This window comes from Sorangium sp. So ce590, assembly GCF_051521365.1.
GTDB lineage: Bacteria > Myxococcota_A > Polyangia > Polyangiales > Polyangiaceae > Sorangium.
In genome coordinates, this window is the sequence record NZ_CP150346.1 from 5,888,478 (window position 1) to 5,946,148 (window position 57,671).

Consider the following 57,671-nt stretch of genomic DNA (forward strand, 5'->3'; position numbering starts at 1 on the left):
ACGGACATCCCCGCGTCTCCGCGCCGGCGCGAAGCCGTTACGCACCGAGATCCCGCCACCGCTCTCACGCTCGCCCACCGGCTGCGTGCGGCGCACGATCGTGGCCTCGACGCCGGCGGCCACTCCCATCACAAAGATGCCTTCTTCATGATTATCCTCCACGAGCGAGGATCGAATGGTTCCCACGGTCGGCTCGGCGCTATGCTCGTCGTCGCGGATTGCGATCCCCACACCTGAGAGAGTGCGTTGACCGGGTATGATCTCCTCCACGCTCGGTGCTGGCAGGGTCCCCCGCACGACGGTCGCCTCGACGAGCAACTCCGAGTCGCTGACCGACACGCCGATATCATGGTTACCCTCGATGAGCGAAGAACCGATGTTCGCGGTGGATCGCGCCCGCGGACTACCCATATTCTTGATGATGACCCCTCGGCCCGAGTTCGGCTCTTCGGTTGGGATAGTATCTCGTACGACCGAGGCCAGCAGTTCGAGATCTGATCCCTCGACGAGTACACCCACGCTGCGGGCGCGCTCGACGAGCGACGAGCGAATGTCGACCGTCGAGCGGCTATCGCTCTCACTGTAATACTGAACCGCGACCCCCACGTTCGCCGCATCGCGCACGTTCGTCTGCTCGATCGACGCGCTCGCCCCGAACACCCAGATACCAGCAGAGGAGGTATCCTCGATCAGCGAGCTCCTCACCTTGACCGACGCCGTCCCGAACCATTCAACGATGATTCCGACGTCCTCTGTGTCGTGGACCCACACGCGATCCAGCTCCACATCCTCCGATCCGGACATGATGATGCCGGAATAGCCGCGCAGGGCCAGCCCGTGGACCTCGGTCCGATCGGCTTGCTGCCAAATGTCCACCGCTGGCGTCGGCGCCGGCCCGACTACCTCGACCAGCGCCGGGCACCTGCCCCACAGGCGCACCGGCTTGCCCTGGATGTAGACGCTCTCCTCGTAAATTCCGGCGGCGACGGCCACGATCGCTCCCGGGGCGGCTTCCCTGACGGCGGCGTTGATGGTGGTCCACGGCCTGTCCCGGCTGCCATCGCTGGTGCTCCCCTGGTAGGAGCCATCCACGTACTCGGTGTCCGGCTCCACGGGGATGTCTCCCCATGGCCCGTCACCGCACGGCGCCACCTCGCGGCACGCGGTGTCGCCGGGAACAGCCATCATTCCTTTCGTGCACGGGTCGCGCGGCAGGATCACATTGCAGCCGCTCTCGCCGTCAGGCTCGAAGCCCTGTCCGCAGGCCTCCGGCGGGATCCCCGCAGGCCGGCAGCCGCCAGGCTCGACCATCACCTCTCCGGCTGCACAGCCGTTCTCCTGCATTCCGGCGGGCAGGCAACGGCCGTCCTCGAGCGCGGTCTCCCCCGCCGCGCAGGCCTCGCTATCGCCCTCCTCCGGCATCTTTTCCTCCGCCCCGCACACCTGCCCAGTGCCCCCGTCCGGGGCGACCTCCCCCGCCCCGCCCGCCCCGTCATCGCGCTCTTTCACCGGCGCATCGTCGCCGCAGCCCCACGACACCGTCGCCGCCACGCACAGCGCCATGAACCGCTCCCCTCGCACCATCTTCCGGTCTCCTGTGGTGTGCCCTGTCGACCTATCCCCTCGCCTCGATCAGCCCGGCCAGCAGCGATCGACACTCGTCCGCCTGGGTCCCGAGGCCGCCCTCGCGGACGTCGTCGATCGCCTCGAGCAGCCGCTGGGCCGCCTCTCGCGCCAGCGTCTCCAATGCAGGGTCGCTCGCGAGCGTCGCATGGCAGATGCGCGCGAGGCTGATCATCACGTCACGCAGGTAGATCCGTCCGTCCCCCACCCCGGTCCGGTCGAGCGCACGCAGCCCAGCCTCGATAGCTGCCTGCCGGTCGCCGGCGGCGAACGACGCGTCAGCGAGGTTCTTGTACGAATCGGCCAGCGCGGCCTCGGCGTGCATGCGCTCTCCGAACCGCACCGCTTGCCGCGCGTGATGCAGCGCCGCGGCGGTCTCTCCGAGCCGGAGCTCCACCTCGGCCAGGTTGTTGTGCGCGATGACGAGCTCGTGGAGATCGCCGAGGCGCTCCTTGAGCAGGAGCGCGTGAGCGAACGTGTCGCGTGCGCCCGCGAGATCGTCCCGCAGGTAACGGATCGCCGCCAGCGTGTTCTGGGCGATACACGCCGCGGCGAGGTTCCTCGTCTCGTCCACCGCGCGCGCGGCCCGGCGGCAGCAACGCTCGGCGTGCGTGAGGCGGCCCTGCGACAGGAACACGGCGCCGAGCGCGCCGAGCAGGTGCGAGACCTGCTCGCGCCACCGGTCGTCGCGCCGGGCGATCGAACGGCAACCCCTGAGCCCCTGCGCAACCGCCCTGCGGGACGCGTCGAGATCGTTGCTGCGCCGGTGCAGCGCCGCGAGGACAGCCCACATCGCGGGCGTCTCCTCAATCGCTCCGGCGGCGGTCGCGCGCTCGATCGCGCGGCCCACCAGGATCCGGGTCCGCTCGACCGAGCCCCGGATCCACGAGGTCAGCGCCTGACGGAAGTCGACCCGCGCCTCCCACCGGAGCTGCTCGCCCACGCGCGGCGCCGGAGCGCGCCGGCGCTCGACGTGCACGATCCGGCGCCGCGCTTCCTCGTAAGCGCGCTCCGCGCGATCGAGCTCACCCATCCGGCGGAGGACGTCCCCGAGCTCCAGGTGGAGCCGCACCCGCTCGTGCCAGTCCGCCACGCGGGCATCCTCGACGCCGTCGTCGAGGCGCGCGAGCGCCGCGCTCGGCGCGTCGAGCGCGGCCGCCTCCGTCGCGTCGCAGATCGCGCACGCCCGCTCGAGGTGGCGCAGCGCCTCCCGGTTCTGCCCGAGCATCGCCGCGTGCGCGCCCGCGCGGCCATAAGCCTCGATCGCCCGGCAGAGGTCCCGGCCCCTGTCGTAATGGACCGCGACGAGCGCGGCGCTCGCCGCGCCCGGCCCGCGCGCCTCGAGCCACGCCGCCACGCGCCGGTGCGCGATCCGCCGCAGCTTCTGGTTCAGCGTCTTGTACGCGAACTCCTGCGTCGTCGACTCCGCGAACACGAACTCGCGCTCTCCAGGGAACGTCGACACCTCTCGAGCCCTGATCAGCTGTCGGTCCCGGAGCCGCGCCAGCACACCCCCGGTGGGTTCCCGGCCCGCGGGCGCATTCTCGGGCGTCCCGTCCGAAGGGGCGTCGGGCGAGAGATCCCGGCGCAGGGCGTCCACCGCCCGCTCCCAGAAGGTGCACCCGATGACGGCGGCTTGCTTCAGCACCGCGCGCGCGTCCGGATCCAGCCGGTCGAGCCGCGCCTGAAGGATACCCTCGATCGTCGCCGGCAGCGCGATCGTCTGGAGATCGGCGTCCCGCAGGATCCATGGGCCGAGGTCGCGCCGCTCGATCGCCCCGGCGTCCACAAGCAGGTGCAGCGTCTCTTGGAGGATGAGGGGATATCCCTCCGCGCGGTCCACGAGCAGATCGAGGAACTCCCTCGGCGGCGCGTCGACGCGGCGCAGCCGGTCGCGCGCCATCGCCTCAATATGCCGCCTCGCGACCGGCGCGATGTCGACGCGCATGTGCGCGCTCTTGCCCTCACCCCAGTGCGGCCGCCGCTCGTAGAGGTCCGGCCGGGTGGAGCAGAGCACGAACAGGGGACAGTCGCTCATCCGCACGGCGAGCTCGTCGAGCAGATCCAGGCTCGCGTCATCGGCCCACTGCGCGTCATCGCACAGGATCACGATCGGCGCCCGCGCCGCGACGAGGCGCAGGAGGCGCGCGAGCGCCGCCGCGATACGGCCCTTCGCATGGGCGCCCTCCCGCTCGAGGGCGAGGCCGTCCGACGCGCCTGCAGATCGCGCCCCGAGGAGCGTAGCGATCTCCTGGATTGTGTCGTTGAAGTGCCCTGATCCGAGCTCGTGCAGCACCTCGAAGGGCAGCTCCGGCACATCGAGCGCGCTCTCGCCGTCCTGGGCGCCGCCTCCTGCCGGCCCCCGCCCTGCGCCCTCGCCCGCCGGCGGCGGGCTCGCCCCGGGCGCGCGGAGCCAGCGAACGCCGTCCCGCAGCTTGCGCGCGACCACCTCGAGCTCGTCGTTCTCGTGGATCTGAAAGCGCATCCGGAGGAGCGCCGCCGCGAGCCCGTAGCTCGTGCCGGTGCCGAGCACCGAGCTCTGCGCCATCATCACGAAGAAGTATGCAGACCGCTCTGCGAGGCTCGCGACGAGCTCCCCCACGATGCGAGTCCGTCCTGCCCCGGGCGGGCCGACCAGCGTGACGAGCTGCGACCGCGACTCGGAGGTCGCCGTCTCGAGGACGTCGGTGATGCGCTGCATCTCCGCCGTGCGCCCGATGAACCTCGTCTCCAGATCGTAGAAGTCGGACGGCGGTATCGGGTGGCGGACCGTCGTGCGGCCCACGACGCGGTAGGCGCCGATCGCCTCGCGCCTGCCCTCGACGGCGATCGGCGGCAGAGGGTCGATGTTGAAGCGCCCGGTCACGTTCCGGTACGTGGCTCTGCCGATCAGGATCTCCCCGTCGGCCGCGCGTTGCTGGAGGTGATCCGCGACGTCGACGGCGTCTCCGAACACGGTGCGCTCCTCGCGCGAAGGCTCCGCCAGGTTCCCTGCGAGCACCCGCCCCGTGTTGATCCCGATACGCGGGGCGAGCGGCCGGCGGAATCCGCGCAGCGCCGGCGCGCCCTCGACCGCGGACCGCATCTCGATCGCGGCCGACACCGCGCGCTCCGCGTCGTTGTCGCTCGCACGCGGGGCGCCGAAGATCGCCATCATGCGGCTCCCGACGGGCTTCACGACGGTACCCCCCGCGCGCTCGACGCAGACCGCGAGCGCGCGCGCGCCGGCGTCGACGACAGCCTTCACCTCGTCCGGATCGAGCCGCTCCGAGAGCGCGGCGGTCCCCGAGAAGCCCGCGAACAGGATCGTGCAGACTCGGTTCTCAGAAGATGCGGCGGCCGCCGCGTCCCGGCCCGCGCTGGGCGGCGGGTCGGCCGCGCGCGGCGCCGGCGCGACGAGCGACGGGCCGGCACCGCGGCGCTCCAGCGTCCTCAAGATGCGCTCGACAGAGGGCCTGGCGCTCGGCGATCCAAACGGCGCTAGCCCCCGCGCGAGCTCGGCAATGCTCTGCACGCGCTGGCTCACGTCCTTCTCGAGGCAGCCATGGATGACCGCCTCGAGCGGCGCCGGGACGTCGGGCAGGTGGAGCCGGAGCGTGCGCGGGGATTCCGTCATCACGCTCGCGATGATCGCGGGGGGGCTCGCGCCATCGAACGGGAGGCGGCCGCCAATCATCAGATACAGGATCACGCCGAGCGCCCACAGGTCGGCCCGCGCGTCCGCCTGCTTCAAGCCGCGGATCTGCTCGGGCGCCATGAACTGCGGTGTCCCCGCGACGGCGTGTGTCGCGGTGAGGCTCGCCTCGCCCGTGGCCTTGGAGAGCCCGAAATCGAGGATCTTCACGAGGGGCGATCCGTCGGCCGCGGCGCAGAGGAATAGGTTGCTCGGCTTGAGATCCCGGTGGACGATGCCGTGCGCGTGCGCCTCGGCGACCGCCTCGCCGGCCTGAAGGATAAGGTCGACGGACTCCTCGATCGGCATGCGCCGACGGACGCGGAGCACGGCCCCGAGATCCGCGCCGCGCAGGTACTCCATAACGAGGTACGGCGCCCCCGACTTCAGGGTCCCCATGTCGAGCACACGGGCGCAGTGCTCGCTCCGGAGCGCCGCCGCCAGGCGACCCTCACGGAGGAGCCGCTCTTTCGCTTCGGGGAGGAGGGCCGAGCCGGGGAGGAGCAGCTTGACGGCGACGCGCTGCCGCAGCGTCAGGTGCGTGGCCGCGACGACCAGGCCCATTCCCCCGCGGCCGAGCACCCCCTCGACCCTGTATTTGCCCGCGATGACGTCTCCCTCGATGGGCGATCCCGCGATGCCGGCGCCGTCCAGCGCTTCCACGCTGGGCGCGCACGCGACTTGGCGCAGGAGACCCGCAAACGCGCCATCCTCCGCCGAGGCGTCATCGAAGGAGTCCGCGCTGCTCACCGGCCTCGTCCCTGGTCAGCCGTCGGTCGGATCGAGCAACCCTTCCTGTTCGGCCAGCTCTCGGAGACGCTCCTTGACCGCGACGAAGCTCTGCCGCAGCGCCGCCGATTTCCTCTTGAGCTCCGCCGGAGCAGGAGGCTCCGACTCCGAGACCAGCATAACGCGGGCGATATCGTCCCACGACATTCCCCGATCGATGCGCAGCACGAGCAGCGCTCGCTCATCCGGCTTGAGCTGCTGCCGCAGGGCCGCGACCTTGTCTTTCACCTCGGTGCGCAGGTAGGGCAACGTCTGGGTGCGCACCTGCTCCTCGAGGCCGGAGACCTCTGGCGCCTGCGAGAGAGGCAGGTGCCGGCGACGTTCCGGACGCTCGAGGTGGTTCTGGTATGCGTTCCGAGCGATCCTGAACGCCCATGTACGGAACGATGAGTCACCGCGGAAGCTGCCGAGATGGGACCAGATGTTCAGGCATACTTCTGAGAACACCTCGGAGGCGTCCTGTGGGCTCTCGAGGACGTGCGCGAGGAAGCCGAGCAGTGACGGGCCATAGCCCCGGATACCAGCGTCCGCCGCCCCCTTGAGGTCCCCGCGGGCCAGGCAGGCGCCGATGGCCCGCTCCACGTCCGCCGTGGAGCCGGCGGCTTCCCGCGGCGACGGCTCCTGGTGCTCGCTCTTCATCCTAAAAAAATTCTCACATCGTGCCGGAAGCCTGTCAACCAGGACAGGCGAGAGCTCACAGGGCAGGCGACAGCGCAAAGCGCGCCGAGCCCAGCAGCGCCCGAAGTCCACGGGCAGAGCGCGCCGGGTCCAGGAAAGGAGCAAGGCATGCGGAACGATTCGAGATCGGCGTGGAGATACCGGGGGCTGGGCCTGCTGGGGCTCATGCTCGCCTCGGCCTGCGGGTCGGCGGCGGAGGAGGGCGACGCGCCGAATGAAGGGAGCGACGAGGAGCCGGGCTCGCTCGGAGGAGCAGGATTGCCGCTCACGTCGGCGAGCTTCCTGTTCGCGCACCCGCTCCAAGGATCTTCGTATAGACGCGAGTGCAATTTTAACACGACGCGCTGCTTCGTCACCGGCAAATACCATTCCGGCATCGACGAGAGCGCGGCGGCTGGTCTCGCCATCCGCGCCGCTAACTTCGGCGAGCGCACGCTCGTGGTCAACAACGGCAGCTCGGATCACGGCCTCGGGAACGTGGTGACGATCCGCCACCTGCTCCAGGACGGGACGTACCTGTGGTGGCTCAACGCGCACATGAGTTCCCATCACCCGCTGAACGCTCGGCCGGACGGCTCGGTCGCGGTGACGACGGGGACCAAGCTCGGCGAGGTCGGCGGGACCGGGGGCGGCGAGGCGCACCACTGGGGAAACCACCTGCACGCGGAGGCGAAGCTCGGCAACGTGCTCCGCAACCCGTGCGGGAGCAGGACATACTATGGCTATCTGCCGAGCAACGCCGAGAATTTCTGCTACAGGAACCCGGATTCGTACATCGGGAGCCGCGGGGTGATGATCCCCGAGTTCAACCTCTCGGAGCGCGATGCCTGGGGCGACTACGACGTGCTCTACGGCGTCGCCAGCGCGCCCATCTACACCCGGCTGCGCCTCGTCGCCGCGACAGAGTCCTTCTCCAAGCTGCTCGTGGGCGGCCGCGCCGGCTTCAGCGACGAGATCGTCGATTTCCCGGCGGGCAGGGACGCGACCGGTACGGTCACGTATACGGCCATGAGGACGTTCTCCGCCGGCGATTACACCTTCTTCGCGGCGGTCCAGGCCCCGGACGCGAGCTGGCGCGCGGGATACCGCGTCATCTTCAGCGTGCTGCCGTCGGCGAACGACTTCATCCGTGACAACGATATGGCCGCCACCTACTTCGAGCGCGGCGGGCTGGGCCTCGCCCGGGGCGACGGGTACGGCTACGGGGCGTACATGGCCGTGGGCGGGTCGGGCGCATGGGGGCGGTGGTACACGCGGAAAGCGGGGAGTTACGGAGTCTACGTGTACGTCGGGGGCGCGGGGAACGGGTCAGTCCGTTACAAGATCTTCCCGACGGGCGCCGGGACGGAACCGCTGTTCAGCGATCCAATCGACCTGACCCGAAACAGGTACTCGTGGGTACCGCTCAGGGTGCGTGGGGCGACGAGTTGGAGCTTCGCGACGAACGGCTATGTCGGCCTGTCCACGGAGGAGGGATCCGCGGCGACGATCTATACCTTCGACGCCGTGAAGTTCATTCGGCGCTGACGTGCCCGCAGCGGCGGCGCGGCGCACCTCCGCCGGGATACGGGGCTGCCCTCCAGCATTGCGACGTCCCTCCCGCCATGGCACGAGCGCGCCCTCATGCCGACCCGCCCCTTCACCCTGGGCCGCTCCCGCCCGCTCTCGGGTGATCCCGGCGCCGCCGCCGCGCGCCCGTTCGAGCTCCCCGCGCACCACCTCGTGACCCACGGCGTGGTCGTCGGCATGACCGGCAGCGGCAAGACCGGGCTCGTCATGGTGCTCGTCGAGGAGGCGCTCCGCTCGGGCGTCCCCGTGCTCATGATCGACGTGAAGGGCGACCTCCCCAACCTGCTCTTTACCTTCCCCGGCGTCTCGCCGGCCGAGTTCGAGCCGTGGCTCGACCCCTCCGCGGCCGCGCGCGACGGCCGCTCGACGGCGGACGTCGCCGCCGAGCTCGCGGCGCGGTGGCGCGCGGGGCTCGCCTCCTCGGGCCTCGGGCCGGCCGACGTCGCCGCGCTCCGCGCCTGCATGGCGCCGCGCCTGCTCACGCCGGGCACCACGGCGGGCGAGCCGATCCACGTGCTGTCGGCGCTCGAGGCGCCCTCGTCGCTGTGGGACGAGGACGAGGAGGCCGCCCGCGAGGCGCTCTCGGCCTCGCTGTCGCTCCTGCTCCGGCTCGTCGGCCGCGACCCGGATCCGGCGCGGAGCCGCGAGCACGTGCTGCTCGCGCACCTCGCCGAGCGGCGGCTGCGCGCGGGGCGGGCCGCGGGGCTCGAGGCGCTGCTCGCCGACCTCGCCGCGCCGCCGATCGCCGCGGTGGGCGCCCTCGCCGTCGACGAGTTCTTCGCCCCGAAGGAGCGGCAGGCGCTCGCGCGCGAGCTCAACACCCTGCTCGCCTCCCCCACGTTCGCCACGTGGCGCAAGGGCGCGCCGCTCGACGTCGCGGCGTGGCTCGCGCCGCAGGCCGGCAGCGGCGGCGGCGGCGGCAAGACCCCCGCGGTGATCGTCAGCGTCGCGCACCTCGACGACGACGAGCGGCTCCTCGTCCTCGGGCTGCTGTTCGATCAGCTGCTCTCGTGGGTGCGCGGCCTCTCCGGCACGAGCGACCTGCGCGCGCTCGTGGTCTTCGACGAGGTCTTCGGATTCTTGCCCCCGCACCCGGCGAACCCGCCCACCAAGCGGCCGCTGCTCGCGCTCCTGAAGCAGGCGCGCGCCTTCGGGGTCGGCGTCGTCCTCGCCACGCAGAACCCGATGGACCTCGACTACAAGGCGCTCTCGAACGCCGGCGCGTGGTTCGTGGGCCGGCTCCAGACCGACGCCGACCGCGAGCGCGTCGTCGAGGGGCTCTCGGGCGCGGACGGGGGCGCCGGCGGCGTCCCGGCCGCGGCCCTCTCGGCCACGCTGAAGGCGCTCCCCCCGCGCACGTTCTTCGTGCGCGATGTCCACATGCAGCCGCCGGCGTTCCTCGCCGAGACGCGGTTCAGCCTGTCGTGGCTGCGCGGCCCGGTCACCCGACGCGAGGTCGGCCGCCTCGTCCGGAGCATCTCCCCTCCTCCGAAAGCGCCCGTTCCGACACGCGATTCTCTGGATCCGAGGCGCAAATACCCAGATTCGACAGACGATTCTCTGAATCCGAGGCGCAAATACCCAGATTCGACAGACGATTCTCTGAATCCGAGGCGCAAATACCCAGATTCGACAGACGATTCTCTGGATCCGAGGCGTGTTTACCCCAATTATAAAGACGATTCTCTGGATCCGAGGCGTGTCTACCCAGAATCGACAGACGATTCTCTGGATCCGAGGCGTGCTTCCCCGGATCCGACACGCGCTGTCCACGATCCGTCGAGCCCAGCCCGGCGCGCGCTCGTGGGTCCGGGCGGCACGGTCCTCCTCGACCCGCGCCACGCGCCCTCCGCCCCGCTGCCCGCGCGGCGCAGCGGGGCCGCTCGTGCGGACGCTGGCGCCCCCGCGCCGGCGGCCCCGCCCCCGGCAGCGCCAGCGCCCCCGCCACCGCCCGATGGCTGGCGGAGCCTCTACGCGCACGCCCCTGCCGTCGCTCCGGAGGGCTTCCGCTACATCCCCTGGGTGGCCGCCTCCGTGATCGCTCACCTGCGCGACACGAAGCTCGGCGTCGCCCTCAACCGGAGCCAGCTCCTCGCCGCCCCGCTGCTGCCCGACGGCAAGCCGGATCTCTCGCGCGTCGCCCGGCTCGACCCCTCGCTGCTCTCCACGGCGCCCGCCGCGGGCGCCCGCTTCGCCGAGCTGCCCGCCCCGCTCGCGAAGCGCGCCACCGCGCAGGCCGCGGCGCGCGCGCTCCGGGAGCACGCCTACCGCACGACCGAGGCCGCCGTGGCCGTCCACCGGGAGCTCGGGCTCGCGCAGGCCGAGGGCGAGCCGCTCGAGGCGTTCGCCGCCCGCTGCCGCGCCGCCGCGGCCCGGCTCGCCGCCGCCGAGCAGCAGCAGGTGATCGGCCGGTTCGCGCCCAGGATCGCGCGCCTCGGCGAGCGCATCGCCGCCGCGAAGGCGCGGTACGACCAGGCCCAGGCCGAGGTGGCCGCGCTCCCCGGCGCGGTGGGCGCCGCGCTGCTCGGGCTCGTCGCCGGCCGGGACACAGCCCGGCGCGCCGGGACCCAGCGCGACAAGGCCACCGCGAAGCTCGAGCGCGCGCGCCAGGAGTGGACCGAGGCGGACGCCGCGCTCCGCGACCTCCATGCGGCCCAGGCCGCCGAGCTCTCCGCGCTGGAGCAGCTCCCCCTCCGCGCCGGCGAGGGCATCGAGACGAAGCGCCTCGTCCCCAGGAAGAACGACGTCGAGGTCGCCTTCGTCGCGCTCGCCTGGGCCGCGACGCTCGCCGGCCCCGCGTGAGCCCTCGCCCCGGGGCCCGCGCGCCCGCCCGAGGCGCTAAGCTCTCCCGCATGCACCCGATCGGCTCTCCGGCAGGCGGACATCGCGCAGCGCAGACCCTCGCAGCGGAGCCCGCGCGGGCCCGCGGGCGGGCGTGACGCCATGCCGCCCGCCCGTTTCCGCCCCGGGCTCGGCCGCCCGGGCGCGCCGCCCGCCGAGATCGCGTGGTTCGCTTTCCACGGCGACGAGCTCCTCGTCCGCGCGCGCATGCCGGCCGACGGCGGCGGTCAGTTCGACGTCCCCGTCGCGGCCGATCTCGCCCGGCTCGGGGTCCTCGTCGTGCGCGACCAGCCGCTCGGCGAGCTCGACGGGCGTCCCTGCCGCTCCGCGGAGCTCGCGCCGGGCTCGCCGGCGCCCGAGGGGCACGCCTATGTCTCGCTGCGGCGCCTCCACGGGCGCATCGATCCGGAGCTGTTCGACCTGGCGGGCACGGCGTACCAGGTGCAGCACTGGGACAGGGCGCACCAGTACTGCGCGGCCTGCGGCGCCGGGCTCGAGGGCGGGCAGGCCGAGCGGGTCAAGCGCTGCGGCCGCTGCGCGAGCAACTACTTTCCCCGGATCACGCCTGCGACGATCGTGCTCGTCGAGGACGGCCCGCGCCTGCTCATGACGCGGCAGGCGCGGTTCCCTGCGGGCATGTACGGCCTCGTGGCCGGCTTCGTCGAGCCGGGCGAGACGCTGGAGACGTGCGTCGCGCGCGAGGTCCAGGAGGAGACGGGCGTCGACATCGCCGACATCGCCTATTTCGGCAGCCAGCCGTGGCCCTTCCCTCACCAGATCATGGTCGGCTTCACCGCGCGCTACACGGGCGGCGAGCTCCGCGTCGAGACGCGCGAGCTCGAGGACGCCCGCTGGTTCCACCGCGACGCGCTCCCGACGCTGCCGCCGCCGCTCAGCATCGCCCGCAAGCTCATCGACGCCTGGCTCGCGCGCCCCGCGCGGTAGCGGCTCCGGCGCGGCGGATCGGCGCTCTCGCGCGGCCGTGCTACCGTCCACGCATGCAGGCGCACCGAGCGCTCCTCGAGACCGACGAACACGGCCGGCTGAAGGAAATGCCGGTCCTCCCTCCTCGCACGCGAGTCGAGGCAATTTTCCTGGTTCTCGAAGAACCGCCCTCGTCGCCGACCGCAGTGCGCCGGCCCCCGGCGGAGCTGTCTGGGCTCCAGATCCTGGGCGACGTGATCACCCCTGCCCTCGATGAGCCTGACTGGAGCGTGAACGACGCGTGATGGTCCTCGACACGCACACCTGGCTCTGGTGGATCCAAGGAACCGCCGACTCTCTTCCTTCCAAGACGAAGGCGCTCATCAAGCACGAGCCCGGCCCCGTCGGCATCGCCTCGGTCTCCTGCCTGGAGGTTGCCTGGCTTGCAAAGAAGGGGCGCATCGTGCTCCCGGTCTCCGTCGAGGACTTCTTCACGAAGGCGATTGAGCAGGCGGGTCTTGTCCTGCTTCCGCTGACTCCGTAGATCGCAGCCAAGTCGGCAGCTCTGCCCGATCTGCATCGCGATCCGATCGATCGGGTGATCATCGCCACGGCCATCGATCACAACGCCGAGCTGGTGAGCAAGGACGAACTCGTCTCCCGCTACCCCGGCGTCCGTGTTCGCTGGGATTCGTGACTCTGGGGAGCGATCTTTGACACCGCTCCACTTCCTCCCGTTCCGGCTCTGCAGACGCCGCCCGCGGTGACGCCCCTCAGACGCGGCGCCGCTTCCAGGCGCCGCGGCGGAACATGAGCCAGCCCGCGACCGCGAGCGTCGAGAACGCCACGGCGATCGCGATGGGCACGCCCGCCGAGCCGATCCCCGCGGCGCGCGAGAGCCCCCAGCCGAGCGGGATCTCCCAGAGCCAGAAGCAGGCGAAGTTCAGCATCGTGGGCGTCCACGTGTCGCCGGCGCCGTTGAACGCCTGCGTGAACACGATGCCGAAGCCGTAGAACAGGAACCCGCACGCCACGATCCGCAGCGTCTGCGTGCCGGCCCGGAGCACCTCGACGTCGTCCGTGAACGCGCCGACGATCGCGCCGGCGGCCACCGCGAAGACAAGGCCGACCGCGCCGAGCATGACCGTGGTCCAGAGGCCCGCGCGGTAGACGGCGGCCTCGGCCCGCTCGGGGCGCCCGGCCCCGAGGTTCTGCCCCACCATCGTCGCGGCGGCGTTCGCGAGCCCGAACGCCGGCAGGATCGCGAACGCGATGACCCGCATCCCGATCGTGTAGCCGGCCAGCGCCGCGCTCCCGAACGGGGCCAGGATGCGCACCATGCCGATCCAGCTCGCCGTGCCGATGAGCGCCTGCAAGGCGCCGTTCGCGAAGAGGCGGAGCAGCGCCGCGAGCGCCGTCGGATCGGGGACGAGGTGCCGCGCCTTCACCTTCACGCGACCGCCGCCGCGCGCGAGCAGGAAGACCTGCAGCGCGACGCCGGTCCCGCGGCCGAGCGTCGTCCCGACCGCCGCGCCGGTCACGCCGAGCTCCGGGAACGGACCGAGGCCGAAGATGAAGCACGGGCCGAGCGCCATGTTCAGCGCGTTCGAGAGCCAGAGCACCCGCATCGACAGCGCCGCGTCGCCGGCCCCGCGGAAGATCGCGTTCATGACGAACAGCATCAGGATCGTCGCGTTGCCGAGCAGCATGATCGAGGCGAACGGCGTGCCGGTCGCGATCACCCCGGCGGTCGCCCCCATCGCCTCGAGCAGCCGCGACGCGAGCAGCCCGCCGGCCGCCGCGATGGGCAGCGAGGCGACGAGCCCGAGCAGGATCGCCTGCCCCGCCATGGCGGCCGCCTCCTCGTGGCGCCCCTCGCCGACCCGCCGCGCGACCGTCGAGGACGCCGCGACCGAGAGGCCGAGCCCGAGGGCGTACACCACCGCGAGCAGCGACTCCGTGAGCCCGACGGCGGCGACCGCGTCGGCGCCGAGCCGCGACACCCAGAAGACGTCGACGACGACGAAGAGCGACTCCATGAGCATCTCCATGACCATGGGGATCGCGAGCAGGACGATCGCCCTGTCGATGGATCCCTTGGTGAAGTCGTGCCCGCTGCCGCTCACCGCGTCGCGGAGCGTCGACCAGACGCCGGCGCCGCGGCGCAGGCCGGGCGAGGGCGCATCGGGCTCCGCGCCCGGGTCATCCGCGCGCAGGTCGCGGGCAGGAGGCGTGGCATCGTCGCGCATGGGGCGAGCAGGCTGTTCGCGGGTGCGCGCCCTGTCCAGCGCCTTCGCGGGTCCGAGCGGCCGCCCCGGAGGGCCGCGTCGCGACGTCAGCGCAGGCGCAGGGCCGCGAGCGCTCAGCCGGCGCTCGCGAAGAAGAACCAAGCATCGTCCGGGCCACAGCCCGGATCAAGAGCGAAGCGAAGACGCTCGAGGAAACCACGGTAGCCGAGGACGATCGGTCCTATCCATCCTGGGGCGATGAGGATGCTGCCCGATACAGTGAGGCTCCCGCCGCGCTCGGCAACGAGCACGACGTCGATGTCGTGAAGAGCGCCGCGGATGCGACCGAGTCGCGTCGACAGGATCATCGTCTGCCCCGAGGCGCCAATCTGCGCTTGCAGCAACTCGGCGAGGTCGCCTCCGATGATCGACCACGCGGCGCCCTGTCGAGGAGGGCATGACTCTCGAATGGAAGACCGGCGATCCGGCAGCGGACCGCGACCGTCAGCAACGTCCCTTCGTGCTCTGTCGCGACCCGATAGCGCGCAGACGAATCGGCCCACGGCTGCGCGATCCCTTCGAGACGCATCGTGCCTTTGGCCATCAGTCGACCTGCACCACGAACGCGCCTTCGAGCTGTCCACGTTCCGTCCCCGCGTCCTGTCCCCCCTTTCCCGGATCGCCGCGCCGTCAGCGGATCGAGAACGGATCCCGGTCGCGCGCGCTGAGCTCGACGCGCAGCGACGGCACCGCGGCGCGGAGGCGCTCGGCCAGGCGCTTCAGCGCGGCGCGCTCGCTGTTCGAGTGCAGCGCGCACACCACGGTGACGCCCGCGCTCGCCGCCTTGAGGGCGTCGTGGTGGCGCAGCTCGCCGGTCAGGTAGAGCTCGGCGCCCTGCGCGATCGCGTCGTCGAGGAGCGCGCCGCCCGCGCCGGCGCACGTCGCCGCGCGGGAGACGGCGCGCTGCTCGGGGCCGGCCACGAGCAGCGCGTCGACCCCCAGAGCCCCCTTGATGCGGCCGAGCAGCTCGCCGACGGGCGCGGCGCCGGCGAGCGGCCCGATCCGGCCGATGCCGGCCCGCAGCGGCTCGACGGCGAGCTCGACGAGGTCGAACGCCACCTCCTCGTACGGGTGCGCGGCGCGCATGGCCTGCAGCACCGCCTCGGTCCGGTCGCGGGGAAAGACCATCTCCAGCCGCACCTCGGTGACGCGCTCGAGCCGGCCCTTCTCGCCCACGGTGGGGTTCGTCCCTTCCTCGCCGAGGAACGTGCCCGTCCCGACCGTGCGGAAGCTGCAGCGCGAGTACCGGCCGATCCGGCCCGCGCCCGCCTCGGCGAGGGCGTCGGCCACGGCGTCGACGTGATCCTCCGGGACGAAGACGACGAGCTTGTGCTGCCACGCTTTCGACGGCGCCCGCCTGAGCGGCGCGCGGTCCCCGGAGATCCCGAGCGCGTCGGCGAGGACGTCGTTGGTGCCGCCCTCGGCGACGTCGAGCGCGGTGTGGGGCGAGTACAGCGCGATGCCGTCGCGGATCGCCGCGAAGACGGGGCTCGGCGCGACGACGCGCTTCACGGCCTCGAACAGCGGCGGATGGTAGGCGACGACGAGATCGCAGCCGAGATCGCGCGCTTCCCGGGCGACCTCGGGGGTGTAATCGATGGCGAGGAGCGCCGCCGACGAGGGCCGCCCGGGGTCGCCCGCCAGGAGGCCCACGTTGTCCCAGGGCTCGGCGAACCGGAGCGGGGCGATCGACTCCAGCGCGGCGATGACGTCTTGGAGGAGGGTCATGCGCGCATCTATACCAGCGGCGGCGGCGGCGGCGGCGGCGGCGGCGGCGGCGGCGGCGGCGGCGGCGGCGGCGGCGGCGGCGGCGGCGGCGGCGGCGGCGACGGAGGAGGCGGCGGAGGAGGCGGCGGAGCGGAGTGGAGCGAGGGTAGAGGCGCCGTGTCGTGCGTCGAGCTCCGAGTGCGCCAGTAGACCCACACCGACTCCGGCGCTCTCACCGGAGGACTCACGCGTTCACCCTCGACCACGGATTGCCACCCTCGCGACAAAGCGCGCAGAATGCCGGCCAAGATCGCTCAAGCGACCGAGCACAAGCGCCCTGCGCCAGATCACGTGATGACGCTGGGTGGTGTTTTCATGTCCATTCAGGATCTCTCGCGATCCATGCCAGTCACGCAAACATAATATCTGGTTGGATCATCGGCCGCCCTCACGTGATTGTTCCACCGAGAGAGGCGAGCTGCCCGTGTCAAGCCGTGAGCACGACTGTGGCCGCGTATTTGCTTTGAAGGGAAAGGCACTCGCGAGGGGGCCTTGACGGCAATGTGGCGTGACGATCGCGAGCGACGGTCGCGCCAGTCGACGAGCGGGTGGGCCGTCAAGTTACATCAGCAGCGGAGAGGCTGGCGGCGCTTGCGGCCTCTCCTTGGCAGCGCTCCGTCGCGCCGCGCCCAGGCTCCTCCGGGGGGATGGCGCGGCGCTCTCCGACCTCCCGGGGCGACGGGCGTATCGGACCGAGCCAGGAAAGGAAGATCCCATGCAGCGCTTCAAGTCACACCTCTCCACCGTTGCCCTCACCGCAGCGTGCGCGTTCGCGTCCGGCTGTCTGAGCATCGACGCCGGTGACGAGGAAGCGGGGCCGAACCCCACCGCCTCCGGAACGCTGACCGTCGCCGTCGCCAATGGCGAGGCGCGGTACATGCTGGAGCGGGAAGACGGGGTGTTCGTGCGCCTCGACCTGGACTCGCTGACGGCGACGGCGACGCCCGGCGCCGAGCCGTCGATCGACTGGCGCACGGCCAGCGGCTCACCGGTGGACGTGTTCGGCACCGAGGGCGACGACGGCACAATCGTCGTCGACGTGATGCGGCCGGCCGAGGGGATCGGCGAGCTGACGAGCGCGCTCGTCACGACCGGGACCAAGCGCGTCCTGGCGCTGCGCGTGCAGTTCGACGGCGGCCAGACGCTCGGCACGGAGCAGGACGTGCGCAACACCCTGGCCGGCGCGGCGACCCACCTGGCGGGCTCCTCGTTCGGGAAGATGCAGCTCGAGTACGACGTCGCCGGCCCGTTCAACATCGCCTTCGGCAAGTGCGATGACTACAACCGGTGGCAGAACGAGGCGAAGGCCGCGGCGCGGAACGCCGGCTTCGACCTCGGCGCGTACCAGCACTTCATGATCATGGGGAAGATGGATTGCGGGTATGCCGGCATGGGCGCGCAGCCCGGCAGCGCCACCTGGATCGCCGGCCTCTGGCCCGAGGTCGTCGTGCACGAGCTCGGCCACAACTTCGGCCTGTGGCACGCCTCCTCGCGGACGTGCCGCAGCGGAGGGGCGACGGTGACCATGAGCAACGAGTGCACCTTCGACGAGTACGGCGATCCGTTCGACCCGATGGGCAACGGCGGGAAGCAGCACTTCAACGCCAACTACAAGGCGAACCTCGGGTGGATCCCGTCGTCGCAGGTCATGACGGCGGCCAGCGATGGAACCTATACGCTCGCCCCGATGACCGAGGCGAGCAGCGGGATCCAGCTCCTCCGCGTCAAGGGTCCGAACGACATCATGTACCAGGTGGAGTTCCGCCAGCCGGCGCCGACGAACGTCATCGACTCGCGCAACAGCTCCGGGCGCGGCGTCCTCATCCATGCGTTCTTCACGCAGGCGCGAGAGAGCGGCCGGGCGCACCTCCTCGACATGGTCCCGGGCGGGAATTTCAGGGACGCGCCGCTCGCGGTCGGCGCCTCTCATCAGCTCTTCGGGACGAACGCGACGCTGAAGCTCCTCTCGGTGTCGCCCACGGGCGCAGCTATCCAGATCTCCGGCCTGGGCGGCACCGGCGGCACGGGCGACCCCGGCGACCCGGGCGACCCCGGCGATGACGGCGGCACCGGTTCCACCGGCCAGAGCCTGGCGGTCCTCCATTCCGGCAAATGCATGGGCGTCAACGCGGCGAGCCTGGACAACGGCGCCGCCGTCGTCCAGCGGCCGTGTACCGGGGCGAGCGACCAGCAGTGGCAGATCGAGAGCATCGGCGGCACCACGGCGGTCGTGAAGAACGTGAACAGCGGAAAGTGCCTCGACGTGCGGGGGTCCAGCCGGAACAACAGGGCGAACATCACGCAGTCAGATTGCGACGGCAACAAGAACAGCCAGAAGTGGAATCTCATCGACCGCGGCAATGGCGTCGTCTCGCTGCGCTCGGTCAACAGCGGTAAGTGCGTGGACGTCTCGGGGGCCAGCACCGCCGACGGCGCCAGCTTCATCCAGTACACTTGCAGCAGCGGAACGAACCAGCGGTTCCGGCGGCAGTAGCGCGTCCGGGGCGCGACGGCCCGGGGGCGCCGCCCGGCCGTCGCGCAGCAGAGCGGCGGGTCGCGGCCCGATGGAAACAGCGGATCTCCCCGGCCAGGCGCCGCGCCTCGGGACCTCCTGTCGAAGCGTTGCGCTGCGCAGGAGGATGGATGAACCTCCCTTCGATGAACCGATTCGCTCTGGGGCTCGGGGCCGCCGCGGCGTGGTTCGCCCTCTCCGCCGCGGCGCCCGCGCTCGCCAACGGCCGATACCCCTCCGCCGGCCAGATCCTCGTCGATCCCGCCGATCCTGACCACATCGTCGTCCGCGCGACCTACGGCGCCCTCGTCACGCGCGACGGCGGCGAGCGGTGGTCATGGATCTGTGAGACGGCCATCGGCTACAGCGGCTTCGAGGATCCCATGATGGTCGTCACCGGCGACGGCTCGATCCTCGCCGGGCTCTTCGACGGGCTGAGCGCGACGCACGACCGCGGCTGCGATTGGCAGCTCGCCGAGGGCCCGCTCGCCCGGCGCAACATCGTCGACCTGTCGATCGACCGCGCGGACCCCGCGAGCGTCCTCCTGCTCGGCTCCAGCGTCATGGCCGGCGACGCGATCTTGACCCAGGTCTGGGAGTCGAAGGACGACGGGAGGACCTGGACCCAGACCGGCGCCGATTTCCCGAGCACGTTCCTCGGCGTGACCCTGGACAGCGCGCCGAGCGATCCGCGGCGCATCTACGTGAGCGGGCGCCGGAACGGACCCACGTTCCAGGGGATCGTGCGGCGCTCGGACGATCGCGGCGCGACCTGGGAGGAGCTCGACGTCCCTGGCAGCGACGATCGCAACCTGCCGTATCTCGGCGCGGTGGACCCGGAGGATCCCGACGTCGTGTATGTGCGCCGCGACGGCGACGGCGCGGACGCCCTGCTGGTCTCGGAGGACGGGGGCGTCACCTGGCGCGAGGTGTTCCAGGCGGTGAGCCTCCTCGGCCTCGCCCTCTCGCCCGACGGGACGAGGATCGCGGTCGGCAGCGACATGGACGGCCTGTGGGTCGCGCCGACGGCGACCCTGGAGTTCACCCAGGTGGGGCAGCTCGGCGTCCGCTGCCTGACCTGGACGCCACAGGGCCTCTTCGCGTGCGCCGACGAGCCCCTCGACGGCTTCACCGCGGGCGTCTCCACGGACGGGGGCAAGACGTTCTCGCCGCTCCTGACGCTCGACCGCCTCTGCGGCCCGCCGCCGGACTGCGGGGGTGAGAGCTCGACCGGCCGGACCTGCCCCGAGCTCTGGCCGGGGACGGCGAGCTTCCTCGACGCCGCGGACTCGTGCGAGGCCGGCGCGGACCCCGGCGGCACGGCGGGCGCGGGGGGGAGCGGGGCGAGCGCCGGCGGGAGCGCGGAGGGCGCGGGCGCAGCCGAGTCGAGCGCCGGCGGCGGCTGCTCCTGCGAGGCGTCGGGCGGAGGGCGCGCCGGCGTGCTCCTGAGCTGCCTGGCCGCGGCCGGCGGCTTGCTCCTGCGCGCGCGGCGGCGCGGGCGGAGCTGCCCTGGGCGATGACCGGGACCGCGTTTGTTGGCCGGTCCAGCCGCCTCGACGGACACTGGCGAGACGGTCGCGATGAAGAAGTGGAGCTTTCTCGCCCTGGGACGCAGCTACGAGATCATGGATTATGGCCCGAGGTTCGGCATCGAGGTCACACGGAACGGTTACACGGTGTGGACCGGCTACCGTGATGGAGCGCGGCTCGTAACCGACACGAGCACCCTGCCCGCGCGCGAGCTCACGGCGCTCCGCGAGGAGCTCGCGCAGGGAGCGACCTCCCGGGACGCCACCCCGGCGGCGGACGCGGGCCGGCGCGCGCGCCGGCCGCAGCGCGCGGTCGAGCAGCTCGATCTGCTCGGGGCGCCCCTCCTCGGCAGCTGCCAGCGCTGAGCCGCGAGGCTGCCGGGGTACGGTCGAACGGTCAGACCTCCAGCGCGCTCTCGATCACGCGATGCACGAGGCCGTAACCTTGGGCCTCGCGCGCCGTCATCCACAGGTTGCGCTCGGTCTCCTGCGCGACCTTCGCGGGCTCCTGCCCGGTCGCCTCGGCGAAGATGCGGTTGAGCCGGTCGCGCGCGGCCAGGATCTGGGCCGCCTCGATCTCGATGTCCGACGCCGGGCCGCGCACGCCGCCGAGCGGCTGGTGCAACAGGAAGCGCGTGTTCGGGAGCGCGAACCGGTGCTCCCTCCGCGCGGCGACGAAGATCAGCGCGCCCGCGCTGGCGACCCACCCGGTGCCGATCACCTTGACCTCGGGCCGGATGAAGCGAATCACGTCGTAGATCGTATCCCCCGACTCCACGTGTCCTCCCGGCGAGTGGATGAGGAGCCGGATCGGCTCCTCGCTCTCGTTCGCGAGGGCGAGCAGCTGCGCCGTCGTCGTCTGCGCCAGCTCGCTGGTGATCTCCCCGAAGATCAGGATCGTCCGGCTCCTCAGGAGGCTGCTGCGGACCTCCTCGGGCAGCGCACGGGGGAGCAGCTGTTCTTCGTTCGGCGTCGCATCGAAGCGCATCATGGCCCCGAGCTTCCGGCCGCCCCCGCCCGCGCGCCATGACCGCAAAGCGCGGAGTCATGCCCGCGCGTCTCGACCGCGAACGAGCGCTGGACGAGCGGCCTCGGCGCGGCAACCCTGCGGCATGGAGATGAATGACGACGTGGAGCGGCAGCTTCCCCGCGGCGTGGCGGTCTCCCGGCATCATGGGCATCCTGGGGCGCTCTTTCGTGGGGCCGCGGGTGATCCGCCGAGCCTCCACGTCGTCGTGCAAGGCTCCTTTCACCTCTCGCAGGACGGGGAGCACGTCCTCCCGCTCGATCCTGGCGACCTCGTGCTCCTCGGGTTCGGCCCGCGCGGCGCGGCGCCCTGCGAGCAGAGCCTCCGCTGCGTCGCGCCGCCGCCCGGCGCCGCTCCCGCGCCGGCGGAGCTGCTCTCGGCCACCTACGCCGCCGCGCCCGCCGGGCCGCTCGCCTCCCTCGCGCCCGTGGTCCACCTCGCCGCCGGCGAGGTGCGGTGCGCGCCGGGGCTCTCGGCCGTCGTGAGCCTGCTGCGCGCCGCGCTCGCGGATCCTTCCCCGGGGCAGGCTCGGCTGGCGCGCTCGCTCCTCGATCCGCTGCTCGCCTACGCGCTGCACTGCCACGAGCGCGCGCGCGCAGGGCGCGCCGCGGGCGCCGTCGATCGGCGCGTCGCGCGCGTGCTCCGGCTCATGCAGGAGAAGCCGGCGGAGCGCTGGACCATCGAGGCGCTCGCGAAGGCGGCGGGCCTCTCCCGCGCCGCGCTCGCGCGGCGTTTCCTGGCCGAGCTCGGCGTCCCGCCGCTCCGCTACCTCGCCGAGCTCCGCATGCAGCGGGCGGCCGAGCTGCTCGCCGAGGGCGACGGCGCGCTGGCCGCCGTCGCGGCCGAGGTCGGGTACGACTCGGAGTTCGCGTTCAGCCGCGCGTTCAAGCGGCACACGGGCGAGGCGCCGGGCGCCTTCCGCCGGCGCAGCCGCTCCGAGGGCGCCGCGTTCCGCCTGCCGCCCGTCCGCGCGGCGGCGTGAGCGCTTCGCCGGGCGGCCAGGAAGCTCACCGCCCCGCGCCCTCTCCGGGGAGGCACATCTTCCGCCCCGCGCTGTCCGCGATCTGCTCGCAGGCCTTCAGGCCCGCCGGGCAATCCTCGGCGCTGTCGCAGTACGCCGAGCAGTGCCCCGGCTGATCCAGCGCGCCGGTCCGGTGCAGGCACCGCCCGTGCTGGCACTCGACCGCGGTCATGCACGCCTCGCCGAGCGCCAGGCCCTGCGGCCTGCTGCACACGCCGCCCGGACCCTCGTCGCGCGAACGGCACACGGACCCCGCGCCGCACTCCCGGTCGACCCGGCAGCCCGTCGAGCAGACGCCCCCGATCGCAGCGCACACCGACGACGCGCACTCCGCGCCGTCCGCGCACGCCTCGCCGAGCTCCTTCTTCGCCGCCTTCACCCCGGACCGCTCATCGCAGCCCACCGCCGCGCAGAGCAGCCCCAGCACCCCGGCGAGCGCGACCCCCCCGGCGCGTCCGAACGCCCTGCCACCGCGTCGCCCAGCCCGCTCTCCGTGGACCATCCGCCGACCTCCCGAGGCTCCGGCTGGCGACGTTCGCGTGGCGCACGAGGTCGCCGGGCCGCCGGCGCTCCTAGCACACCGGCGACCAGGAGTGATCTGCAACCCCAAGACCCGACGGAACCTCACCCGGGCCCGTCGTGCAGCCCACCAGTCCGGCCCGGATCCGTCTAAAGTGCGCCGCCATGGCTAACCCGATCGACGTCGATCCCAACCGTCAGAGAGAAACCCCCGCCCAGCGAGACACCCCTCAGCAAGACGTCCCCGCCGCTTTTTTCCGCGGAAGCCCGGCGCCGGACGCCCGCACCGGCATGCACCCGGTGGCGCTCCGCCGCGCCTTCGCTGACCACCTCCACTACTCGCGCGCCCGGGAATCCCTCTCCGCCACGCCGTTCGACCGGTACGTCGCCCTCGCCCTCTCGGTGCGCGATCGCCTCGTCGACCGGTGGACCAAGACCCAGCACACCTACTACGAGAAGGACGTCAAGCGCGGGTACTACCTCTCCGCAGAGTTCCTCCTCGGCCGAGCGCTCGTCGCCAACCTGCAGGCGCTCGACATCTACGACAGCTACAAGACCGTCCTCGGCGAGCTCGGCCTCAGCCTCGACGAGCTCGCCGAGCAGGAGCCCGACGCCGGGCTCGGCAACGGCGGCCTCGGGCGGCTCGCCGCCTGCTTCCTCGACTCCATGGCCACCATCGGCCTGCCCACCTACGGGTACGGCATCCGGTACGAGTTCGGCATCTTCGAGCAGGTCATCCGCGACGGCTACCAGGTCGAGCGCGCCGACGAGTGGCTCCGCTTCGGCAACCCCTGGGAGGTCGAGCGCCCCGAGCACGCCGTCCCGGTCTCGTTCGGCGGCTACACCGAGCGCGTCCCCGACAAGCGCGGCGGCTTCCGCGTGATCTGGCGCCCCTCCGAGCAGGTCATCGGCGTCCCCTTCGACACGCCCATCGCGGGCTACAAGTCGAACACCGTGAACACCCTCCGGCTGTGGTCCGCCCGCGCGGGCGAGGAGTTCGACTTCGAGCTCTTCAACGCCGGCGACTACGTGCACGCCGTCCACGAGAAGAACCAGTCGGAGGTCATCTCCAAGGTCCTCTACCCGAACGACAACTTCGACAAGGGCAAGGAGCTGCGCCTGCGGCAGGAGTACTTCTTCGTCGCCTGCTCCATCGCCGACATCGTGAACCGCTACAACCGGGTCCACCCGGACTTCTCGCGCTTCGCCGAGAAGAACGCGATCCAGCTGAACGACACGCACCCCGCCATCGCGATCGCCGAGCTGATGCGCGTCCTCGTCGACGACCACCTCCTCGCCTGGGAGGACGCGTGGAAGCAGACGACCGCGTCCTTCGGGTACACGAACCACACGCTCCTGCCCGAGGCGCTCGAGCGCTGGCCCGTCGCGCTCTTCGAGCGGCTCCTGCCGCGGCACCTCGAGATCATCTACGAGATCAACCGGCGGTTCTTGCGCGAGGTCATGGACGCCCACCCGCAGGACCACGACCGCGTGGCGAGGATGTCGCTCGTCGAGGAGGGGCACGAGCGCCACGTGCGCATGGCCCACCTCGCGGTCGTCGGCTCGCACTCGGTGAACGGCGTGGCCAAGCTCCACTCCGAGCTCGTCAAGCGCGACCTGCTCCGCGACTTCTACGACCTCTGGCCCGAGCGGTTCAACAACAAGACCAACGGCGTCACGTTCCGGCGGTGGCTGCTCGCCTGCAACCCCGCGCTCGCCGCGCTCGTCACCGAGAAGGTCGGCCCGCGCTGGGTGACCGAGTTCGAGCGGCTGCGCGAGCTCGAGGGCCACCTCGGCGATCCCGAGTTCATCGAGCGGATCGCCCGGGTGAAGCGCGAGAACAAGGAGGCGCTCGCGAAGATCATCGGCCATGAGCTCGACATCCACGTCGACCCCGCCTCGCTCTTCGACGTCCAGATCAAGCGCCTCCACGAGTACAAGCGCCAGCTGCTCAACGCGCTCCACATCGTCGCGCTCTACCTGCGCCAGAAGCGCGGCGAGCAGGTGACGCCGCGGACCTTCATCTTCGGCGCCAAGGCGGCCCCCGGCTACCGGCAGGCGAAGCTCATCATCAAGTTCATCCACGCCGTCGCCTACGTCGTGAACGGCGACCGGCGTCACACCGGGCTGCGGGTCGTGTTCATGCCGAACTACCGCGTCTCGCTGGCCGAGCACATCATCCCGGCCGCCGACGTCTCCGAGCAGATCTCGACCGCGGGCATGGAGGCGTCGGGCACCGGCAACATGAAGCTCGCGCTGAACGGCGCGCTCACCGTCGGCACGCTCGACGGCGCCAACATCGAGATCCGCGACGCGGTGGGGCCGGAGAATTTCTTCCTGTTCGGCCTGACCGCCGACGAGGTGATCGCCCGCCGCCACGCGCACTTCGAGGGGCGCGACGCCGTCGCGGCCGACCCGGAGCTCCGCGAGGTGATCGACCTCATCTCGTCCGGCTTCTTCTCCCCGGAGTACCGGGAGCTCTTCCAGCCCCTGCTCGACCGGCTGCTCGGCCGGGACGAGTACATGATGCTCGCCGACTTCAAGGCCTACTCCGCCTGCCAGCGCGAGGTGGACGCGGCCTACAACGACCGGAAGAGCTGGCTGCGCAAGTCCACGCTCAACATCGCCCGCGTGGGCGAGTTCTCCTCCGACCGCACGGTGCGCGAGTACGCGCGCGACATCTGGGGCCTCACGCCCGTCGACGTCGACCTCGGCACCACCCCGTCGCTGCTGTGACCGCATGACCCCGCCGTCCCCTGGCGCGCGCCCGCGCGCCAGGGGACGGCGCCCCTGCCGGGCGGCCCCGGCGGCGCCTCCGGGCGGACCCGACAAGCCTTCAACGCGGCCCCTGAGCGGCCTCTGACCAGAACGCCACGGCGGACGGAAAATCCAGGGCCGCGCGTGGCGGAACACGTTCCGGCGGAGCATGCTTCCCGGAGCGGGAGCCTCCTTTGTCGGCCGCTCGCGGAGGCGGGGGGCTTGCTATCCTTCCCGACGGATTTATGCCGAACGATCCTGAGGAAAGAGAAGACAAGCAGGGCGACCTCGCGACGGAGCGGGAACGGAAGGTCGAGAAGGCCCGCCGCTACAAGGTCGTGTTCCACAACGACGACTACACGACGATGGAGTTCGTCGTGCTTGTCTTGATGAAGTTCTTCCACCGCACCGAGACGGAGGCCACGCACATCATGCTGAGCGTGCACCACCGCGGCCACGGGATCGCGGGCGTGTACACAAAGGATGTCGCGGAGACCAAGGTCGCCCAAGTCCAGGACTTCGCCAAGGAGCACGGAATGCCCCTTCGGTTGACCGCCGAGCCGGAATGACCATGCGCATCAGCCCCGAAGTTGAGATCGCCTTTTCGCTCGCCACCCGGGAGGCCTCGCGCCGCCGGCACGAGTTCGTGACCATCGAGCACCTGCTCTACGCGCTGCTCTTCGACGAGGAGACGGCCGAGGTGCTCCGGCACGCGGGGGGCGACACCCCGCTGCTCAAGAAGAAGCTGGAGCGCTTCCTCGACGAGGAGATCGAGGCGCTGCCGGACGACGCGGACACGAGCCCGACGCTCTCGCTCGGGTTCCAGCGCGTCGTCGGCCGCGCCGCGATGCACGTGCAGTCCTCGGGCAAGAAGGAGCTCAAGGGGGCGAACGTGCTCGTCGCGATGTTCGCCGAGCGCGACTGCCAGGCCGTGACCCTCCTCGGCGAGCAGGGCATCAGCCGCTTCGACGTCGTGAACTACATCGCGCACGGCATCTCGAAGACCGGCCAGGACGACAGCCTCCGCGAGGAGGCGTCGGAGGAGAGCGGCGAGCCCGGCAACGGGCAGTCGATCAAGGACCCGCTCGCCGCGTTCACGATGAACCTCAACAAGGAGGCGGCCGAGGGGCGCATCGATCCGCTGGTCGGCCGCGAGAACGAGGTCTCCCGCACGATCCAGGTGCTCGCGCGGCGGCGCAAGAACAACCCCCTCCTCATCGGCGACGCCGGCGTCGGCAAGACGGCGATCGTGGAGGGGCTCGCGCAGCGGATCGAGAAGAAGGAGGTGCCCGCGCCGCTCAAGGACGCGACCGTCTACGCGCTCGACATGGGCGCCCTCCTCGCCGGCACGAAGTACCGCGGCGACTTCGAGAACCGCCTCAAGGCGGTGCTGCGCGCGCTGGAGAAGCAGCCGGGCTCGGTCCTGTTCATCGACGAGATCCACACGATCATCGGCGCGGGCGCCGCGAGCGGCGGGACGATGGACGCCTCGAACCTGCTCAAGCCCGCGCTGACGTCGGGCCGCCTGCGCTGCATCGGCGCGACCACGTTCCAGGAGTACCGCGGCCACCTCGAGCGCGACAGCGCGCTCGCGCGGCGCTTCCAGCGCATCGAGGTGCCCGAGCCCTCGGTCGACGACACGACGCAGATCCTGAAGGGCCTCCAGAAGCGCTACGAGGAGTTCCACAAGGTCACGTACACGCCCGACGCGATCGAGGCCGCGGCCAAGCTGTCGGCGCGCTACCTCCAGGATCGCCGGCTGCCCGACAAGGCGATCGATCTGCTCGACGAGGCGGGCGCCGCGGCGCGCCTGCGCCACGGCGACGGGTACACGGTGGAGACCGCGGACATCGAGCTCGTCATCGCGAAGATGGCGCAGATCCCGCCGCGCCAGGTGTCGACCTCGGACAAGGCGCAGCTCAAGGATCTCGAGGGGTCGCTGCGCTCGGTGATCTTCGGCCAGGACGAGGCGGTGAAGCAGCTCGCGTCCGCGATCAAGCTGTCGCGCGCGGGGCTGCGCGCGCCGGAGAAGCCGATCGGCTCGTTCCTGTTCTCGGGCCCGACCGGCGTCGGCAAGACCGAGCTCGCGAAGCAGCTCGCCAAGGCGCTCGGCATCGGCTTCCTGCGCTTCGACATGAGCGAGTACCAGGAGCGCCACACCGTCTCCCGGCTCATCGGCGCGCCGCCCGGCTACGTCGGGTTCGATCGCGGCGGCCTGCTGACGGAGGCGGCGGCGAAGACGCCGCACGCGGTGCTCCTGCTCGACGAGATCGAGAAGGCGCACCCGGACGTGTTCCAGGTCCTGCTCCAGGTGATGGACCACGGCACGCTGACCGACAACAACGGCAAGAAGAGCGACTTCCGCCACATGGCGCTGATCATGACGAGCAACGTGGGCGCGCGGGAGCTGGCACAGTCGCGGGTCGGCTTCGGCGAGCGGGGCACGGCGGGCGACGACGACAAGGCCTACAAGAACACGTTCAGCCCGGAGTTCAGGAACCGGCTGGACGCGCGCATCATGTTCCGGCCGCTCGATCCGTCGGTGATGGGGAGCATCGTCGACAAGTTCATCGGCGAGCTCGCGGCGATGCTCGCGGACAGGTCGGTCACCGTCGAGGTGACCGAGCGGGCGCGGGCCGCGCTGGCGACGCGCGGGTACGATCCGGCGAACGGGGCGCGGCCGCTCGGGCGCGTCATCGAGAACGAGATCAAGCGCCGGCTCGGGGATGAGCTGCTCTTCGGGGCCCTCGAGAACGGGGGGAACGTGACGGTCGACTTCGAGGGGGACGACTTCACGTTCAAGTTCACGGCGGCGAACGGGGGGGACGCCGAGACGCCGAGGGCGAACGCGGCGGCGGTGGAGCCGGAGGCCGTCGGGTAGCTCGGAGGCGACGGAGCCAGCGGGGAGGGGGTGCCCGTGCGCGCGGGCCCCCTCCCCGCTGGCTCTTCCCAGCTGGCGAGGGTCAGTTCAGCGAGTGCGGCATCGCGAGGGTGAAGGGCGCGATCTCGGCGTCGAAGGCGCGGCCGTCAGCGCGGTGCATCTGGTAGGTGCCGCGCATCGTGCCGCGAGGGGTCTCGAGCACACAGCCGCTCGTGTACTCGAAGTGCTCGCCAGGCTTGAGCGAGGGCTGCTGGCCAACCACCCCGGGGCCGCGCACCTCCTCCACCTTCCCGCTGCCGTGCGTGATGATCCAGTGCCGCGTCCTCAGCTGGGCAGGCTCGGTGCCTTCGTTCGCGATCCGCACGGTGTAGGCAAAGACGTAGCGATGCTCCGTCGGGGATGACTGCGTGGGGACGTACACCGTCGAGACGGTAACCCGGATGCCCTGCGTGATGGCTGTCGACACAACCACGCACTGCCACCGCTGCGCCGCGCGCACAAGGGTCCGGCCGCGCGGAGCGCGCCGGGACAGAGGCGGTCGGGCTCCCCGAGCGGCGGCGTTGACAGCCTCCGGCCTCATCCTCAGGTTTCGTCGAACCTGGGGTCAACCAGCCGTGGAGGAACCCGCCGTGGGCGAACAAGACCGTATGGGTGCTCGAGATGCTGCAGGCGAGCGGTTCGTCCCGATCGCGATCCTGCCACCGGCGCACGGCGAGAGGGCGGCGATGGTCGAGAGCAGCGATGCCCCCGGCGGAGAGGGGGAAAACCACGGGCTCGGGCTCACGGCCATCGGGCCCGTCACGCCGGAACGCAAGGTCCGCGAGTGGGCCCTCGTCCTCCAGTCGAGCGAGCTTTGGCACGCGGTGCGTTACACCCAGGCAGGCTGGGTGCTCCTCGTGCGCGACGAGGACTATGCCTTCGCCGCAAGCTCGATCGATCGGTACGAAGCGGAGAACCGCGACTGGCCCCCGCGCCGCCCGCGCGAGCGCCCGCGCCACCCGCCGTCCATGGTCGCGGGCGTCGCGTTCGCCGCGCTCGCCCTCTTCTTCTTCCTCGTCACCGGCCCCGCGAGCGGCGGCGGGCGCCTGTTCCAGCGCGGCGCCTCCGTCGCCGACCTCGTCGTGGGACCCGAGCCGTGGCGCGCCATCACCGCGCTCACGCTGCACGCCGACTCGGCCCACGTGATCGGCAACGTCATCTCCGGGACGATCTTCGCGTCCGCCGTGCAGCGCCGCCTCGGGCCGGGCGGCACCGCGCTCGCCCTCGTCGCCTCGGGCACGCTCGGGAACCTCGCGAACGCGCTCTGGCACCAGAGCCTCGGCCAGCACCACGCCTCGATCGGCGCCTCCACCGCGGTGTTCGGCGCGATCGGGCTGCTCGCCGCCACGCAGCTCATGCTCGACCGCGCGCACGACAAGGACAGCGGCGAGAAGCGCCACCTCCTCCAGCTCGTCGCGCCGCTCGTGGGCGGCCTCGCCCTCCTCGGCGCCCTCGGCGCGAGCCCGCGCGCCGACCTCGGGGCGCACGCCTTCGGCCTGATCAGCGGCGCCGGGATCGGGCTCGTCGCCGGCCTGTCGCTGCGCAACCGGCCCTCGCCGCGCCGCCCCCTCGTCCAGGTCGCGCTGGGCGCGACCGCGGCCGGGCTCGTCCTCGGCGCGTGGCAGCTCGCGCTCCACGCCTGACGCGCGACCTCAGTCGACCGGCCAGATCCCCACCGTGCCGCCCACCCAGGTCAGATCCCGGTTCTGATCGACCCCGAGCATCCTCCCGCGCGATAGCCGCACCAGGTTCAGCACGAGCGAGAGCTCGGGCTCGTCCGGCGCGCGCAGGAACATCATCCGGACCTCGGCCTTCACCCCGGTCCCGTCAGGCATCAGGAGCGCCGGCTCGTACGCGATCTTCTCCTGGAGCAGCCACCTCGAGCGCTCCCCCTCCGGGATGGCCGCGATGTGCTCGGGCGTGACGTCGACCTTCACCCCGGAGCCCGCGAAGGAGAACAGCGGCTTGAGCACGTAGCGCTCGAGATCCGGAGGCACGCCCTCGAGCGCGCTCAGGGTCCGCGCCCGCGGGACCGCCGGATGGTCGAGGTAGGGCAGCGTGTACTTCGACCAGGTCCAGTACCAGTTCGGGTGCGAGCACCACGTGACGTCGAGCGGCTCGTCGTACCGGAACGGGAGCTCGACGCGCTTCGACTCGAGCTCGTCGAACACGACGCGGTTGTACAGCCGGCGGACGGGGACGAGCCGCCCGTTCACGCGGCGGAACAGCCGGTTACTCTCCCGGACGAGCGCCGTCGGGCAGACGGCGTCGACGCCGACGAGGAGCTTCGTCGCCACGAAATCCGGGTAGGTCTTCTGCTGCTCCGGCGCGAGATCGAGCAGCACCACCGACTCCTCGGGCTCGCCCGCGAGGATCGCGCGGCGCAGCTGCGCGACGACGTCGTCGCGGCTCCGGCCCCCGAAGCAGCACGACCAGCGGCGGTCGAGCCCGGGCATCCCGGCGAGCACCTCGGCCATGATCTCGGTCTGCACGAGCATGAGCGCGTACAGCGACGGGAACGCCTGCAGCTCGACCACCTTGCCCTCGAGCTCGCCGTCCGCGCCGCGCACGATCGCGAAGTCCACCTGCGCGCAGTTGGGGAGCGCGTCCATGCCGGGGACGTCGAGGTGCGCCGGGATGGCGCGCTTCATCTGCTCGATGAGCGCCGGGCGCGAGATCTGCTGAACGATCTCCGTCGCGGAGCGCTCGAGGTCCTCGCGCAGCCTGCCCGGCAGGAACAGCGGCGTCTCGGCGACGCGGAACGGGATCGAGCAGCCGAGCCGCCGCTCGAGGCGGCCCAGGATGTCCGCGTAGATCGACGGGCCGAAGGCCGCGTTGAAGGCGCGCCGGAAGGTGGGCTCCATGAATTTTGGTGGTATCACGGCGGCGCGCGCGGCTGCACGACCGACAGCGCCTCCGTCCGGAGCGCTGGAAGCGCCCTCGCAGATCCGATCCGGCTTGAGGCTCCGGGCGCGGCGACTACAGTCGCGGCGAACCCCCGCCGAGGCACCCCACGATGATCAAGCTCCGCTCCGCCATGGTCCTGCCGCTCGTCGCCGCGCTCGCCGCGGCGTGCTCGAAGACCCCCGAGCCGACGGCCACGTCGGCGCCCGAGCCGCCGGCGACAAGCAAGCCCGCGGCCCCCGCCCAGGCGGCGCCCGCCGGCGGCCAGCAGGCGGCCGCGGGCGAGCTCGCCTGGGACGCCCCCGCGAGCTTCGAGAGCGCGCCGAACCCCAACTCGATGCGCAAGGCCACCTACAAGATCAAGCGCGCCGCGGGCGACACCGAGGACGCCGAGCTCAGCATCAGCCAGGCCGGCGGCAGCGTGGACGCGAACATCACGCGCTGGGTCGGCCAGTTCTCCCAGAAGAGCGACGACTCTCCGAAGCGCACCGAGCTCAAGGTCAAGGACATCAAGGTCACGGTCGTCGAGGTCAAAGGGACGTTCGCCGGCTCCGGGATGCCCGGCATGCCCGCCCAGGATCCCAAGTCGAGCTACGCCATGCTCGGCGCCATCGCCGAGATGCCCTCCGGCGATCCGTGGTTCCTCAAGATGACCGGCCCCGAGAAGACGGTCACCGCGGCGCGCGCCGACTTCGACAAGCTCGTGAACAGCCTGCACGTGAAGTGATCCGGCGCGCGCCGCCGCGCGCCGCGCCTCAGTACGCGACCTCCCCCTCGAAGCACCTCGCGAACGCGGGCGGAAGCGCCGCGGCGCCGCCCTCCGCGAGCGGCGGGCGCGCGCTCGAGAGCGTCTGCCAGAGGAGGATCGTCTCCCCCGGGTGCTCCCGGCCGATCTCGCGCAGCGCGGCGAGCGCCTTGGCGCTGTACGTGATCTCCCCCGGCACGCCGATCAGCCGCTCCACCTCGGGGATCGCGGCGATCGACGCGGGGGTCGGCGCGCCGTAGCCGGGGCCGATCGCGCGGTGATCGATCGCGAAGCGGACAGGCGGGAGCCGCCGCCGGGTGAAGCGCGGCGCGCGCCGGGCGAGGAGGCGCTTCATGTTGTGGACCTCGTACCGGACGACGGCGCGGTTCGAGGCGACGCGCTCGGTGATGCGCACGCCCACGATCGTCGTCGGCCAGCCGAGCATCGCCGCGCCGAGCGCGAGCCCCGCCAGCGTCCCGCCCGTCCCCGAGGGGACGACGATGCGATCGGGACGCGGCGCCTCGCCGCGCCGGACCTGCTCGGCGAGCTCGAGCATGGCGTCGACGTAGCCGAGGCACGGGAGCGCGGCCGAGGCGCCGGGCAGGATGAAGTAGGGCCGCTCGGCCCGGCGCAGCGCCCGGATGGCCCGGAGCGCGGTGGTCGCGTACCCGCCGCCGTGGACGAGCTCCGCGCCGCTGGCCGCGTCGGCGAGGAGCGCGCTGCGACCGAACCGGCTGATCGGCTGGTCGAACAGGACCGCGACGACGGCGAAGCCGAGCGCCCGACCGAAGAGGGCCGTGGCCATGACCTGCGTCGACGCGAGCCCGCCGACCGTGACGAGCGTCCGCGCCCCGCGCCGCTCCGCGTCGGCGAGCAAGAACTCGAAGCGCCGCACCTTGTTGCCGCCGTAGAGCGGCGAGATCACGTCGTCGCGCTTGACCCAGACGCCGCCGCGGCCGAGGTAGCCCTCGATCGCAGCGCAGGGGACGACCGGCGTCGGCGCGTGCGCGAGGGGACGCCAGGGGATCCGCCCCGAGAGCTCGGGCAGCTCGGCGAAGAGCGGCAGCTCCCGGGAAGCGGGGAGGGAGCCCCGCGCCGCGCCGGCGGTCGCCGCTGCGCCGGGCGGCGCCCCGACGGCTCCGCCGGGCGCCCCGGCGGCTCGCCCCTCCTCGTCGTCAACCCCCCGCGCCACCCGCGCTCCCTCGCGCTCAGGCGCGCGCCGCCGCGCCGTGCCCCGCCGGGGAGTCGCCCGGACCCGCCTGCTCGCCGGCGTCGCTCGGGTCGTCCGCCGCCGCGGCGCCGAGCCGGCCGCCGCCCACGACCAGCGGATCGCTCAGGTACGTGTCCGTCAGCCGCTTCGGCCCCGCGAGGCCGAGCAGCCGGAGCGGCGAGAGGAGCACCCAGAGCACCCACGACGCGAGGCCGAACGCGAGCTTGCCCGCGTACGCCTCCGCCACGAGCGCGAGCTTGCGGGCGGCCGACATCGACGAGAGCGGCGCGTCGGTCAGGCCGATGCGCGTCAGCCGGAGCTCCGCGATCCGCACCGAGTGACGGACCAGATCGGGCAGGCGCTTCAGCGCCGGGTGGTCCTTCGGCAGGCGCTTCTTCATGAACGCGTCGAGCCGCGACACGCCCCAGAGCGACACGAGCGCGAGGCCGAGCAGCCGCCGCCGGAGCGCGGGCCTGCCCGCGATCGCCTTCCTCGTCTGCTGCTCGCCGAAGTCGACGTGGCGCTCCTCCTGCCGCACGCCGCGCTTCAGGATCGCGACGATCTCCGGCTCGTCCACGGTGTCGATCATCGCGTAGAACGCCTGGAGGACGAGGCCCTCGCCGAGCGCCATCTCGAGGGCGACGTGCTCGGACCAGTCGCCGCCCATGAGGCCGGTCGCGAGGAAGCGCACGCTCCAGGCGGCCTTCTCCGGCGGCGCGCCGAGGATCTCGAGGATGCGGAGGAAGTTGCCGACGTGCTGGAACTCCTCGACGGCCTGGCGCGCGAGGAAGCGCGCGGACTCCAGATCCGGGGCGTTGTAGAGCCAGTGGCCGATCTGGACGCCGGTGATCTCTCCGTAGAGGAACTGCTGGACGGCCCAGACGATCACGTCCTTGTCCTTGACGGGATCGAGCTTGGCGCCCTGGAAATCGAACGCCATCTCTTCGCGGGTCACCAGCATCGTTCGCCTCCGGAGCGGTGAATTTAGCCCAGATCGCGGCCCCGGGCAGGCCCGAGACGCAGCGCTCGGCGTGGTCCTGGGCCGCCGCGCCCGGGCCCTTGCTCGGCTCGCCCGGGCGGAGCCGGCGTCCCCCGTGGTATACGGCCGCGGCGGCGGCATCAGGAACCGCCGACTTGAACCTCAGGAGAAGCACCATGGCGCGCGTCCACAACTTCAACGCCGGCCCTGCCGGGCTCCCCCTTCCCGCCCTCGAGCGCGCTCAGCGCGAGCTCCTCGACTTCGAGGGGACGGGCATGTCGATCATGGAGCACAGCCACCGCGGCAAGGCGTTCGATGCGGTGCACAAAGAGGCGATCTCGCTGCTCCGGCAGCTGCTCGGCCTCTCGGACGACTACCACGTGCTGTTCATGCAGGGCGGCGCGGCGATGCAGTTCGCAGTCGTGCCGATGAACCTCCTGCCGCCCGGCAGGAGCGCCGACTACCTCCTGACCGGCGGCTGGTCCGAGAAGGCCCTGGACGAGGCGAAGCGCGTCGGGACCGTCCGCGTCGCCGCGAGCACCGCCGTCGACAAGCGCTACACCCGCATCCCCCACCAGAGCGAGCTCTCGCTCGATCCGAACGCTGCCTACGTCCACATGACGACGAACAACACGCTGTTCGGGACGCAGTGGCACTGGCTGCCGGAGACGGGCGACGTGCCGCTCGTCGCCGACATGTCGTCCGACATCCTGTGGCGGAAGATGGATATCTCCAGGTTTGCCCTGATCTACGCCGGCGCCCAGAAGAACATCGGGCCGAGCGGGATCACGGTCGTGATCGCCCGGAAGGACCTTGTTGACAGCGGGCGAAAAGACATTCCTGTCATTTTCCGTTATGCCACTTACGCAGCCAACAACTCGCTCTACAACACACCTCCGACATTCGCAATCTACCTCATGCGCAACGTGCTCGCGTATACGCTTGAGATCGGTGGGCTCGAAGAGGTCGAGCGGCGGAATCGCAAGAAGGGTGAGCTGTTGTACGAAACCCTCGACGCACATCCGGAGATTTTCCGGGCTCCGGTCGAGAAGGAGAGCCGTTCGTTCATGAACGTGGTGTTCCGGCTGGCCAGCGAGGAGATGGAAAAACGCTTCGTCGCCGAAGCGGCAAAGGAGGGTATGGTGGGCCTCGCCGGACACAGGTCGACCGGGGGTATCCGGGTTTCGATCTACAACGCAGTCTCTGTGGAGTCGGTGGAGCGCCTCACGGCGTTCATGCGGGACTTCGCCAAGAGGGCATGACGCGCAGCGGGAGCACGACATTCTCGGTATTTCCAGGCTCACCTCGGTTTTCAAAAGCGTCTCTGGTGAGCTTCCCCTCAATTCGTCGCGTCCCAACCTTCAGCCCGCTTGACGTTGTTCCGCCCGGTACAACAGGCCCCCGCGGAAAGGGCCTGTCGGCCTTTCCGCAGCTGGGAGGGAGGCGGTGAACGCCGCTTCCCGATCGGCACCGGGAGGGGATGGCGAACGCTGGATCCCCGACCGATACCGGGAGGGGGCGGACATCGCCGGCCTCGCCCGGACCGGCCGGGGACGGAAAGCGCCGCCCTCGACCGGCTCGCAGGCCCCGTTCGGAGACCTGAATCGAGCGAGCCAACCGTAAGGAGAGGATGATGGCGAGCATGGATGATCGTGGGATGATTTCCAGGAGTGAGGAGGACCAGGAGGAGAAAGGGGCCTCGCCGAGCGAGCCCCCGCCTTCGTCAGCGACGCAGAGGGCAATTGAGCGGCAGCAGCGTGGGTTCGCCGCCATGGATGAGGAGCGTCAGCGCAAGATCGCCAGCAAGGGCGGGAAGGCAGCCCACGAGAAAGGCACGGCCCACGAGTTCACCCGCGACGAGGCCCGCGCCGCCGGCAAGAAGGGCGGCGAGGTCGTCAGCCAGAACCGCAAGCACATGGCCGAGATCGGGCGTCGGGGCGGCGAGCGCGTGAGCCAGGACCGGGCCCATATGGCCGAGATCGGACGCAAGGGGGGCGAGGCCGTGAGCGGCGATCGCCAGCACATGGCCGAGATCGGTCGCCGGGGCGGCGAGTCGCGGGGAGACCAGCCGCGGGAGAATCAGCCGCGCTGACCAGGGGAGGCGAGAGCCCGGTGCCGAGGCGCCGGGCCAGCCCTGCATGCTTGCGCCGTCCACGACCCGGGGCTCCCGGTCGTGGCCGCAAGCTGCGTCTTCAAACGTATCCAGGGATGGCGAGGGCCGCGGTCGCCGCGGCCCTCACCCACGCCGCAGGGGTGTCCTTCGCGTGAAGGACAGCAGACCGGGCGTCAGCTCGGCGCGATCGCGCCCAGCGAGACGTCGCTCGGCGTCTCCTTCGGGCCGGGGATCCACTCCTCGTCAGGCTCTTCCTGCGGGAGCACGACCGGGGCGCCGTCGTAGCGCAGGCGCTTTCCGGGCCAGACGAAGGTGCGGAGCAGGTAGGCGGGGAGCGAGGGCTGGTCGAGGTTCGGGTGGATGAACGGCGCCACGCGCCTCGCGTGCTCGGCCGGCAAGAGGCTCCAGTGGAGGCCGGGCTCCATGTGATGGATGGAGTGGAAGCCGTTGTTGTACGTCCACCAGTTGACCAGCCGGCCGACGAAGTTGCGCGAGTGGTCGTGCTCGCTGTCCTCGTCGCAGCCGTCGTGCTGGAGGTAGTTCATGGTGACGATCCCCCACGCGGCGTACTGGTGCGGGATCAGCACGTAGAGGAGGAACTTCTTCCAGTCGAGCGCGAGGAGGGCGCCCATCGTGCCGAGGAACACCGCCGACTCGAGGAGCATCTGCCGGAACCACGGCGGGTTGCGCCGGTACATCGCCTTGAAGTAGCGCATGTCGGCGGGCAGGATGTCCCGGACCACGCGGCTCATGAAGAGGAGCCCGTTCAGCAGGTTCCACCGATAGCGCACCTTCGTCGTCCGCATCACGTCGCGCCGGGACTGCGTGTACTTGTGGTGGCTGAGGTTATGCCCGGGGACGTAGGCGCTGACCGGGTGCCCGTAGGTGAGCGTGAGCGCGACCTGGAACGCGCGGTTCATCCAGCGCCGCCGGAAGACGGGGCAATGGACCGAGTTGTGGGTCGCGACGGCGCCGAGGAACGAGAACGCGCAGGTCATCGCGAAGAGCGGAATCGCGAGCCCGAGCGCGCGCGGCGCGTAGACCCATTGCACCGCCACGAGGGCGAAATACGTCGCGACGAAGAGGAGCGTCTTGATATCGGCGCGGTACCGGAGCATGGCTGTTCTTCAGGGTGCGATGGGCCGCGCGCCGGACCGACCGGCAGCGCGCCGCGGCGCTGGCCGCTCCGAACGGGCGCGGAGGCCCGTCATCCATCGTCTGGGCACCCTTCGTACCCCATTTCGTCGGTGCTGGAAGCCCCAAGTTGCATCCCGACGGGCGCTTCGCGTCGTCGCGCACGACACCGGTGTTTCACGACGATGTCCCGCGCTCGGTGCGATCACCTCTACGCACCTCGCGCCGGCGATCCCGGGTGTGGAGGTCGCTCCGCGGTGCTCTGCGGAGCGCTCCGCCGCGCTCCGCCGCGCTCCGCCGCGCGTCTGGCGGGCGAGGCTCGCGCTTGACGACCTTGTCGCGAACCGCCAACGTGGCCGCGTGAGCTCATCCCCTCTCGGTTTCGATCCGAACGGTCCTGCGGTTGGCAACGGGATCTACGGGCTGCCACACACGGCCGAGGACGCTCGAGTGGTCCTCATCCCGGTGCCCTGGGAGCCGACGGTGTCCTACCGCCGCGGCGCCGCCAAGGGGCCTTCGGCGATCCTGCGGGCCAGCCGGCAGGTCGACCTCTTCGACCTGCACACGGGCAGGCCGTACGAGCAGGGCATCTCGATGCTCGACGTCGACCCCGACATCGTGCGCTGGAACGCCGAGGCGTGCGCGGCGGCCGAGCCGGTGATCACGGCCCAGGGGGCGGTCGCCGGCGACCGGGACCTCGAGGCGCGCCTCGCGGCGGTCAACGCGCTGTCGCGCCGGCTGAACGAGCGCGTCACCGAGCTCGCCATGCGGTGGATGGAGCGGGGCAAGCTCGTCGGCGTCGTCGGCGGCGACCACTCCGCGCCCTACGGCACGATCGCGGCGCACGCCGAGCGTTACCCCGGAATGGGGATCCTCCACGTCGACGCGCACGCCGACCTGCGCGACGCGTACGAGGGATTCACCGACTCCCACGCTTCGATCATGCACAACGTCGCGACCCGCCACCCGAAGATCTCGCGGATCGTCCAGGTCGGGCTGCGCGACATGAGCGAGGACGAGCTCAGGTTCATCCGCGCGTCGAACGGACGCGTGGTCGCCCACGTCGACGCCGCGATCGCCGATCGGCTCTTCGAGGGGGAGCCGTTCCACCTGATCGCCGACGCGATCGTGGAGGATCTCCCGGACGACGTCTACGTGACCTTCGACATCGACGGGCTCGATCCGACGCTGTGCCCGAGCACAGGCACGCCCGTGCCCGGAGGCCTGTCGTTCCAGCAGGCCGTCGCGTTGATCGGGCGCATCCACAAGAGCGGGCGGCGCATCGTGGGCTTCGACCTGAACGAGGTCGCGCCCAAGGACGACCACGACGACTGGGACGGCAACGTCGGCGCGCGCCTGCTCTACAAGCTGATCGGCTTCACGCTGCTATCCCAAGACAACCGCTAGGCGCGGCGCTCAGGCGAGGGCGCGGCGGTAGGTCTCGATGGAGAGGTGGACGTCGAGCGTGCCGGCCATCTCGCGGCAGGAGTGCATGCTCAGCATCGGCGCGCCGACGTCGGCCGTGGCGATCCCGAGCGCGGCCGCGGTGATCGGGCCGATCGTGCTGCCGCACGGGAGGTCGCTGCGCACGACGAAGCGCTGCGGCGCGTAGCCCGCGTCGTGGCAGAGCGCCTCGAGCGCGGCGGCCGTCGCGCCGTCGGTGGCGTAGGACTGGTTCGCGTTCGACTTGATGACGAGCCCGCGGTTGATCTGCGGGGCGTGGCGCGGCTCGTGCTGGTCGGCGTAGTTCGGGTGCACCGCGTGGGCCATGTCCGCCGAGAGGAGCAGCGAGCCCGCCATCGCCCGGGCGAACGCCTGCGGCTCGCGCGCCGGGTACGCGTCGACGATCCGCGCGAGCACGTCGCGCAGCACGCTGCCCGCCGCCCCCACCGCGCTCCGGCTGCCGCACTCCTCGTGGTCGTAGAGCGCGACGACCCGCGTCGCCGCGCCGGGAGCGCCCGCGCCGATCAGCGCGGTGGTCGCGGCGTGACAGCTCGCGAGGTTGTCCAGCCGGGATGCAAAAATGAACTCGTCGGCGAGCCCGCCGAGCGACGCCTTGAGCGTGTCGTACAGGCAGAGATCGAAGCCGAGGACGGCGTCGCGCGGCGCGTCGACCGCGCGCGCGAGCTGGGCGTGCAGATCGGCCTCCCGGCCGAGGCCGATCACGGGGACGAGGTGCTTCTGCGCGTTGAGCACGAGCCCCTCCGAGTTGACCCCGCGGCTCAGGTGGATCGCGAGGTTCGGGATGCGCGCGACGGGGCGGCCGAGGTCGACGAGGTGGCGCTCGATCCGGCCGTCCCTGCGGAGGTGGACGCGGCCGGCCACGCTGAGGTCGCGATCGAGCCAGGTCGAGTACAGCACGCCGCCGTAGACCTCGACCCCGAGCTGCTGGTAGCCGCTCCGCGAGAGCTCGGCGCTCGGCTTCACCCGGAGGTTCGGCGAGTCGGTGTGCGCGCCGAGGACGCGGAAGCCGCCCAGCGCCGGGTGCTCGACCCCGGCGACGAACGCGACGATCGTCGACCCGCCCCGGATGACGAAGCGGCGATCGCCCGGCGCGATCGCCCACGCGTCGCGCTCCCCGAGCTCCGAGAAGCCGGCCGCCGCGAGCCGCGAGGCGACCTCCCGGACGGCGTGGTACGGCGTCGGCGCGCGATCGATGAAGGCGCAGAGGTCGCGCGCGGCGGCGACGCCGCGCTCGCGCAGCGCCGACATCTCGTCCGCGCTCTTCGCGAAGCGCTCGCCAAGGTCGGTCGATGGCTTGGGATCGCCTGGGCGATCGAGGATCTCGGGGGCCGTCATGGGGGCGCCGAGTCTAGCAGAGCCGACGCGCGCCTCGCCCGGCGCGCGCTCGCCCGGATCGCGCCCGCGCCCCCTCGCGCGCCTCGCGCGCCTCTCCGAGATGGCGGCACACGCGCCCGGTGCGTCGTGGTATCGCCCACCGCTGCGCCGCGCGCCGGCCCCTCCGGCGCCGCGCACGCAACGGAGACGCGCCCCGATGTACCGCCTCGTCCGACCGCTCCTCTTCGCGCTGCCGCCCCGCCTGGCGCACGAGCTCGGCATGCTCGCGCTCGCCCCGCTCGAGCACGCGGCGCCGCTCCGCGCCCTCGTGCGCGCCCGCCTCGCGCCCCGCGACGGGCGCATCGCGGTGCGCGCCCTGGGGCTCGACTTCCCCTCCCCGCTCGGCCTGGCGGGCGGCTTCGACAAGGACGCCCGCCGGGCCCGCGCGCTCGCCGCCCTGGGCTTCGGCTTCGTCGAGCTCGGGACCGTCACGGCGCAGCCCCAGGCCGAGAACCCGCCGCCGAACCTCTTCCGGCTGCCGGCCGACCGGGCGCTCATCAACCGGCTCGGGTTCCCGAACCAGGGCGCCGCGCGCGTCACCGAGCGGCTCCAGGGCCGCGGCGGCGCGCCGGCCGTCGGCGTGCCGGTGGGCATCTCGATCGGCAAGTCCCGCGTCGCGCCGCTCGATCCGATCGAGCCCGCGATCGAGGACTACCTCGCGAGCTTCCGGGAGGTGCGGCGCGCGGCCGACTTCGTCGTGATCAACGTGTCGTCGCCGAACACAAAGGACCTCCGGGCCATGCAGGGGCCGGCGATCGCGCGGGCGCTCCTCTCGGCGATCGCGCGGGAGAACCGCGGCGCCGGGACGCCGCTGCCGCTGCTCATCAAGGTCGCCCCGGACCTCGGCGACGAGGAGCTCGAGGCGCTGCTCGCCGTCGTGGAGGAGGTCGGCCTCGCCGGCGTCATCGCGACGAACACGACCGTGCGGCGCGACGGGCTCGCGACGGGCGCGGCGGCCGTCGAGGCCATGGGCGCGGGCGGGCTGAGCGGCCCGCCGCTCCGGCAGCGCTCGCTCGCGATGGTGCGGCGGATCCGCGCGCGCCTCGGGAGCGGCGTCACGGTGATCGGCGCCGGCGGCATCGAGTCGGCGGAGCACGCGATGGACCAGCTCAAGGCGGGCGCCGACCTCGTGCAGCTCTACACCGGCTTCATCTACGGCGGCCCCCTCCTCCCCGCCGCGATCGCGCGCGGGCTGTCGGACCTCGTGGCGCGCTCCGGCGCGCGGTCGATCCAGGAGCTCACCGGCCGGTCGCGCGGCGCGGCCCACGCTGCGATGATCGACCATGGAGCTTGAAGCGCACGTCCACGGCGCCATCCGCGAGATCCCGGAGAGCGAGTGGGACGCGCTCGACGGCGCGGGCGAGGCGCCGTTCCTCTCCTGGGCGTGGTTCGACGCGCTGGAGCGGACGGGGTGCGTGGGCGAGGAGGCGGGCTGGCTGCCCCACCACATCACGCTCCGGGCCGAGGGCGTCCTGCTCGCCGCCGCGCCCGCGTACCTCAAGGACAACAGCGAGGGGGAGTTCGTCTTCGATCAAGGCTGGGCGTCGGCGTCCCACCAGCTCGGCGCGCCGTACTACCCGAAGCTCGTCGTGGCGGTGCCGTTCACGCCCGCCACGTCGCCGCGCCTGCTCGTGCGCCGCCCGGAGGACCGGCCGGCGCTCCTCCAGGTGTTCGCCGAGACGCTCCGCCAGCTCGTCGCGCGGAGCCGCATCTCGGGCGCCCACGTCCTGTTCCCGACCGAGGACGAGGCCGTCGCCCTCTCCGGCGCGGCGATGGCGCACCGCTCGGGCATCCAGTTCCAGTTCGAGAACGAGGGGTATGGGACGCTCGACGACTTCCTCGCGCGCTTCAACGCGAAGAGGCGGCACCAGATCCGGCGCGAGATGCGCGAGGTCTCGAGGCAGGGCCTGTCGATCGAGACGCTGCGCGGCGCGGAGATCACGCCCGAGATCGTGGACGTGATGTTCGACTACTACGCCTCCACGGTGGAGAAGTTCGCCTGGGGCCGGCAGTACCTGAACCGTGCCTTCTTCGAGGAGATCGCGGCCCGGCTCCGCTCCTCCGGGGAGCGCGCCGGGGGCCGGGGAGGCGTCGAGATCGTCCTCGCGCGGGACGGCCGACGCCCCATCGCGGGCGCGCTCAACCTCGCCGGGCCGACGACGCTCTACGGCCGTTACTGGGGCGCTTCGGAGGAGCGCCCCTTCCTGCATTTCAACGTCTGCTATTATCATCCGGTCGAGGACTGCATCGCCCGGGGACTGCGCCGCTTCGAGCCGGGCGCCGGCGGGTCGCACAAACTCGTACGCGGGTTCGCTCCGAGCATCACCCACAGCGCCCACCACCTCGCGCATCCGCGCCTCGACGCTGCGGTGCGCGACTTCCTTGTCCGCGAGCGCGCCGCCGTCCGCGCGAAGACGGCGGACAGGAACGTGGCATTCCGTTGAGCGCTCCTGACGACGCGCGGTGTTGACGTGACGCGCTCGCGGGAGAGATGCTGTCGGGCATGCGCGCCTTTCTTGCCCTCCTCACCTCCTCCATCGTCGTCGGGTTCGCCGTGAGCGGCGGCTGCTCGAGCAATCCGGCGACCGACGCGACCTCGACGACAACGGTGGCGACGGTCGCCGGCGCCGGCGGCTCGCTCGGCTTCGGCTGCTTCGGCGGCAGCCCGGACGGGCGGTGCACGATCCTCGCCCAGGTCCCCGAGAGCTGCGGCTGCCCCGATTGCGCGGACACGGCGAGCTGCCTCGGCTTCTGCAACGACGACGGCGCCTGCGATCTGCGGCCCGACGCCCCCGACGGCGAGGATTGCACCTGCCAGGACTGCGCCAACAGCGTCGCCGAATGCAGCCCGTCGCGCGGGTGCAACGACGCCGAGGGGTGCAACCTCAACGAGGATTGCACCTGCCCCGATTGCACGGACACGCCCCGGTGCACCGACCATTGCACGGACAACGGCTCGTGCGCGCAGTACTTCGAGGGCTGCTCCTGCACCGATTGCCGCTCCGCGGAGCGCTGCGGCGGCAACCCGGCCACGACCACCGCGGCCACGACGGGCGGCGGCGGCGAGGGCGGCACCGGCGGCAGCGGCGTGGGCGGCGACCCGGCCGGCACCGGCGGCAGCGGCGTGGGCGGCGACCCGGCCGGCACCGGCGGCAGCGGCGGCGCCGCCGGCGCGGGCGGCGCCTAGAAGGCCAAGAAAGACGAACCACAGAGGCGCAGAGGGCACAGAGGAGAGAATCAAAGAATTCTTAACTCTGTGTCCTCTGTGCCTCTGTGGTTAAAATTCTCTCTCAGCGTTTCACGAGATCAATCCTTGACGCCTGAAGGCGAGAGGCCGCAGCGCGGGAGGCGTGCGCCGCCTCACTGCTTCGCGGTCAGCCCGTGCTTCCGCAGGAACATCCGCACGTGGTGGCGCTCCATGCCGGCGCGTCGCGCCATCTCGCTGACGTTGCCGCTCGTCGCGCGGATCAGCTCGCTGAAGTAGCGCTGCTCGAACGCCGCGACGGCGCTCCGCTTCGCCTCGCCGAAGGCCGACGTCGGCGCGACGACGTCGCTGCCGCCCTCGAGCGGGAGGATCGCCGCGATCGCCTCGGCCCCGGGCGGCAGGCTCGCGGCCACGCTCGTGACGTTCATGAGCTCGCGGACGTTGCCCGGGAAATCGTGCTGGCCGAGCGTCGTCGTGATGAGATTGACCATCTCCACGGCGCGCTCCGAGCACCCGAGGCGCGCGCAGACGCTCTCGACGAGCAGCGGAATGTCCTCGCGCCGCTCGCGGAGCGGCGGCAGCTCGACGCGCATCTGGGCGATCCGGAAGAAGAGATCGCTCCGGAAGCGCCCGGTGTTCATGCTGCGGCCGAGATCGCTGCGGGTCGCCGCGATGATCCGCACGTCGACGGGCTCGTAGACCCGCGACCCGACGCGCTTCAGCTTCCGCTCGGACAGCACGCGGAGCAGCTTCGGCTGGAGCTCGGGCGGCAGCTCGCCCAGTTCGTCGAGGAAGATCGTCCCGCCGTTCGCCTCGTGGAACGCGCCGCCCTTGCGCTCTGTCGCCCCCGGGAAGGCGTCCCGCTCGTGCCCGAACAGGAAGCTCTCGGCCAGCGCGCCGGGCAGCGAGGCGCAGTCCACGACGATGAACGGGCCGGCGCGCCGGCCCGAGCCGTCGTGGATCGCCTGCGCCGCGAGCTCCTTGCCCGTGCCGGTCTCCCCGGTGATGAGCAGCGACAGCTCCGTCGCGGCCACCTCGCGCAGCAGACGGAACAGGTGGCGCATCCGCGGCGAGGCGCCGATCAGCGGGCCGAAGCTCTCGTCGAAGCCGACGTCGACGCGCTCCTTGTCGAGCGGCTCGAAGCCCAGCACCGAGCTGCCGACCTGGATCACGCACGCGGCCGTCAAGATCGCGTCGCGGATGCGCACCGTCGACACGAACGTCCCATTCTTGCTGCCGAGATCGCGGACGAGCACGCCGGGCCCCTCGGCGCGCAGCTCGCAATGTGTCGAGCTGACCTCCGGATCGTCGACGACCACACCGCAGCTCGGATCGCGCCCCACCACGACCGGCGCGATGCCGATCTTGACAGGATCCCGGCCGGCCACCCGCAGCGTGCCGCCGCGAACGAACCACTGAACCGCGCGAGCGCGGGTCGCATCCCTGGTGGAGCTCATATCCAACGGTTATTCGATTTCTCCGGGCTTGACCACATTCACGTACGCCCCCGCCACCGCATGACTGCGCCCACCTGGGCGCACCGGGTACGCGCCTTCCGGAGGAGCCACAGCGTCGCGTCGCAAAACTTCACAATCACGAGAGGTATCGGGGAAAATTCAGATCCTGCGATGTGCCTGGCGCATAGCGGGAGAGGCCCTCGAGAGGTTAGACTAGGAGGCTACGCAGGAGATGACGCGGGCGCTTCTCCAGCTCGCTTCATCGGGCGTCGTTGAACGACAGCCCACATTGGGTTGTTCGACGGTGCGTCGATCAACGCGGTTCGGGGCTCCGCACTCCCGGTCCCTTCAACGCGGGGGCGCGCGCAGGCGCTCCCGGCGAGGATGCTTATGCCGAGAACAGGATGGTTACTCCGGAAGCGCGCCGCGACGGCCCTGGGGCTCCTCGGGCTCTCCGCGGGCGCGACCGCGCTCGCGTCCGCGTCGAGCGGTTGCAGCAGCGAGGCCGACGGCCCGTGCATCTCCGACGAGCAGTTCTTCGCCGAGAAGGTGTGGGTCCCCATCCTCTCGACGAAGTGCATCGGCTGCCATAACCCGCAGGGGCAGGCGGCGGAATCGAAGCTGATCCTCGCCGGGAGCAGCGAGGCGGGCTTCCTCGACAAGAACCTCGCGACGTTCAAATCGCTCGCGGGGCTCGAGCTGAGCGGCGAGTCGTACGTGCTCCTCAAGCCGACGAAGACGATCGAGCACGGCGGCGGCCACGTCATCGGCGCGGACAGCCCCGAGTACGAGGCGCTCCGGGAGATGGTCGACCGCACGAAGAGCCCGTCGTCCTGCGAGACGGACGTCAACGCGTCCTTCGGCGGCGTGGTGATGAGCGGGCCGCAGGAGACGCTCCGCGCGGCGAGCCTCGAGCTCGCCGGCCGCCTGCCCACCGAGGCCGAGGAGCAGGCCGTCGCGCAGAGCGGCATGGACGCGCTCGATCCGATCCTCGACCAGCTGCTCACGGAGGAGGGGTTCTACGTGCGGCTGAAGGAGATCTACAACGATCTCTTCCTCACCGATCGCTACCTGAACGGCGAGGCGGCCGTCGATCTGCTGAGGAGCGACGCGTACGACCCGAAGTGGTACAACAGCCTCCCGCAGGATCCCGCGCTTGTCGCGAAATACGGCGCGCGCGACCTGGAGGACGTCATCAACAAGATGAAGTCCTGGACGAACCGGGGCGTCGGGCGGGAGCCGCTCGAGCTCATCGCCTACGTCGTGCGGAACGACAGGTCCTTCAAGGAGGTCCTCACCGCCGACTACACGGTCGTGAACCCGTTCTCCGCCAGGGCGTACGGCGTGACGGCCGAGTTCGACAACGACGCCGATCCGGAGGAGTTCGTCCCGGCGAAGCGCGATCCGATCCCGCTCGCGGGCGTGCTCACCTCGCCGGTCTTCCTCTCCAGGCACCCGACGACGAGCACCAACAGGAACCGCCACCGGGCGAGGATGGTCTATCAGTACTTCCTCGGCACCGACATCCTGAAGACGGCCGAGCAGCCGCTCGATCAGACGAAGATCACCGACTTCAACCCGACGATGAACAACGCGGCGTGCACCGTCTGCCACGCCGCCCTCGACCCGCTGTCGGGCGGGTTCCACACCTTCGATTCGTCGGGGCGGTACCGGGCGGACGACACCTGGTACGAGGACATGCGGCCGCCGGGCTTCGGCGCCGAGTCGGTGCCGTTCAGCGAGTTCCCGAGCGCGCTCTCGTGGGTGGCGAAGCGCATCGCCGACGACCCCCGCTTCTCGCTCGCGGCCGTCTACACGATGTACACCGGCCTCACCGGGCAAAAGCCGCTCGTCGCGCCGATGAACGACGATCCGGAGTTCAGCGCCAAGTTCCGGGCGTACCTCGCCCAGTACCACGCCTTCAACGGGATGGCGCGCGACTTCGCCGACGGCGATTACAACCTGAAGACGGTCGTCAAGGCCATCATCAAGAGTCCTTATTTCCGCGCGCGCAACGTCGCGCAGGCGTCGTCGCAGGGCAACGCGCCCTCGCAGCTCGGCGGCACGCGGTTCCTCGGGCCCGAGCAGCTGCACCGGAAGATCTGGGCGGTGACGGGGTATCCGTGGCGCCCGAGGGCGTTCGAGGACGACGGCAGCCGCTACGACTTCCTGCTCCGGCGCGACGCCTACCGCTTGCTGTACGGCGGCATCGACTCGGAGGAGGTGATCCAGCGGATCACCGAGCCGAACGGGATCATGGCCAACGTCGCCGACCGGATGGCGAACGAGATGTCGTGCATCTCGGTGCCGCGCGATTTCAAGCTCCCGCAGGAGGAGCGGCTCCTCTTCCCCTTCGTCGAGGCGACGTTCGAGCCGCGGGACACGAACGATTTCGACGTGCTGCCGGCCGTCGAGGCGATCAAGCAGAACATCCAGTACCTGCACAAGCGGGTGCTCGGCGAGTCGCTCGAGCTCGGCGACCCGGAGCTCGAGCGGACCTACAAGGTCTTCCTCGAGACGTGGGAAGAGGGCAAGGCGGGCATGATGAAGCCGGAGGGCGAGGAGGGCCGCCTCTCGACGAGGCTGCCGGGCGCCTGCCACGTGAACAACGACTACTGGACCCGCGACGGGCTGCCCGAGGAGGAGAGGCTCCAGCGGGACGACAAGTACACGATCCGCGCGTGGATGAGCGTGATGACGTATCTCCTGTCGGATTTCAGGTTTCTTTACCAGTAGGAGCAGCCATGGAACGTCGAGATTTCCTCAAACTGGCATCTATGGCGGGCCTTGGCGTCGTCGCAGCGGGCTCCCTGTCCAGGGACGCCGCGGCGGCCGGCCCCTACACGGGCCCCCTCTGGGTCCACCTCCACGCGAGCGGCGGCTGGGACCCGACGAGCCTCTGCGATCCGAAGGGCGCGATGAGCGTCGAGGAGCAGGGGCGGCGGGAGGCGATGAACCGCAGCTACCTGAACGCGGACATCGGGACGGCCGGCAACCTCAAGTTCGCGCCGGTCGGCGGCAACGCCGAGTTCTTCGAGAAGCACTACAGCCGGCTGCTCGTCCTCAACGGCATCGACACCGCGACGAACAGCCATGACGCGGGCGTGCGCAACACGTGGTCCGGGACGCTCCGCGAGGGCAAACCCGGCTTCGCGGCGCTCGTGGCCGGCGTCCACGGCGGCGAGCTGCCGATGGGGTTCATCAGCAACGGCGGCTACGACACGACGGCGAACCTCGTGGCCGTCACCCGCGTGCCCGACACCGGCCTCCTGCAGCGGCTCGCCTACCCGAACGTGATCGATCCGTCGAACGAGAAACGCGAGAACTACCACACCGACGCCACGATGAAGCGGATCCTCGAGGCGCGGCAGGCGCGGCACGGGGTGAAGCTCGAGCAGCAGCGCCTGCCCCACGTGAAGCAGGCGATGAGCACGCTCTTCACGTCGCGCGTCGGGCAGAACGAGCTCAAGCAGCTCATCCAGTTCCTGCCCGAGGAGTTCGAGCGGGAGTCGCTGCGGCGGCAGGCGCAGGTGGCGCTCGCGGCCTACCGCGCCGGCATCTGCGTCAGCGCGAACCTGACGATCGGCGGGTTCGACACCCACGGGAACCACGACGACAACCACATCCCGCGGCTCGGCCAGATCTGCGACGGCATCGACTTCCTCCTGACCGCCGCGGAGGAGCAGGGCATCGCCGACCGGATCGTCATCGTGGTGGGCTCGGACTTCGGGCGGACGCCGGGCTACAACGAGGGCAACGGCAAGGACCACTGGAACATCACGAGCATGATGCTCGTCGGCGCAGGCATCCCGGGAAACCGGGTGATCGGCGCGACCGACGATCGGCACAACCCGCTGGAGGTCGATCCGGTGACGCTCGAGCCCAGAGAGGGCGGCGTCCGGATCACGCCGGGGCACGTCCACAAGGCGCTGCGCAAGCTCGCGAGCATCGCGGACGACCCGCTCGTGCAGCGATTCCCGCTCTCCGAGGAAGAGGACCTGCCGCTCTTCGGATGACGCGCGCGGCGGGCGCGGCGCGGCGCGGCGCCTCCCCTCGCCCGCCGCTCACTCCACCGAGAACGCGATCTCCTCGCCGGCGGACGCGCCGTCCGCCTCGACGCGGAGCCGGTGTGCGCCGGCGACGAGCGGCCAGTCGAGCGCGAACGGGGGACCGACCTCGATCGGGCGGCCGTCGAGCACGAAGCGCGCGCGGCGCACGCCCGGCGGGACGTCGGCGCGGAGCCGGATGGCCTGCAGCGAGTTGACCGAGGGGTCGAGGACGAACCGGGCGCCGTCGGGCGGGTACGCGACGCGGATACGCGCGCCGGCCGGAGGGACGCCGCCCCCGGGGAGCGGGCCGCAGAGGGGCGACGCCTCCTCGGGCGCGACGGGGCGGCCGGCGGCGCGCGCCCAGGCGGTGAGCGCCGCGTCGTGGCGCTCGAAGACGCGCTCCTCGACCGCCGCGTCCGGGCAGGCGCCGGCGCGCAGGCCGTTGCGGCGATCGATGCGCACGACCTCGTGCATGTCGCACGGCGCGAGCGCCGCGGCGTCGCCGCGCGGGAGGAGCTCCCGGCGGCGGTGCGGGCACGCGGCGGCGGGCCGCATGCCGGAGAGGCCGCAGACCTCGACCTCGGCGAGCAGCTCGGGATCGGGCGGATCGAAGGGGCGCGGCGGCCGGACGCGCGCGGCGGCGAGCATGGCGTCGCGGAAGAGCGGGCCCGCGCCGGTGATGCCGCTGACGCCGCCCATGGAGGAGCCGTCGAAGTTGCCGACCCAGACGGCGACCGTGACGTCGGGCGTGAAGCCGACCGCGAGGTTGTCGCGGAACCCCTTGGAGGTGCCCGTCTTCGCGGCCACAGGGAACGGCAGGTCGAGCGCGCTGCCCTCGCCGAACGAGCCGATGCGCGCCTTGTCGTCGGCGAGGATGTCGACGATCACCCGGGCGCGCGCGGCGTCGAGGACGCGCGCGCCGCGCCCGGCAGGCGCCGCCGGCGGCTCGACGGGAGCCGCGCCGGCGCCGCCCGCGGGCGACGAGAGAGAGAGCTCGCGCACCGCGCGCACCGGCAAGTAGAGGCCGCCGCGCGCGAGCGTGGCGTAGGCGTTCGCGAGATCGAGGAGCCGGACCTCGCCGTCGCCGAGCGCGATCGCGACGCCGTAGCGCGACGGCTCGCGATCGAGCGAGCCCAGGCCGAGCTCGCGGAGCCGCGCGAGGACGCGCTCGGGGCCGAGCGCGGCCGCCGTCCAGACCGCCGGGACGTTGTACGAGCTGGCGAGCGCGTCCCGGAGGCGGACAGGGCCGTGGAACCGCCCATCGTAGTTCCGCGGCACGTAGCTGCCGCCCTCCGCGGTCGGGAACGAGAGCTCGACGTCGGGCAGGACGGTCGCGGCCGTGAACCCGAGCTGCTCCATGGCGAGCCCGTAGACGAACGGCTTCAGGGCGGAGCCGGGCTGGCGCAGCGCGAGCACGCCGTCGTTGTGGCCGAGCCCGGCGGCGTCCTCGATGTCGTGCGAGCCGACGTACGCGAGGATCTCGCCGGTCGCGTTCTCGAGCACCACCACCGCCGCGGCGCCGACGTCGCGGTCCGAGAGGCCTCGGACGGTCTGCTGCGCGAGGACCTCGATCTCGCGCTGGAGGCCGCGGTCGATCGTCAGGGTGATCGAGCTCGCCCGGCCGCGCAGCGGCGCCGCGCCGCCCCCGGGGGGGACGGCGGCCGGGCCCAGCGCGCCGCCGAGCACGGCGCGGACGAGGTGCGGCGCGCCGAGGCCGCTGCCCCTCGGGGCGAGCGCGATGGGCTCGGCGCGGGCGCGCGCGACCTCGGCCTCGCCGGCGAGGCCGGCCGCGAGCATGCGATCGAGGACGCGGTTCCGGCGGCGCTCGAGCGGCCCCGCGCCGCGGCGCGGATCGTACAGCGAGGGGCCGCGCGGCATGCTGGCGAGCGCGGCGGCCTCCGCGAGCGACAGGTCCGCGGTGGGCTTGTCGAAGTAGAAGCGGCTGGCCGCCTCGACGCCGCGCAGGCCCGGGCCGAAGGCGACCCGGTTCAGGTACTGCTCCAGGATCTCGCGCTTCGAGAGCGACGCCTCGACGCGGAGCGCGAGCGCCATCTCGCCGAGCTTGCCGCGCACGGTGCGGGGGCGCGGGACGAGCGCGCGCGCGAGCTGCTGCGTGATCGTGGACGCGCCCGAGACGACGCGCCGCTCCGCCGCGAGCTGGCCGAGCGCCCGCGCGATCGCGATCGGGTCGACGCCGGGGTGGCGCGCGAACCGCCGGTCCTCCGCGGCCAGGAGCGCGCGCTGGATGCGATCGCCGGCCTCGGCGAGCGGCAGCCAGCGCGCGCGCGCGCCGTCGCCGGCGCGGAGCTCGCGGAGCACGGTGCCGTGGCGATCGCGCAGCACCGTGGAGACGGCGCGCTCCTCGAGGGCCCCGAGCTCCGGCGGGAGCGGCGTGAGGGCCGCGGCGACGGCGAGCAGCAGCCACGGGGCGACGGCGAGCGCGAGCGCGAGCCACGCGGCGCGGCGCAGGACGAGCGGCAGGCGCGGGTGGACGCGCGCGAGCCAGCGCCCTGCGCGGCCGGGACCGGGCGGGGAGAGCGCGCGCACGGCTCAGCGCGGACGCGGCGCCGCGTCCGGCGTCCGGCTCCCGACCTTGACCGCGAGGGCGCCCGTCCGGCCGAAGACCTCGGGGCTGTACATCTCCTCCGCGCGCGCGGGCGGGACCACGAACGAGCCGAGCGTCGTGGCGCGCGCGAGGTAGCGGTACCGGTACATCCCGGCCGCCATGTGATCGACGAAGAACAGGACCCGATCGTCGCGCACCTCGCGGACGAAGCGGCTCGGGTTGTACGCGCGGCCGGTCGCGCGCAGGTCGTCCTGATCGTCGTCGTCGTCGTCGTCTGCCCTGCCCTCCGCCGCGTCGACGTCGAGCGAGCGCGCGGACGTGGCGAGGCGCGCGTCGATCGCCTCGAGGCCGGCCGGCAGCGGATCGTCGATGACAACGAAGTCGCGCGGCGAGGGCGTCACGACGAGGATCTCGCCGAGCACGAGGTCGCTGCCGGCGAAGGCGAGCGACGAGGGCGCCGCGCCGGGTCGACGCGGCGCGCCGTCCGGCGCCCCGCCGCCGAGCGCGGCGGCGAGGTCCTCGGGCGCGAGCGCGCGCAGCGACTTCTCGATATAGAAGCCGCGATCGATCCCCGCCGTCGGGAGCTCCTTGCGCGCATAGCGGAGCCGCGCCTCGTAGAAGAGCCGGCCGCGCCCGTCGACGGTGAACGCGAGCGGCGCGCCCGCGGCGCTCGCGAGCCGCGCCGCGGGGATCGACGTCTTGACCTGCTCGGTCGTCGGGCCGTGGAACGGGGCGGAGAACAGCTCCGCCTGCCCAAGGAACACCCGCGCGTCGAAGTCGGGCGCCGTCTTCTCCTGCGCCGCGCGGTACTTGTCGAGCGCGAGCAGCGCCCACGCCGTCTCCTGCGTGCTGCGCCACGTGCCCCCGCGGCGATCCGCGAGCAGGCCCGCCGCGAGCCGCGGCCCGAGCGGGTGCGCGGGCCGCGCCGCGAGCAGCGCGCGCAGCACGAGCGCCGAGGTGCGCGCCTCGGAGTCCATGAGGACCGCGTACGCGTCGCCGTGGTTGTGGACGGCCCGCGCGATCGGGCCGTCGAGGCGCAGCGCGCCCTCGAGCTCGCGCACGAGCTCGTCGACGGCCGCCCTGTCGCTCTTGCCGATCACCATCGCGTGCGCGAGCAGCGCCTTCGAGAAGAGCGGCAGCTTGTCGCGCTCGTCGAACAGCTGGCTCGCGCGCCCTGGGTCGGGGGCGCCGCTCGCCGCGAGGACGTCGAGGATGAACGGCGCCGTCGCCCGCAGCAGCGGATCGCCGCCGGCCTCGTTGAGCCGCGCGCGCAGGAACGAGGTCGCGCGCTCCAGCGCGTCGGCCGGCACCGCGACCCTGTAGCGCTTCGCCTCGGTGAGGCCCCACAGCGCGTACGCGGTGGTCCACAGGTCCGCCCGGTCCGACTCGGCGAAGAAACCGAAGCCCCCGTCCCCGCGCTGGTGCGAGAGGATCTCCCGGACCGTCTTGCCGATCACCGCCGTGAGGTCCTTCGGCAGCGCGATCCCGTAGGCCTTCGAGAGATCGCGCAGCGACAGGAGCGGCACCAGCCGGCTCGTCAGCTGCTCGGTGCACCCGTACGGGTACTCGATCAGCTGCTCCACGCCGCCGCCGAGCCCCACGAGCGCGGTCGGCGCGAGGCTCACCGTGAGCCCGCCGGTGTCGTCGCGGATCGCCGACAGGTCCCCGAGCTTCTCCGCGCTCGCGGTGGTCGTGTCGCCGTAGAGCGCGACGGCCTCCGGCGACATGGGCGCCCTGACCTCGCGGGTCACCTCGACGACGTCCGACGCGCCGCCCCCGGTCGCGCGGAAGCGCAGCGTCGCCGGGCCGGCCCGCGGCGCCGAGAGCGCGAAGCGGACCTCGGCCGACCCGCCCGGGGCGAGCTCGACCGCGCGCTTCGCGCTGCCCTGGAGCGTGAGCCCGGACGCGGCGACCTCCACCTCGACCGTCGTCGGCTTCGCGAGCCCCTTCGACGTGACGACCACGCCGGCGTCGATCGCGTCGCCGGCGCGGAGGAAGCGGGGCAGCGCCGGCCGGGCCATGAGCGGCTGGCTCGCCGTCACGCGGGACTCGCCGTAGCCGAAGCGGTCGTCCTCGGCGGTCACGACCGCCATGATCCGGTAGGTCGTGAGCGAGTCCGGCAGCTTGAAGCTCGCGTGCACCTGCCCGGAGGCGTCGGTGACGAGCGCGGGGTGGTAGTAGGCGCTCTGGCGGAAATCGCGGCGCACGCCCGTGCTGCCCTGGGCGCCGCCGCCGCCCGCGCGCCCCTTGTCGGCGCCGAGATCGGCGAACGGGTTGCGCACGCGGGCGAGCGCCTCGCGCGTCTCGACCGTCGCCACCCTCAGGCTGCGCGGCGCGCCGAACACGGGGATCGGATCCGGCGTCGCGTAGCCGGTCAGCGAGAGCACGCCCTCGTCCACGGCGTAGAGCGTCACCTCCGCGCGCGCGGGCTGGCCTTCGCGATCGCGGACGTCGACGTCGACGCGGAGCGGATCGCCGGGGCGCGCGTCCGCCTTGTCCGGGCGGACGCGCACCGCGAGCCGCTGCGCCTCCGGGTTCACGCGGAGCGGCGCGTAGCCGAGGCGGAACGCCGGCGCGCCGACGTCGGGCCCGGGCACCCCCCCCTTCCCGAGCGCGGGCGGCGGCTTCGTCCGCCCGCGCAGGATCAGCACCGAGACGAACGCGTTCGGCCGGAGGTCCTCCGTGATCGGGACGTCGATCACCGGCATGGCGCCCGACAGCTTCACCATCCGGTGCGACGAGATCCCGGCGCGCTCGACCGTGACCAGCGCGTCGGCCGACGCGAACGGCGACTTCACGATCACGCGCGCCGTCTGCCCGATCTCGTAGCTGTCGCTGTCGGGCACGAGCTCGACCTTGAGCTCGTCGCTGTCGCCGAAGCCGCCGCCGCCCCCCTCGCCGAGCGCGTAGACCCCGGCGGCGGCGCCGACCGGGTTGCCGCGGCGGTCCTTGGCCGTCGCGTGCAGGAGGTAGTAGCCGCCGGAGGGCACCGCGAGCTCGCAGCTGCGCGGCGTCGCCGCCGTCGTCACGCCGCACCGCGCGACGACCTTGTCGACCGGCACGCTGATGCTGCGGTACGCGCTGCCGCTCTCCGCGCGGGCGAGCGTCCACGTCCGATGCACGAGCTCGACCCGGACGGCGACCTGCGCGACGCGCGCCCCCTTCGGATCGACGGCGAGGATCTCCGGCCGGAGCATGTCGCCCGCCTTCGCGAAGCGATCGGGCTCCTTGAGCGCGACGTAGAACTCGGCCGGGTGCACGAGCGCCGTCGAGCTCCCGGCGATCGCCTGGCGCGACACGTCCGTGATCTCCGCCTCGCACGTGACGAGCTCGGTGCCGCGCTGCCCGGGCATGGCGAGCGCCGCGCCGATCGCCGCTTGCCCGGCCGCGTCGAGCTTCTCGCGCCCGCTCTGCACCTCGAACTCGCGCGGGGCCCGGTCCAGCTCGGCGTCGGTGAGCTCGTCCTCGCGGACCGTGAAGCCCTCGATCCCCGGCGGCGAGAACGCCGACGGCGCCCGCGTCACCGAGAGCCGCGCCTCCGCGTTCGTCATCGGCGCCCCGAACAGGTAGTCGCCGCGCGCGATCCAGCGCGCCTTGTCGCCGCGGACGTAGCTCGGCCTGTCGCTCTCGACGCCCACCTTGAACTCGGCGGGGCGGTACTCGGCGACCTCGACGCTGCCCGTCACGTCCGGCCACCCCGCCTCGCCCCCCTGGACCGTCGCGGCGAGGCCGTACGTGCCGAGCCGCGCGGTCTCCGGGATCTTCACGTCGGCCGAGAACGTGCCGAACGCGCTGAGCGACGGCGACAGGGTGACGAGCGCCTCGCCGTCGGGCCCCTCCACCTTGAACGCGACGCTCTTGCCCGCCGGCGTCCTCGTCCCCCGCGCCGCCTCCTCGCGGAAGATCCCCTTCACGCGCACCGTGTCGCCCGGCCGGTAGATGCCGCGATCCGAGAACACCATGCCGAACGGGCGCGGCTCGCTGAAGTCGGACGGCGCGCCGAAGCGCCACCCGCTGAGCGCGTCGGCCACGCGGCGGTACGTCCAGTCCTCGCCCGAGCGCGCGAAGATCACGCCGCGCTCCGGGCCGGACGCGGCGCCTGGCCTGTACGCCGTCGCGGGGACGGTCGCGAACCCCTCGGCGTCGGTGAGCACCGCCGCGGGCGCGCGCGCGCCCGGGGTCCGGATCCACACGCTGGCGCCGGGCACCGGCGCGCCCGTCGACAGGCGCGTCACCCACACGACCGAGCCGTTCGGCGACACCTTCGCGCTGATCCCGAGGTCGGTCACCTGCGCGATCACCGCCTCCGAGGCGGTGCGCGCGTGCCGCGTCCCTGGCCGGCCGGTGTAGCTGATCCCGATCGCGAGCGGCCCGCGCTTGCCCTCGCCGCCGAGCACCTCGCTGGCCCGCACGAGGTGCGTCGCCGGCGCGTTCGTCGCGGCGGCCGGGCGCAGGACCGACTCCTTGCCGGCGGGCAGCGCCGCGATCTCGCTCATCTTCGGGCTCCGCCCCGGGCTGTGCGGGTCGGCCTCCAGCGCGAGCACCGCCTCCTCGGTCATCGCGCCGAGCGCGAGCGAGAGCTCGCGCACGTTCACGGACACGACGGGGATCTCGCGCCGCTGCGCCGGCTCGAAGATGCTCCCGGTGAGGCCTATCTGCGCCTCGGGCCAGCGATCGCCGAACGCGACCTGCTCGGTGACGGCGCCGGCGAGCGCCTGTCCGTGCTGGTCGCGCAGGCCGGCGGCGACGCGCACCTGGTAGCTGCGCCCCGGCACGAAGCGCCCGCCGAGGTAGAGGCGGCTCGTGAGCGTGTCGTCCTCGAGCCACGTCGGCCACGTCACCTTGACGGCGGGCTCCACCGAGATCGCCCGCTTCGCGTCCGCGAAGCGGACGGGGTTCGAGAAGGAGAGCGCGAAGCCCCCGTCGGGCGCGCAGGCCCCCTGCGGCGTGTCGCGATCGCACTCATGGCGCAGCACCCGGAGCGGCCCGTAGGTGCGGTACGAGAACCGCTGCTCCTCGCCGGCCGGCAGCGGCCCTTCGCTGCCGCGGAGGCTCCCGGCCACGACGACCTCGACATCGCTGTTGCGCGGCAGCGGCGCGCGCGGGACGATCTCGGCGAGCATCTCGTTCTTCGGGTCGGGGCGCCGGACGTCGAACGCCACCTTGGCCGCGAGGCCGGCCGCCCGGATGGACACGCTCCGCGCGACCTCGGCGGTCTCGACCGGCTGGTTGAACCTGAGCTCGAACCGCGCGTCCGGCCTGAGGTCGTCCCTCCCCGACCACGGCTCGACGCGCGCGACGCTCGGCAGCTCGGTGCGGAAGGTGAGCACGTAGGGCTCGGCGAGCGCGCTGCCGTCGAGCGCGCGCGTGCCCGCCGGGACCTCGACGGTGAACGCCGTGCCGCGCGGCAGGCGCCCCTCGGGGGCGAACGTGAGGCCGCTCGTGCCGACCCAGCGCCAGCTCCCCGGCGCGGGCGGCTTGAGGATGGCGGGAGCGGCGGCCTCGCCGCCGGCGAGGTCGAGCGGCCGCATGGGCCGGTTGAAGACGAGGCTGATCTCGGCCGGGCTCGTCGTCTGCCCGCGGGGCGCGCCGAACACCACCGCGAACGGCCCCTCCGCGGCCCTGGCGCCCGGATCGAGCGCTCCGGGGGCGAGCGTGCCGCGCGGCGGAACGTTGGGGGCGCGCGCGCCCTGAACGCACGCGAGGCTGAGGGCGATGGCCGCCAGGGCGGCAGGCGCGAACCGGAGGCGCGGAGCGGCGAGCATGGTCCCGCGACTCAGCAATGGGGATGCCGCGGGCGCAAGGGGCCTGTCCGCGGCGGAAGCCGGGCGCGCGATGTGGCAGGCGGGACACACCGGGGGAGCTCCGGGACGCGGCGGACGATGGGGTGGGGTCGTCCGAACATGAAGGCGCGGAGGCGGGAAGAAAATCATCAATGATCTTCATACCTTCCCGCCTTCTCGCCTTCATGTGACACCTCTCCGGGCCAATGCCCCACCCCCATGGAATGGGGCTCACGGCCAGGTGGCCAGCA

The 57,671-nt window shown here is 72.2% G+C and carries 42 protein-coding genes (2 of these 42 cut by a window edge); 24 read left to right on the forward strand and 18 right to left on the reverse strand.

Going from position 1 to position 57,671, the window contains the following annotated elements; genetic code table 11:
• The 3 genes in view from WMF28_RS21870 to WMF28_RS21880 are tightly spaced (at most 52 nt apart) and all read right to left on the reverse strand, a layout consistent with a single transcriptional unit that may run on beyond the window.
• Nucleotides 1–1,563: the 5' portion of a right-handed parallel beta-helix repeat-containing protein gene (locus tag WMF28_RS21870; protein ID WP_437604199.1), read on the reverse strand. The gene continues 960 nt to the left of window position 1, outside the view; 1,563 of the gene's 2,523 nt are visible here — the first part of the coding sequence; the start codon lies at nt 1,561–1,563; its stop codon lies off the left edge, out of view.
• Between the two features lie 52 nt (nt 1,564–1,615).
• Nucleotides 1,616–6,046 carry a protein kinase domain-containing protein gene (locus WMF28_RS21875; RefSeq protein WP_437604200.1) on the reverse strand — a complete coding sequence of 1,477 codons (4,431 nt, stop codon included), beginning with the start codon at nt 6,044–6,046 and terminating at the stop codon, nt 1,616–1,618.
• Between the two features lie 15 nt (nt 6,047–6,061).
• Nucleotides 6,062–6,667 (reverse strand): RNA polymerase sigma factor, encoded by a 606-nt coding sequence (locus tag WMF28_RS21880; protein ID WP_437604201.1) that lies wholly within the window; start codon nt 6,665–6,667, stop codon nt 6,062–6,064.
• Between the two features lie 204 nt (nt 6,668–6,871).
• Between WMF28_RS21880 and WMF28_RS21885 the strand changes: the two genes are divergently transcribed.
• The 6 genes from WMF28_RS21885 to WMF28_RS21910 all read left to right on the forward strand — a co-directional run bounded on the left by WMF28_RS21885 (nt 6,872) and on the right by WMF28_RS21910 (nt 12,794).
• Complete coding sequence (locus tag WMF28_RS21885) at nt 6,872–8,290, forward strand: peptidoglycan DD-metalloendopeptidase family protein (protein ID WP_437595187.1); 1,419 nt, start codon at nt 6,872–6,874, stop codon at nt 8,288–8,290.
• Nucleotides 8,291–8,386: 96 nt separating this feature from the next.
• Complete coding sequence (locus WMF28_RS21890) at nt 8,387–11,134, forward strand: helicase HerA-like domain-containing protein (RefSeq protein WP_437595188.1); 2,748 nt, start codon at nt 8,387–8,389, stop codon at nt 11,132–11,134.
• 141 nt (nt 11,135–11,275) lie between these two features.
• Nucleotides 11,276–12,118: an NAD(+) diphosphatase gene (gene nudC, locus WMF28_RS21895; protein ID WP_437595189.1), complete on the forward strand. Its 843-nt coding sequence runs from the start codon at nt 11,276–11,278 to the stop codon at nt 12,116–12,118.
• A 53-nt stretch (nt 12,119–12,171) separates the two neighbouring features.
• Entirely contained in the window at nt 12,172–12,402 is a 231-nt protein-coding gene (locus WMF28_RS21900) for a hypothetical protein (protein WP_437595190.1), read from the forward strand.
• Entirely contained in the window at nt 12,399–12,641 is a 243-nt protein-coding gene (locus tag WMF28_RS21905; protein WP_437595191.1) for a hypothetical protein, read from the forward strand. The genes WMF28_RS21900 and WMF28_RS21905 overlap by 4 nt, the downstream gene beginning before the upstream one ends.
• Nucleotides 12,642–12,794, forward strand: coding sequence for a PIN domain-containing protein (locus WMF28_RS21910; RefSeq protein WP_437604292.1), 153 nt, complete (start codon nt 12,642–12,644; stop codon nt 12,792–12,794).
• Between the two features lie 76 nt (nt 12,795–12,870).
• Here the strand turns inward: WMF28_RS21910 and WMF28_RS21915 are convergent, their stop codons facing one another.
• The 3 genes from WMF28_RS21915 to WMF28_RS21925 form a co-directional block, all read right to left on the reverse strand.
• Nucleotides 12,871–14,346: an MATE family efflux transporter gene (locus WMF28_RS21915; RefSeq protein ID WP_437595192.1), complete on the reverse strand. Its 1,476-nt coding sequence runs from the start codon at nt 14,344–14,346 to the stop codon at nt 12,871–12,873.
• Between the two features lie 113 nt (nt 14,347–14,459).
• On the reverse strand, nt 14,460–14,729 hold the full coding sequence (locus WMF28_RS21920) for a hypothetical protein (RefSeq protein WP_437595193.1): 270 nt from the start codon (nt 14,727–14,729) through the stop codon (nt 14,460–14,462).
• A 286-nt stretch (nt 14,730–15,015) separates the two neighbouring features.
• Nucleotides 15,016–16,113, reverse strand: coding sequence for a Nif3-like dinuclear metal center hexameric protein (locus WMF28_RS21925; RefSeq protein ID WP_437595194.1), 1,098 nt, complete (start codon nt 16,111–16,113; stop codon nt 15,016–15,018).
• Here WMF28_RS21925 and WMF28_RS21930 point away from each other — a divergent pair.
• The 4 genes from WMF28_RS21930 to WMF28_RS21945 all read left to right on the forward strand — a co-directional run bounded on the left by WMF28_RS21930 (nt 16,099) and on the right by WMF28_RS21945 (nt 20,559).
• Entirely contained in the window at nt 16,099–16,302 is a 204-nt protein-coding gene (locus WMF28_RS21930) for a hypothetical protein (protein ID WP_437595195.1), read from the forward strand. The genes WMF28_RS21925 and WMF28_RS21930 overlap by 15 nt on opposite strands.
• Before the next feature lie 565 nt (nt 16,303–16,867).
• Nucleotides 16,868–18,646 carry an RICIN domain-containing protein gene (locus WMF28_RS21935; RefSeq protein ID WP_437595196.1) on the forward strand — a complete coding sequence of 593 codons (1,779 nt, stop codon included), beginning with the start codon at nt 16,868–16,870 and terminating at the stop codon, nt 18,644–18,646.
• 164 nt (nt 18,647–18,810) lie between these two features.
• Nucleotides 18,811–20,184: a WD40/YVTN/BNR-like repeat-containing protein gene (locus WMF28_RS21940; RefSeq protein ID WP_437595197.1), complete on the forward strand. Its 1,374-nt coding sequence runs from the start codon at nt 18,811–18,813 to the stop codon at nt 20,182–20,184.
• Nucleotides 20,185–20,244: 60 nt separating this feature from the next.
• Nucleotides 20,245–20,559 (forward strand): hypothetical protein, encoded by a 315-nt coding sequence (locus tag WMF28_RS21945; RefSeq protein WP_437595198.1) that lies wholly within the window; start codon nt 20,245–20,247, stop codon nt 20,557–20,559.
• A 31-nt stretch (nt 20,560–20,590) separates the two neighbouring features.
• Here the strand turns inward: WMF28_RS21945 and WMF28_RS21950 are convergent, their stop codons facing one another.
• Entirely contained in the window at nt 20,591–21,184 is a 594-nt protein-coding gene (locus tag WMF28_RS21950) for an ATP-dependent Clp protease proteolytic subunit (protein ID WP_437595199.1), read from the reverse strand.
• 127 nt (nt 21,185–21,311) lie between these two features.
• Between WMF28_RS21950 and WMF28_RS21955 the strand changes: the two genes are divergently transcribed.
• Nucleotides 21,312–22,202, forward strand: coding sequence for an AraC family transcriptional regulator (locus WMF28_RS21955; protein WP_437604293.1), 891 nt, complete (start codon nt 21,312–21,314; stop codon nt 22,200–22,202).
• Between the two features lie 25 nt (nt 22,203–22,227).
• On the opposite strand, the gene WMF28_RS21960 is transcribed toward WMF28_RS21955, so the two are convergent.
• A complete protein-coding gene (locus WMF28_RS21960) occupies nt 22,228–22,743 on the reverse strand; it encodes a hypothetical protein (RefSeq protein WP_437595200.1) in 516 nt (171 codons plus the stop codon).
• A 182-nt stretch (nt 22,744–22,925) separates the two neighbouring features.
• Here WMF28_RS21960 and WMF28_RS21965 point away from each other — a divergent pair, with 182 nt between their 5' ends.
• The 3 genes from WMF28_RS21965 (at nt 22,926) to clpA (ending at nt 28,398) form a co-directional block, all read left to right on the forward strand.
• Nucleotides 22,926–25,496: a glycogen/starch/alpha-glucan phosphorylase gene (locus WMF28_RS21965; protein WP_437595201.1), complete on the forward strand. Its 2,571-nt coding sequence runs from the start codon at nt 22,926–22,928 to the stop codon at nt 25,494–25,496.
• Nucleotides 25,497–25,762: 266 nt separating this feature from the next.
• On the forward strand, nt 25,763–26,086 hold the full coding sequence (clpS, locus tag WMF28_RS21970; RefSeq protein ID WP_437494666.1) for an ATP-dependent Clp protease adapter ClpS: 324 nt from the start codon (nt 25,763–25,765) through the stop codon (nt 26,084–26,086).
• A complete protein-coding gene (gene clpA, locus WMF28_RS21975; protein WP_437595202.1) occupies nt 26,083–28,398 on the forward strand; it encodes an ATP-dependent Clp protease ATP-binding subunit ClpA in 2,316 nt (771 codons plus the stop codon). The genes clpS and clpA overlap by 4 nt, the downstream gene beginning before the upstream one ends.
• Before the next feature lie 82 nt (nt 28,399–28,480).
• Here clpA and apaG read toward each other — a convergent pair whose 3' ends face one another.
• Entirely contained in the window at nt 28,481–28,864 is a 384-nt protein-coding gene (gene apaG, locus WMF28_RS21980; protein ID WP_437604294.1) for a Co2+/Mg2+ efflux protein ApaG, read from the reverse strand.
• 181 nt (nt 28,865–29,045) lie between these two features.
• On the opposite strand from apaG, the gene WMF28_RS21985 reads away from it, so the two are divergent.
• Complete coding sequence (locus tag WMF28_RS21985; protein ID WP_437595203.1) at nt 29,046–30,080, forward strand: rhomboid family intramembrane serine protease; 1,035 nt, start codon at nt 29,046–29,048, stop codon at nt 30,078–30,080.
• Between the two features lie 9 nt (nt 30,081–30,089).
• Here WMF28_RS21985 and WMF28_RS21990 read toward each other — a convergent pair whose 3' ends face one another.
• Nucleotides 30,090–31,301 carry a hypothetical protein gene (locus WMF28_RS21990; protein WP_437595204.1) on the reverse strand — a complete coding sequence of 404 codons (1,212 nt, stop codon included), beginning with the start codon at nt 31,299–31,301 and terminating at the stop codon, nt 30,090–30,092.
• Nucleotides 31,302–31,453: 152 nt separating this feature from the next.
• Here WMF28_RS21990 and WMF28_RS21995 point away from each other — a divergent pair, with 152 nt between their 5' ends.
• A complete protein-coding gene (locus WMF28_RS21995; protein WP_437595205.1) occupies nt 31,454–32,068 on the forward strand; it encodes a hypothetical protein in 615 nt (204 codons plus the stop codon).
• Nucleotides 32,069–32,096: 28 nt separating this feature from the next.
• Here WMF28_RS21995 and WMF28_RS22000 read toward each other — a convergent pair whose 3' ends face one another.
• Both WMF28_RS22000 and WMF28_RS22005 read right to left on the reverse strand, forming a co-directional pair.
• Nucleotides 32,097–33,278, reverse strand: a complete 1,182-nt coding sequence (locus WMF28_RS22000; RefSeq protein ID WP_437595206.1) for a 1-aminocyclopropane-1-carboxylate deaminase/D-cysteine desulfhydrase — start codon at nt 33,276–33,278, stop codon at nt 32,097–32,099.
• 16 nt (nt 33,279–33,294) lie between these two features.
• Nucleotides 33,295–34,257, reverse strand: a complete 963-nt coding sequence (locus tag WMF28_RS22005) for a ferritin-like domain-containing protein (RefSeq protein WP_437595207.1) — start codon at nt 34,255–34,257, stop codon at nt 33,295–33,297.
• Nucleotides 34,258–34,451: 194 nt separating this feature from the next.
• Here WMF28_RS22005 and serC point away from each other — a divergent pair, with 194 nt between their 5' ends.
• Nucleotides 34,452–35,537, forward strand: coding sequence for a 3-phosphoserine/phosphohydroxythreonine transaminase (gene serC, locus WMF28_RS22010; protein WP_437595208.1), 1,086 nt, complete (start codon nt 34,452–34,454; stop codon nt 35,535–35,537).
• Nucleotides 35,538–36,046: 509 nt separating this feature from the next.
• Complete coding sequence (locus WMF28_RS22015; RefSeq protein WP_020737259.1) at nt 36,047–36,367, forward strand: KGG domain-containing protein; 321 nt, start codon at nt 36,047–36,049, stop codon at nt 36,365–36,367.
• A gap of 194 nt (nt 36,368–36,561) precedes the next feature.
• Here WMF28_RS22015 and WMF28_RS22020 read toward each other — a convergent pair whose 3' ends face one another.
• Entirely contained in the window at nt 36,562–37,506 is a 945-nt protein-coding gene (locus tag WMF28_RS22020) for a fatty acid desaturase family protein (RefSeq protein WP_437595209.1), read from the reverse strand.
• A 376-nt stretch (nt 37,507–37,882) separates the two neighbouring features.
• Here WMF28_RS22020 and WMF28_RS22025 point away from each other — a divergent pair, with 376 nt between their 5' ends.
• Nucleotides 37,883–38,929 carry an agmatinase family protein gene (locus WMF28_RS22025; RefSeq protein ID WP_437595210.1) on the forward strand — a complete coding sequence of 349 codons (1,047 nt, stop codon included), beginning with the start codon at nt 37,883–37,885 and terminating at the stop codon, nt 38,927–38,929.
• 9 nt (nt 38,930–38,938) lie between these two features.
• Here WMF28_RS22025 and WMF28_RS22030 read toward each other — a convergent pair whose 3' ends face one another.
• Nucleotides 38,939–40,234 carry a M18 family aminopeptidase gene (locus tag WMF28_RS22030; RefSeq protein WP_437604295.1) on the reverse strand — a complete coding sequence of 432 codons (1,296 nt, stop codon included), beginning with the start codon at nt 40,232–40,234 and terminating at the stop codon, nt 38,939–38,941.
• Nucleotides 40,235–40,517: 283 nt separating this feature from the next.
• Here WMF28_RS22030 and WMF28_RS22035 point away from each other — a divergent pair, with 283 nt between their 5' ends.
• The 3 genes from WMF28_RS22035 to WMF28_RS22045 are packed head-to-tail and all read left to right on the forward strand — an operon-like array spanning nt 40,518 to nt 43,547.
• On the forward strand, nt 40,518–41,654 hold the full coding sequence (locus tag WMF28_RS22035) for a quinone-dependent dihydroorotate dehydrogenase (protein WP_437595211.1): 1,137 nt from the start codon (nt 40,518–40,520) through the stop codon (nt 41,652–41,654).
• The gene (locus tag WMF28_RS22040; RefSeq protein WP_437595212.1) at nt 41,644–42,804 is read left to right on the forward strand and encodes a GNAT family N-acetyltransferase; all 1,161 of its coding nucleotides are present in this window, start codon (nt 41,644–41,646) and stop codon (nt 42,802–42,804) included. The genes WMF28_RS22035 and WMF28_RS22040 overlap by 11 nt, the downstream gene beginning before the upstream one ends.
• Nucleotides 42,805–42,863: 59 nt before the next feature.
• Nucleotides 42,864–43,547, forward strand: a complete 684-nt coding sequence (locus WMF28_RS22045) for a hypothetical protein (protein WP_437595213.1) — start codon at nt 42,864–42,866, stop codon at nt 43,545–43,547.
• Between the two features lie 173 nt (nt 43,548–43,720).
• Here WMF28_RS22045 and WMF28_RS22050 read toward each other — a convergent pair whose 3' ends face one another.
• A complete protein-coding gene (locus WMF28_RS22050; RefSeq protein ID WP_437595214.1) occupies nt 43,721–45,022 on the reverse strand; it encodes a sigma 54-interacting transcriptional regulator in 1,302 nt (433 codons plus the stop codon).
• Between the two features lie 390 nt (nt 45,023–45,412).
• Here WMF28_RS22050 and WMF28_RS22055 point away from each other — a divergent pair, with 390 nt between their 5' ends.
• Complete coding sequence (locus tag WMF28_RS22055; protein WP_437595215.1) at nt 45,413–47,758, forward strand: DUF1588 domain-containing protein; 2,346 nt, start codon at nt 45,413–45,415, stop codon at nt 47,756–47,758.
• 8 nt (nt 47,759–47,766) lie between these two features.
• Nucleotides 47,767–49,038, forward strand: a complete 1,272-nt coding sequence (locus WMF28_RS22060; RefSeq protein WP_437595216.1) for a DUF1501 domain-containing protein — start codon at nt 47,767–47,769, stop codon at nt 49,036–49,038.
• A gap of 48 nt (nt 49,039–49,086) precedes the next feature.
• On the opposite strand, the gene pbpC is transcribed toward WMF28_RS22060, so the two are convergent.
• The 3 genes from pbpC to WMF28_RS22075 form a co-directional block, all read right to left on the reverse strand.
• Nucleotides 49,087–51,618, reverse strand: coding sequence for a penicillin-binding protein 1C (pbpC, locus tag WMF28_RS22065; RefSeq protein WP_437595217.1), 2,532 nt, complete (start codon nt 51,616–51,618; stop codon nt 49,087–49,089).
• Nucleotides 51,619–51,621: 3 nt separating this feature from the next.
• Nucleotides 51,622–57,402, reverse strand: a complete 5,781-nt coding sequence (locus WMF28_RS22070) for an Ig-like domain-containing protein (RefSeq protein ID WP_437595218.1) — start codon at nt 57,400–57,402, stop codon at nt 51,622–51,624.
• Nucleotides 57,403–57,651: 249 nt separating this feature from the next.
• Nucleotides 57,652–57,671: the final stretch of a hypothetical protein gene (locus WMF28_RS22075; protein ID WP_437595219.1), read on the reverse strand. The gene runs 985 nt beyond the window's last position; only the last 20 of its 1,005 coding nucleotides appear in the window; the start codon falls outside the window, past its right edge; the stop codon is at nt 57,652–57,654.

Coding starts and splice junctions, on each gene's coding strand:
- WMF28_RS21885 (WP_437595187.1), top strand. CDS start 6,872: ATGCGGAACGATTCGAGATCGGCGTGGAGATACCGGGGGCTGGGCCTG.
- WMF28_RS21890 (WP_437595188.1), top strand. CDS start 8,387: ATGCCGACCCGCCCCTTCACCCTGGGCCGCTCCCGCCCGCTCTCGGGT.
- nudC (WP_437595189.1), top strand. CDS start 11,276: ATGCCGCCCGCCCGTTTCCGCCCCGGGCTCGGCCGCCCGGGCGCGCCG.
- WMF28_RS21900 (WP_437595190.1), top strand. CDS start 12,172: ATGCAGGCGCACCGAGCGCTCCTCGAGACCGACGAACACGGCCGGCTG.
- WMF28_RS21915 (WP_437595192.1), bottom strand. CDS start 14,346: ATGCGCGACGATGCCACGCCTCCTGCCCGCGACCTGCGCGCGGATGAC.
- WMF28_RS21925 (WP_437595194.1), bottom strand. CDS start 16,113: ATGACCCTCCTCCAAGACGTCATCGCCGCGCTGGAGTCGATCGCCCCG.
- WMF28_RS21935 (WP_437595196.1), top strand. CDS start 16,868: ATGCAGCGCTTCAAGTCACACCTCTCCACCGTTGCCCTCACCGCAGCG.
- WMF28_RS21940 (WP_437595197.1), top strand. CDS start 18,811: ATGAACCGATTCGCTCTGGGGCTCGGGGCCGCCGCGGCGTGGTTCGCC.
- WMF28_RS21945 (WP_437595198.1), top strand. CDS start 20,245: ATGAAGAAGTGGAGCTTTCTCGCCCTGGGACGCAGCTACGAGATCATG.
- WMF28_RS21950 (WP_437595199.1), bottom strand. CDS start 21,184: ATGATGCGCTTCGATGCGACGCCGAACGAAGAACAGCTGCTCCCCCGT.
- WMF28_RS21955 (WP_437604293.1), top strand. CDS start 21,312: ATGAATGACGACGTGGAGCGGCAGCTTCCCCGCGGCGTGGCGGTCTCC.
- WMF28_RS21960 (WP_437595200.1), bottom strand. CDS start 22,743: ATGGTCCACGGAGAGCGGGCTGGGCGACGCGGTGGCAGGGCGTTCGGA.
- WMF28_RS21965 (WP_437595201.1), top strand. CDS start 22,926: ATGGCTAACCCGATCGACGTCGATCCCAACCGTCAGAGAGAAACCCCC.
- clpS (WP_437494666.1), top strand. CDS start 25,763: ATGCCGAACGATCCTGAGGAAAGAGAAGACAAGCAGGGCGACCTCGCG.
- clpA (WP_437595202.1), top strand. CDS start 26,083: ATGACCATGCGCATCAGCCCCGAAGTTGAGATCGCCTTTTCGCTCGCC.
- WMF28_RS21985 (WP_437595203.1), top strand. CDS start 29,046: ATGGGTGCTCGAGATGCTGCAGGCGAGCGGTTCGTCCCGATCGCGATC.
- WMF28_RS21990 (WP_437595204.1), bottom strand. CDS start 31,301: ATGGAGCCCACCTTCCGGCGCGCCTTCAACGCGGCCTTCGGCCCGTCG.
- WMF28_RS21995 (WP_437595205.1), top strand. CDS start 31,454: ATGATCAAGCTCCGCTCCGCCATGGTCCTGCCGCTCGTCGCCGCGCTC.
- WMF28_RS22005 (WP_437595207.1), bottom strand. CDS start 34,257: ATGCTGGTGACCCGCGAAGAGATGGCGTTCGATTTCCAGGGCGCCAAG.
- serC (WP_437595208.1), top strand. CDS start 34,452: ATGGCGCGCGTCCACAACTTCAACGCCGGCCCTGCCGGGCTCCCCCTT.
- WMF28_RS22015 (WP_020737259.1), top strand. CDS start 36,047: ATGGATGAGGAGCGTCAGCGCAAGATCGCCAGCAAGGGCGGGAAGGCA.
- WMF28_RS22020 (WP_437595209.1), bottom strand. CDS start 37,506: ATGCTCCGGTACCGCGCCGATATCAAGACGCTCCTCTTCGTCGCGACG.
- WMF28_RS22030 (WP_437604295.1), bottom strand. CDS start 40,234: ATGTCGGCGCTGCGCGAGCGCGGCGTCGCCGCCGCGCGCGACCTCTGC.
- WMF28_RS22035 (WP_437595211.1), top strand. CDS start 40,518: ATGTACCGCCTCGTCCGACCGCTCCTCTTCGCGCTGCCGCCCCGCCTG.
- WMF28_RS22040 (WP_437595212.1), top strand. CDS start 41,644: ATGGAGCTTGAAGCGCACGTCCACGGCGCCATCCGCGAGATCCCGGAG.
- WMF28_RS22045 (WP_437595213.1), top strand. CDS start 42,864: ATGCGCGCCTTTCTTGCCCTCCTCACCTCCTCCATCGTCGTCGGGTTC.
- WMF28_RS22050 (WP_437595214.1), bottom strand. CDS start 45,022: ATGAGCTCCACCAGGGATGCGACCCGCGCTCGCGCGGTTCAGTGGTTC.
- WMF28_RS22055 (WP_437595215.1), top strand. CDS start 45,413: ATGCCGAGAACAGGATGGTTACTCCGGAAGCGCGCCGCGACGGCCCTG.
- WMF28_RS22060 (WP_437595216.1), top strand. CDS start 47,767: ATGGAACGTCGAGATTTCCTCAAACTGGCATCTATGGCGGGCCTTGGC.
- WMF28_RS22070 (WP_437595218.1), bottom strand. CDS start 57,402: ATGCTCGCCGCTCCGCGCCTCCGGTTCGCGCCTGCCGCCCTGGCGGCC.